We start from the raw sequence: 57671 nt of genomic DNA, 5'->3' as shown, positions 1-57671 counted from the left end.
CGACTGGAGATCGCCGACGAGATCGGGACGCTGTTCGGCATCGCGGATGCCAAGGCCGACGACGCCCGGTTCATCGCCGCCGTGCCGCTCGCGCAGGAGTTCGTGAAGCTCTGCCGCCTTCAGCCTGAGGCCACCGCCGAGTTCGTGCGGCAGGCCTCCCGCCGGTCCGCCGTGATGGTCGACGAGGTGTGGGCTGTGCGGTACGAGGCGTGCGCCACGGTGCGCGGCCACTGCCTGTAAGCGGCGGTCCGGCCGCGCCGGGTCCTACCCGAACGCTACCGAGACGCTGCCCCGCAGCAATTCGACGACGGGCGGTGCTGGGCCCCTTGTCCTGGCTGAGCGGGGACTTCGTCGCGGCGTGGAGGATTTCTTCTCAGAAGTGCCTTGTCGATTGTGCGTGCTGGGAGCGTGAAGAACTCCCATCATCGCATGTCACAAGGCACTTCCTCGTTTCTGAGGGAACTATCCACGGGCATCAGGCCGGTGGATCCGGGTTCAGTGGACCGTCACGCTCGGCCCTTCGACAAGGGGGTCCAGGGTCGTGTAGTTGTCACTATCATCCCACGGTTGAACTTTCGCGGTAATCCTGGGCGAACCGTTGGGATTGTTTAGGGTCGGAGTGTAGAGTTGATAATCACCTGGACCATGAAGGGAGAGTGTGTTGACCTTTACTTCACCGGCCCGGGTGTTAAATTCCGCTTTATGATAGCCGGGCTCCTTTTTTATGCGACTACCCTTTTTCCTGAGTGAGAGGCCATCGCGTCCCATGACGCACTCCACGTTGTCCCCCCACCCTTCGGGCGTATAGTACCAAAGGGCTTTCCCGAAAGGACTTCGATAGTGCCCGCATCCGCGGATCCTGAGGACCGGGGTAACCTCTTTTTCGGGGGTGACTTGCAGGCAGGACTGTAGCCATGCTTGAACCCAATTATCGCGGTAATGGGTCCGTGTCAGTTCATTGCACTTTGTCCTGTTTCGCGCCCTGGGGACGTACTTGTCTTCTTCTCCGATGGTCGTTTCGGCGAGTGTGTCCAGGGTTTTCTCTTGCGTCCATGGGTCGTTATAGTATTCGCCATGGGGCAAGCATGCCGTGACGATATTTTCTGCCCCTCGGAGGGCGGAGGTCTTTCCGCCTCGCACATTCGGGCCCTTTCCCTCGTACGCCCAGGCGCCCTGTTCGGTAATTCCGAATACGACGCCGTCGCACAGGCCAATCTGGGGCTTAAATTTGTTTCTGGTATTGAGGTAGACCGCCGGCTCGTCGTCTATGTTGGAGCGGAAGGTTGTGTACCTGGGGTACCCATCGGCCCCATGTGGCGCCTCGTCTCCCGAGTTCAGCGACCGCAGGAAAGCTGACCCGCTTGCCATATCATGGCATTGAAAATCGCAATTCTCGGCAAGTTCCTTTGCGTAGCCAACCAGGATATTATGGTCCCCCAGGAATGCTCCGATTGCACGGACGGCTTCGGATGCTCCAACTCCCACGTCGGCCACGATTGTTCCATGGTGGGGGCTTCCCATGGATACGAAGTGTTTCACTTTTTCTGCTCCGCCCAAATTCTTGATATAGGCGCGTGCTACGAGACCTCCCATCGAGTGGGCCACAATATCGACCTTGCCGTCCGGTGACGTCTTTGCGATCTCGTTGACTTCCCTGGCGAAGTCTGCGGCGATGTGGTCGATTCCAGGATTGGGAGGATTGGTCTGGCCGGGCTTTGTCATCTTGCTGTAATCGTAGACGTGCAGTTCGCTTTCTTTGTATCCCTGCGTTTCGGCGTATCCTTTCATCCCGTTCCAGACCGAACCTTCGGAGTGCCAGCCATGGACGAAGATGATGGGCCGGTGTGGGCCGCTGGCGTATGCGCTCCGCTGGGCCTGATTCGGGGCGGCAGGCGCTGGTAGTGCGCTAGCGGGTGCGGCCGTCGCCATCGAAAGGCAAAGGGCGCCGGCTGCCACCGCGGTCCACGCGGGGCTCGGCCGCCTCCTCTGCTGGACGGTGATATTGTTCAGGCTGGCCGGCAGGAGCCGGGCCTTCAGTTCACTGTGGATCATGTTCAGCAACCTTTCGCTGTAGCTCGGGTCGGAACTTTCACCGTGCACACTGAAGATGCCAACACGCGACCGCCCCGACAGTGGCCGCGCATAATGAAGCACGCTTCATGAAACTCTCTTTCCTTCATTGATGTAGGCCAGCTTCCAAATACTCCTCAATGTGGACGAAAATTCCTCACATGCGGAATGGTGTCGCGCATGATGGTGCGGCCAAACAGCGATCATCAGGCCGAGATCCTCTTTCGCAACGTGCCCTCGGCGGTAGGGCGGGACGTCTGGCGCACTACCTGGACGCCGCCGCAACGCTGTCCCGCAGCACCTCGATGGCGGGCGTCCACGTGTTCACCCCGTCCAGGGCGTGTAGCCAGTGGCTTGTGGGGTTGGTGGACAGCTGCTGAGGCCGGTCGCTTCCGGGGGTGCCGTAGGCGAGGGCGGCGACCGTGCGCAGGTCGACCTGGGATCCGCGTGCGCGGGTGGCGTCGTGGACCAGCCGGGACATCGCCTGCCGGCCGGAGCGGCTGAGTTCCCGCATCGTGGCCCGCACGGTGGTCTCGTGGATGCCGCCGCGTCGGGTGAGGTTGCCGAGGACCGTGCCGATGCTGGGGCCGCCCACACGGTGGGCCTGCCGGTCGGGTGCGGTGACGGTGAGTGCGGCGTGGACGGCGAGGACGACGGCGAGGGCGTTCTCCTCGGTGAGGACCTGATCGCGGTGTTCGCTAAGTGGAACATAAATGCACCATCCTGGATCTGGCAAGGCGAGATCAGCCGAGTGCGGCAGGATGGAACGGTCAACACGGTCCCCGCGCGAGAGGGAAGCGAGTGCCGCGCACGCAGCAGTCGGCCGCCGGATTCGTGGCGTCCGGGACCTGGCCGGACGTCGAACTCGCCGAGGACGCCCCGCCCGAGGCCGTCGTCGGACTCGCCTTCGTACTGCGGCTCCGCGACGCGATGACCGGGCGGTCGTGGTCGGCGCGGGAACTCGGCCGCCAGGCTGGTGTCACGCACACCACGATCAACCGCCTCCTGGCCGGCGAGGTGCTGCCCGACGTGGCGACCATCGTCCGCCTGGAGATCGCCCTGCGGATCGACCTGTACCCGGCCGGGCTGTGGGCCGAGATCGCGGCGAACACTCCGGTGGTCGAGCCCGGGTCCTCAGGAGAAGCTGCCGGGTGAGGCGGACCGACGGCATACCGGCGGCCGGACGCGATCGGGCCCGGCACCGCGCGGTGCCGGGCCCGATGGGACGTGGTTCGTTTACCAGGTGATGAGGGCGTAGCCGGGGCCGCCGTTGGCGGTGGAGGCAGCGGCGGCACCGGCCGCGCCGGCGGAGCCTGCCTGGTTTTCCGGGGCTGGGGTCGGGTCCGCCGCCGTGGCCGCCGGTGCCGCCCGTTCCTCCGCTTCCGCCGGCGCCGCCCACCCCTACGCCGGGGGGCAGCGTGATCATTTCTGTGCCCGGTACGCCGCCTGCTCCTGCGTTCCCGCCCGCTGCGCCGCTACTGCCCGGGCCGCCGTCGCCGACGCGGCCCGCGATGCCGGTGCCGCCGGCGGTTGCGGCGAAGCTGTTCGCTCCGGCCGCGCCGGCCTGGCCCGCCAGGCCGCCTTCCGCCGCGAGTTCCTCTCCTCCGATGCACTCGACGTCCCCGCCGCCGTCTCCGCCGCCACCCGGCGTTCCGCCGGTGACACCGGTGCCACCGAGGCCGCCCACCCCGCCCCTCGACCCGCCCGCGCGCTCGCCGCGTCCGCCCCCGCTGCCGCCCGCTCCGGGCGAGGCGCTCCCCCCGAAGTTGCCTTCACTGGCAGACACGAAAATGTTCTGGCCGTTGAAAATCTGCGTTTCGGTGTAGTACGTGCCGAGGATGCTGCCGCTGGTGCCGTTTTGGCCTGCGCTTCCCGCTTTGCCTGGGGTCAGCAGGGCGTCCGCCCGGCCTCCTGCGCCATCGGCTCCGCCCTGGCCGTTGTTTGCGCCGACCAGATTGCTCTGCCCGATGCCTACCGTGAACAGCGTGCCCGCGGTCACCGGCACCGTGCACGCGACGAAGGATCCGCCGCCACCACCGCCGCCGCCACCACCAGCCCCGCCCGCGCCGCCGCCACCGCCGCCACCGGCGGCAGGGCCGAGTACATAGCTGCCGCCGCCGCCTCCGCCGCCACCACCACCGCCTCCGGCGCCCAGGCCACCGGCCCCGCCCGCGCCGAGTGCGTAGATCGTCAGTTCGGTGACACCGGCGGGGACCGTGAAGGTGCCGTTCTGGGTGAATGCCTGGCTCCCGGTCACCTTTGGTGCGGTGGGCCGCGATGCCTCCCGACCGCCGGAAGCGGGTGCGGCACCGGCCGCCGGGGCGGTGACGGCCAGAGTGAGGGCGGCGGCGCCGAGCACCCTGGGGATTACGTGTGCCCGGCCCGGGGCCGGGACATGAACGGGTGCCATCAGGATGAGGTCTCCTTCATTGTGCGGGGCCGCGACGGCGGCGCCTGGCGGGCACGTTGGGACAGCCGGCCACAATCACAGTCATCCGCACACGTCCCAATGCGCGGTCATCCTGACCCGCCTGCCACCGCCGTGCGCCTTCGACGCGCACCCGGCCCGAGGAAACCGCCTGGCCGGGTGTACCGGACGGGAATGGGAAACGTTTCAGGCAGGCCGCGGCCGTAGACGTAACCGGTGCGGTAGCCGTGCCGACCGAGGTCCTTGAGGGCCGTGAGGACTCTGGAGGCGGGGGCGAGGCCGGGCTGGTGGACGGCGAAGGCCAGGACGAGGGCGGGCGGACCTGGGGTGCTGTGATCGTTGTCGGGTGGCCTTTTACCCGATGAGGGTGCACCTGGCCTTCTTCCTCGCCATTCCACCGCGCCGGGGCCAGTGTCGGCGGGGTCGCGGCGGCTGCACCAGGCGGCCTCGGAGTCGGTGGCGGGGTGCATGGGACGGACGTTCTCCCTGCTGCCGGGCGCGCCGAACAACCCGCCGATTGGCCGGGCGATCTTCACCACGGACGCCTCGAACACGCTCGACCAGGAAAGTGACCTGAGCCGCAACGTGTGGGAGTTCGGGTTCGCACGCGCCAGTCTCGGGGCGCTCGCGCCGGGCAATGCCAACCTGTTCTTCGCAGCCCCGCATCCCTCTGGCTGCCCAGCGTCTGATCAACAAGCTGAAGGCCTGGCGAGGTATCGCCACGCGATATGACAAGATCCCCGCGAACTACCTCGCGGGCCTCCACCTCTGCGGCTCGATGATCTGGATCAAGGGCCTCATCCGAGCCGTCGCTTGATCACGATCCAATACGCCCTGGACCATCAGGCGAGTCCAGGCCAGGGCGGACGGCGAGGGGCAGTGAGCTATCCCAGGTTATTGCAGCCACCGCATCGCGCCCGGTACGTCCGGGGCCACCGGTACGCCGTCCGGGGCCGGCGGACGCCGCACGGTGATCACGGGCAGGTGGAGTTCGCGTGCGGCGGTGAGTTTGGGTGCGGTCGGGGCGCCGCCGCTGTCCTTGGTGACCACGATGTCGATGCGGTGCTCGCGCAGGAGCGCCCGTTCGTCGTCGAGCGTGAACGGCCCCCGGTCCAGCAGGACTTCGAAGGACGGTGGCAACGGGAGCTCGGGCGGGTCGACCGACCGGGCGAGGAAGTGGACCCCGTCGAGGTGGGCGAAGGCCGCCGATCCTCACCTCTCCGGCGGGCGGCCGGGGTTGGGCGACCCGGCCGGCCAGCGAACTGGTGACCTGCGGGGACGGCGGCTCGGCGAGTGCGGCGGCCAGCGCCCGCCCCTCCGTCGTCCCGCCGAGGATCAGGACGTGCCGGGTCATGGGCTTCACGCCCCGCAGGGCTCGTGCGGGCGTTCGCGCTCCGCCGAGTAGAGGTGGCTGTCGCGGAACTGCTCGGCGGCCAGCGTCCGTCCGACCAGGATGACGGCGGTGCGCACCACGCCCGAGGCCTTGACCTGCCCGGCGATGTCGGCGAGGGTGCCGCGCAGCACCAGCTCGTCCGGCCGGCTGGCCATCGCGACGACGGCGGTCGGGCAGTCGGCGCCGTAGTGCGGGAGCAGCTGCTCGACGACGTCGTCCACGTATCCGGCGGCCAGGTGCAGTACCAGCAGGGCGCCGCTGCGGCCGAGGGTGGCCAGGTCCTCGCCCTCGGGCATCGGGGTGGCGCGCTTGGCGATCCGGGTGAGGATGACGGTCTGGCCGACGGTCGGGACGGTCAGCTCCCGCTTGAGTGCGGCCGCTGCGGCGGCGAAGGCGGGCACGCCGGGGACGATCTCGTACGGCACGCCGGCCGCGTCGAGGGACCGTCATCGACGCGAAGGAGCCGACGGCCGGCACCGTCGGCCGGACCTGCCAGGCCCTCGATCCGGGCGGGGCCAGCACCGTGGAAGTCGCGCGGATCACCAGGCTGGACGAAGTAGTTCTGTCCTGACCGGTCCAGGTGCGGTCTCGGTCTCTGATGGGGCCGGTTCACAGAGCGGTCCCACCGGACGTCGTCGTGGTGTCGGTTACCCGATGCTCTCCGCGACGTGGATGAGTTCCTCGCTGGTGAGTCGTGGGGGGCCGCCGGTGGTGACGACGAAGGTGTAGGTGCCGTCGGACCAAGTCAGCGAGTGGGGGTCGCCTTGGGAATCCGAGTGCGTGATGGTCGCGGGGCGGCCCTTGACGGTGGCGGCCTTGCCGGGTGGTGGTGTGCTGCTCCGGAGGGTCTGGCTGATGATCAGAGAGCCTGCTTCGGGACCGGTGCCCAGCCGGTAACCGACGGCCCAGGCCGGGGTGTCGGTCGGGATCGCTTCCAGGCCGGGCAGGAAGACCATCCTGCCCGCGGGGTAGGGGTAGTAGTTCTCCGGCAGGGACGCGGGCCGGAGAAGGTCGCGCTCGTCGAAGTGGACGGCGGGCTTGCCCGTGGCGTCGTTCAGGGTCCTGGTGCCGAGTGGTTTGTTCAGGTGGGTGGTGATCTGCGCGAAGCCGCCCGGGTCGCAGAACCCCGGACGGACCGTGTGCCGCAGGGAGACCTTCACCACGCCGGTGGACTCACGGGTCACGAGCTCCGGTCGGTCCTCGCAACCCCAGCCGATGTTGAGTGTCAGGGTTTGGCCGTCGGAACTGACCAGTAGCGGGTAGCCGGCCACGGCGCCTTCGTGGACCTTGCTCTCCGGGCCCCGGTTCATCCATGCATTGATTGCGAACCCGCTACCGAGAACGGCTATCGCAGCCACGGCGGTCAAGCGATTCCGTCGCCCGCGCTTCGACTTCTGACGGACGGTACTTGGCGTCACGGGCCCTCCCCGGCAGTCATGGCCATGCTTGCGGTAGGTCGCGCCTGCCGGATGCAAGCCCGGCAGGCGCGACCACTCCGGCCTTCACCAGAGGTACAGGAAGGTCCGGATGTCGTCGTAGCCGTCGAGGGCCCGTCCGTCCACGTCCGCCGGGTCGGCGGCGGCCCGCTGCGCCAGGGAGCGCGCCAGGTCGAGGGCTTCGTCGCTGAGGCGGCCGAAGCGGCGGGCGATGTGGCTCAGGCACAGGACGGTCAGCCCCAGCAGGGGACTGCCCGGTGCGGCCCGTGTGCCGGTCTGCACGCAGCAGTGTTCGGCGAAGTCGCGGTCGTCTCCGTGCAGGGCGATCCCGACCAGGGCCTCAGCCGTGTGGTCAGCTGCGGATCGGCCGTCCAGAGCCCCTTCCAGGGCTTCCGTCACCACCTCGCGAGCCGGCGCGGGCGGGTTCTCCAGGGTCCTGTGCATGCCGCGAGACTACGGCCTCCGCCACGGTAGCGTTGGCCAACAGCCAGTGGTGAGCGATGGGTTGGGCGAAGTGGCGCTGGAGTGCGAAGCCGGCGTGCGGTGGGCGTGCGCGCCGGGCCACGGTCGGGAACGGCCGTCGTGTCCGTCGAGGCTCCTAGGCTCGCGACCATGACCCCCACCACCAACCCCGCCGTGCAGCGGCATGTCCGTATCCAGGCGACCGGCCCGACCGCGCGTCTGGAGATCGACGGCCAGGGCCTCGCCGACCAGGTCCGCTCGTACGAGCTGCGGCACGCCGTCGGGCAGTTCCCCGAACTCCAGCTGCTGCTGCGTCCGACCGCCGACCCGGAGTGGGAGGGCGCCGCCCGCGTCGTGGTCGGCGAGGACCCGGACCCGGACCCGGGCCCGGCGGCCGTGGCGTTCCTGGCCGCCCTCGACCCCGTCGACCCCGTCGAGACCGTCGAGACCGCCGAGACCGAGCGGGCGCTCCTCGCCCGGCACGACCTCCTCGACGGCGGCGCGCACGAGTTCACGAGGGCGCTGCTCACCGAACTGGGCGAGTGGGCGCTCGGTGTGCGGCAGCCCGGTGAGTCCGGGGCGGTGGACGGCTGATGGCGTAGGTGACCAGCAACGCCGGGGTCCTGGCCGCGCAGCTGGAGTCGAGGGCCGCCGTCGCGGTGCCGGCGGCCACGGCGGTGGTGCGGCACCACGCGATGATCCTGGAGACCGCGATCGGCGCCGGCGCATCGGGCCGTCCTGGCCCGGGTGTTCAGAGCGGCGAGTACCGGAGGTCGTGGACCACGGAGGTCCACGCCACCGCCACCGGCGTGGAAGCGACCGTGGGCACCAGCCGCCCGCAGGCCGCGCGCCGTCGATGCGGACCATGTCCGCCAGCGCGTGGGTCGCCCTTGTCGCTCTTGGCCCCCGAGGTGCCGTACCTCTCCTTGAACCGGGCAGCCTGGCGGGGGTTGGCCGCGTGGACGCGGCAGCCGGCGGCGATCAGGGCCTGCACCCACGGGCCCCGGTCGGTCTCGATGCAGACCGTCACCTGCCCGGGCTCCAGGTCCTGGCCACCGTGGCGGGCGACGAGGCGTGCAGCTTCGCGATGCCCTCGGAGCCCTCCGGTAGTCGTGCGCTCGCCGGCTTCCGGCCCGTCTCGTTCTGCAACTCCACGTCGTGGTGGCCTTCGACCCAGTCACCGCCGATGAACAGCACTGGTCTTCTCCGGCTTCCCTGGGCGTTCTGTGTGTGCAGCCTGCGGAAGGCGTGGCTCGCGTTCTCATGGATCAAGTGCTCACGCCCAACCTGCTTGGCGGGCACGCGATCCCATCAGCAGTCAGGCCCCCCGACCGACCATAGGCGGCGTGGTCTGACCTCAGAGCTCACGATGGCTCCCAAGAAGGAAGTGCTCACCTGCTGGCGGCTACGGGCCGTAGTCTCTCCTACGGCCCGACGGGGCCCATGAGAAGGAACTGCTGCTTCCGGCGAAGGGGCTGGGCTCCTCCGAAGGACTGAGCTCGCCCGGGTGGCTGGGTGCAGTGAAGAAGCTGGGTTCCCCCGAGGGGCTGAGCTCGCCCGGAGGGCTGGGTGCGGCCGGGGAAGCGGGCGTGGCCGAGCGGCTGGGCGCGGCGGAGGGGCTGAGCTCGTCGGAGGGGCTGGGTGCGGCCGGGGAACCGGGCGTGGCGGAGGGGCTGAGCTCGTCCGAGCGGCTCGGGTACGGCTGAGGGGCCGGCTGTGGGCGAGCGCCGCTGGGTGCGGCGGAGAGGCTGAGCCCTTTCGAGGGGCTGGGCGTGGCGGAGGGACTGGGTGCGGCCGGGGAACCGGACTTGGCGGAGGGGCTGGGCGTGGCCGAGGCGCTCGACGTGGCGGAGGGACTGGCCGTGGCGGAGGGGCTCGGGCGGGGGTCGTGGGGGCAGAGCACGGCAGGGTCTTTGAACCCGTAGCTCAGGCCCCAGTCCCTGTCGCAGCCGCCCCAGTAGGTCCTCACCCAGCCGCAGTAGGGGCCGCCGTAGCTGAAGCAACGGGGCACCGAGTCCTCCGAGTCCTCCGAGTCCGGATTCGTGGAGGGAGACCAGGATGATTCGGCTTCGCTCTGCGAGGTGCCGAGGGCGTTGACCGCGCGGACCTGCGTGGCATCGGAACTCTGGGACGTCCCGCCCGTGAAGAGGACGGCCAGGCCAAAGGCTGAGGCGGAAGCCGCCACGATTGAAGCGGCGAGAACGCGGCGGGTGGAGCGCATGGCTGGTCCTCTTGGCTGCGTGGTCTGTGGCACGTGGGAATGCACTCCGGGCACGGGCACCGCCGCTGTGAGCGCCGGAGTTAAACATATGGTCGGAAGACCTTTTCATCGCCGACGAAGCGCCAGTCAGGCGGCCTTGCTCCGGTTTTTCACTCGAAGAGGCTCGCCTCGACCCACGTGCCGCGACCGCGCGCAGATCTTCGCCCACGGGGGCCTCGGCCGGGCCCGGTGATCGGCGGACGACCGGCGATCGACACGGTCAGCGCAGGGAGCGGACCGCCGGGCTCGTGGCGACCAGGCCGGCGCAGGCCAGGACGGCGCTGCCGCAGACCAGGAACAGCGTGGTCGTGCCGTAGGGGAGCAGGGTGCCGGCGATCACGTAGGAGAACGGGTCGAACGCCACCGTGGCCAGCACGACGAGGCTGAGTACCCGGCCCAGCAGTTGCTCGGGCACCCGCTCCTGCAGAGTGGCCACGACCATCACTCCGAGGAACCCGGATCCGAGGCCGATGAGCGAGACGACCGCCGTCGCGGCGACGACATGGGTGACGGCGGCGAGTCCGGCCATGCCTGCGCCGATCGCCGCGACACCGCCGACCACGGTCCGGCCGCGCCGGGCGGGCGGCCGCCACCCGGCCATCAGTGAGCCGGCCAGCGAGCCGGCACCGAAACCGGAGAGCACGACGCCCAGGGATCCCGCGCCGCCGAGGCGTTGATCGGCGAGCACCGCGCCGCCCACGAGCACGGGGCCCACGACCGCGATGTTGATCAGGGCGATGGCTGCCAGCATCCCTCGCACCAGCGGTTCGTGCCAGGCGTACCTCAAGCCCACGCCGAGGGCACGCGCACTGCTGAGCTGCTCGCCGTCGACGGTGGCCGGACCGGCGTCGTCCCCGGCACCTCCGCCGCGTCGCACCACGCGGATCAGCGTGCTGAGGACGACGGCGGCCAACGCGGCCATCGCCACGATCCCACCGAGCGTCGCGGCGAAGCCGACTGCGGCGATGCATCCGGCGGCCACCGCCGGGCCGACCAGATCGCCCCCCGACTCCGCGCCCTGCACCAGCCCGTTGACCCGGGCGAGCTTGTCGGTCGGCACGACGGCGGGTAGCAACGCCAGGGCCGCCGGGAAGTACGCGGCGTCGGCGGCGCCGAGCAGCCCGCCGAGCAGCGCGACCGTCGTCAACGACGGTGAGGTGAAGGTGACCAGGGCGCCGAGGGCGAGCAGGACGGCGACCCGGAGCCAGGCGGCACTGGCCACGACACGGGCGGGACCGAGGCGGTCGACCAGTACTCCCGCAGGAGGCAGGAGCACCGCTCGCGGCAGCGCCACGGCCACGAGCACCAACCCCGTGGCGATTCCGGGTTCCGACAGGTCGAGCACGAAGAGCGTGAGCCAGACGATGAACAGGGCGTCGACCACGGCCGCCAGCCCTTGACCCACGATCAGGCGGCGCAGGTGCGAATCGCCGAGCGGTTCGCGCGGAAGAGACTGGGCGGTCGGCTCCGTCGTCATCGGTGGCTCTCCGGGGCTCGGGTACGGGGCGTCAGCCATGGCGTGGCGGCGGCCCACCGGCGACGCCGGCGGGTCCGGCGCCGGGTGTCACTATGCGATGTGGGTGCCCCCGTCGACCGTCAGGGTGGTGCCGGTGATGTAGGACGCCGCGTCGGAGACGAGGAAGACCAGAGCCGCGGCGAGCTCCTCGGGCCGCCCGATGCGGCCTGAGAGCACCCGCGGCATCATCGCCTCCAGGTAACCCTCGGCGTAGCCGTCGGTCATCGCGGAGGTGAAGAGGCCCGGCGCGAGGGCGTTCACGCGAATGCCCTTGCCGGGGGTCCACTGCTGGGCGAGATCGCGGGTGAGCCCGAGGATCCCGGCCTTCGACGCCGAGTAGGCGGCCTGCGGCAGCCCGCCCGTGACCAGGGCGAGGATGCTCGAGACGTTGACGATGGAACTGCCGGGCAGCATCACCGCGCCCGCGGCCTGGGCCATCCAGTAGGAGCCGTTCAGATTGATGTCGATGACCTCGCGGAACTGCTCCGGGGTCTCCTCCGCCGCGGGTTGCTCACTGCTGATCCCGGCGTTGTTGACGAGAATGTCCACCCGCCCGAATGCCCGCACGGCCGCGTCGACCAGCCTGCGGCAGTCCTCCGGCTCGGCGACGTCGGTGCGCACGGCGACGGCCCGGCGGCCGAGCTTCTCGACGGCCGCGCGCACGGTCTCCAGCCGCTCGGTGCGCCGCGCCCCGAGCACGACGTCGGCGCCGGCCTCCGCCACCGCGGTGGCGAAGGCGACGCCCAGCCCGGAGGAGGCGCCGGTGACCACGGCGACGCGACCGTCGAGCCGGAAGCGATCGAGGACGCTCATGGCTGCCCGACCTCCTGGGGAGCCTCGTGGGGAAGGGTCGTCCCGGCGGAGGTCACCGGTGCTCGGCGACGTAGTTCACCGCGTCGCCGACGGTCCTCAACCCGGTGACCCGGTCGTCCGGGATCTTCACCTCGAACCTGTCCTCGACCGCCACGGCGATCTCCATCATGGCCAGGGAGTCGACGTCGAGGTCGTCGGTGAACGACGTCTCGGCGCTCACCTCGGCGGAGTCGATGCCGAGGACCTCTTCGACGATCTCGGCAATGGCGTTGAGGATGTCGGTGTTGTCCACCACGGGTTCCTTCCTCTGGGGATGGGGATGGGGTCGGCGTCGGTCATCGGTCGGTGGGGCGAGCCTCGGTGCGGCGAGCGTCGGTGGGGACGTCAGAGCCCGAGGCGTCGTCGGTAGGCGAGGAGGGTGTGCAGGAAGCCGTCCATCTGCTCCTCGGTGTGGCCCGCGTGCGGGAACAGGCGTAGGAGCGCCTGGTTGCGCGAGACGGCCGGGTAGGAGAAGACGGGTACGAGGTAGCCGTCCTCGACGAACCACTCCCGCATCTGCAGGGCGGCGGCGTCGCTTCCGATCGGCACCGAGAGCATGTACGACTCGGTCGGCGTCGTCGCCGTGCCGGCCTCGTGCATCTGTCGGCGAAGGCGGGCGGCATGTGCCAGGTAGTCGTCGACGATCCCCGGATCGCCGGCGAGGACGCCGATCGTGCGGTCGGCTGCGTAGGCGGTCGGCGGCTGGATGGCGGCGGTGAACATCGAGGTGCCGGAGAGCAGTTCGAAGGCGTCGATGGCCGCCGCCGGCCCGGCGATCGCGCCGCCTTCCAGACCGATGGCCTTCGACAGTGACACCATGACGAAGTCGGCCCGCTCCCGGATCGCGGCGGCCTCCCGGGCGTAGGGACGGTTCTCGGGTCCGTAGACCATGAAGCCGTTCGCGTCGTCGATCATGCTGACGGCGCCGTGACGGTCGCACTCGTCGAGGATCTCCACGATCGGTCCCATGGTGCCGTCGGCCGAATAGATGCTCTCGGCGATCACCACGGTCTTGTGGGTGCGGACCCGCTCCAGGACGCGGGCCAGGTCGGAGACGTCGTTGTGCCGGAACGCGTGGACGTTGCGGCCGTAGCCGAGCCCCTGGAGGCCCTTCCAGATGCTCCAGTGGACGTCGCGGTCGACGACGAACACGGTGTCGTGGTTGCGCACCTCGATCCCGGCGTCGAAGTGCGCGGAACTGCTCATGGCGTGGACGAACCCGATGTTGGCCAGGAGCCCCGTGGCGAAGCTGATGGCTCGCTCCTTGCCGGTGTGACGGGCGATCGTCTCCTCCAGCACCTGGTGCGGGCGGCAGATCCCCTGGGTCATCCTGGAGCCGCTGGTGCTCAGGCCGTGGGCGAGCGCCCCCTCCGCGAAATGACGCCGTACGGGGACGTGGCGCTCCAGGTCGAGGAAGCTGATGCTGGCGAAGTTCACCAGCTCGCGGCCGTTGCGGACGATGGTCGGCCCGACGGGACCGTCCACCACCGGCGGGCGGTAGGCCGTGTCGTGGGTGTTCGCCTCGACGAAGGCGGCGAAGGCCCACGGGGCCAGGCGGTCCGCGGACGGGCCGGCGGTGCGGGACGCGGTCATGGCGAGGTGTCTCCTCCACGATGGGCGCGGGGCGGTGAGGGCTCCAGGGCTGTGGCGAGGTGGCCGAGCGAGGCCGTCCCGGCCAGTTCGTCCGACGCGATCCCGGTGAAGCCGAACCGGTGGAGCAGCGCCAGCAGACGGGGGACGGCGACCAGGGTGACGCCGTGGTCGGCGAGGCAACGGTTCATGTCCACCGCGTCAGGGCTGTCGGAGGAGCCGTCCGGCGGATCGCCGGGTGCGACAGCGGCCACGGCGGCGGCCAGCGCCCGTTCGGCGCCCGTCGCGGGCGGGCGCGACGGGACCCGCGGCGTTCCCGCGCCGGTGGTGGCGGTGCGGGACCGGTCGGACCAGGGGCCGGCCGGGGACAGGACGTAGCGGCCCGGGGCCGCGATGCCGGGCACTTCGTCGAGGTGGTCCAGGACGTGGCGGTGCAAGTCGTCGGGGGTGGCACCGGGGGCGGTGCGAGCGCGTGCGACGAGGTGCGGTTCGCCTTCCCCCGCTGCGTCCCCGCTGGGCGCCACCGTCACGTCGAGCACTCCGGGGTGGCCGCGCAGCACGGCCTCGACCCTGGCCGGGCACACCCATCCCTGCGGGGAGCGCCACCAGCCGGAGGCGGCCGGTGCCGGCGGGCGCGCCGGAACCGGGCACTCGGCACCGTCGGCGAGCGCGCGCAGGAAGGCGCACAGACGGACGGGCAACGCCACGGCCTGCCCGGCGTCGAGCAGGTGGTCCCCGACGGTGACGTCGAGGGTGACGACCCCCGCGTCGAGGCCGAGGTCGACGTAGAGCGTGTCGCAGGGCTCGTCGGGCGTGCTGCGGATCCAGGTTGCGGACCCGTCCGGCGGAGCGTACTGCGCGGGGGCCAGGTACCCGGGGACCAGGTAGTCGCGCGGCCACGAGTAGCAGTTGTACTCGATGGTCGGTACGGTCACGACACCGCGGTGACGGTCCATCCGCGCCTGGGCGGCGACCAGTTCCGCGGGGCGCCACTGACCGTGCCGGTAGGCGGCGGAGGAGGCGGCGGCGACCGAGGCGACCACCTCGCCGAACGCCGCGCCCGGGCGGAGGTCGATCTGCACCGGAACCGTCAGGGCCCGGACGCCGACGCTGTTCCGCAGAGCGGCCCGGGCCCGGTTGGAGACCACCACCGACGCGAGGAAGCGGAGTTCGCCGGTGCGGGTGGTGACGTCGTGGGCCAGCGCCGCGAGCATCACGACCTCCGGGCTGACCCGATGACGTCGGGCCACGCGGGTGAGGTCGGCGTACGCGCCCGCCGAGCGGTGCTGGAGGCGGTGTCGCCCGGCGCCGTCGTCCGTCCCGCCGAACGGGGCCAGCACACCGGTCGGGTTGCCCGCGAGCCGCGTGAGCCACTCGCGCTCCGCCGCGCGGGCGCGTTCCACGGGCTGGGCGGCGACCGTGTCGAGGGGGTGCTGCACGCTTGCCTCCGCCGGTGCGCCGACGCCGCGCAGTTGGTCGTGCAACTGGTTGATCAGCACCGCCAGCCCCCACCCGTCGATCACGACGTGATGGGCGGCCAGCAGGACCGCACGCGGCCTCCCCGCCTCCAGCAGCACCCTGGCGCGCCAGGGCGGGTTCCGCTCGGGATCGATCGGACGGGCGGCCAGCGCGGCGGTGGCGGCGTCCAGGGTGTCGGCATCGACGGCGCGGACGTCGACGTGGTCGACCGGCAGCGGCGCCCAGTCCGCACGGTGGACGTGTTGGACCGGGCGGAGCGGGTCGACCGTGGTGCGCAGCGCCTCATGGCGGGCGGTGAGGGCCGCGAGTGCCGCGTGGACGTCGGCGACGGTGGCCGGGGGCGGGACGTGGCAGTGGTCGGCGAGGGGCGTCGGGTTCACCCGCCGTGGTGCGGGAACGGTGCGCTCGAACCAGTGCCACTGCTGGACCCAGGTCAGCGGCCCGCTGCGGGTGACGGTGGCGGCGCTCGGGGGCGGCTCCGGGAGGCGGTTCACGGCCGGGCCCTCACACGGCTCGGACCACGAGAGCGGCATTGTGGCCGCCGAAGCCGAACGAGTTGCTGAGAGCGATCCGCATCCGCTCGTGGTGCTGCGCCCGGTGCGGCACGAAGTTGATGTCCGGGTCGATCGGCTCGTCGCAGTTGATGGTCGGCGGCACGTCACCCGTGCGCAGGACCTGGATCGACGCCACCAGCTCGACCGCTCCGGCGGCACCGATCATGTGCCCGGTCATCGACTTGGTGGAGCTGACCGGGATCCGGGTGACACGGTCGCCCAGCACCGTGCGCAGGACGGCCGTCTCGGTGGCGTCGTTCAGCAGCGTTCCGGTGCCGTGCGCGTTGACGTAGTCCACGTCCGCCCCCGTGATGCCCGCGTCGCGCAGCGCCGCCTCGACGGCGAGGCACGCGCCGCGTCCCTGCGGGTGCGGGGCGGTCCAGTGATGAGCGTCGGAACTCGCTCCGTAGCCCGCGAGTTCGGCCAGAGCCGTGGCCCCTCGCCGGTCGGCCACCTCGGCGGCCTCCAACACCACCACGGCGGCCCCCTCGCTCATCACGAACCCGTCGCGGTGCGCGTCGAACGGTCGGCACGCCGCGGTCGGGTCGTCGTTGCGCGTGGACAGCGCGCGGGCGTTGCCGCTGCCCGCGAGGTCGACGGTGGTGACGCAGGCGTCGGCGCCGCCGACCAGGACGACGTCGGCCTCCCCGTTGCCGATCATGCGCATCCCCGCGCCCACCGCGTCCGCGCCGCTGGCGCACGCCGTGCTCTGGGCCCGGCTGGGCCCCTGCGTGCCGAGACGCATGCTGATCTCGCAGGCGGCGCTGTCCATGGCGGTGGTGACCTGGGTGAACGGGCTGATGCCCCGGGGCCCTTTGTCGCGCAGCGTGTTGGCGGCGCGGTAGATCGACCCGACCGGGCCGTAGCCACTGCCGATGATCACGGCGACCCGCGGCGCCAGGCGGTCGTCGACGACGAGTCCGGCGTGCTCGCACGCCTCCAGTGCCGCGGCGAGGGCGTACTGCGCGTACGGGTCGGCGCGGCGGCTGACCGTCGGCGGCATGTAGCGGCCGGGTGTGAAGCCGCGCACCTGGCCGCCGATCCGGACTCCGAGACCGGTCACGTCGATCGCGTCCACGGTGGCGACGCCGCTGCGGCCGGCGAGCATCGCCGCCCAGGTCTCACCGACAGTGTGGCCGAGCGGCGTCACCGCCCCGTACCCGGTGACCACCACCTGGCGCCGGGGTCGGCTGGGCCCGGCGTCGCCCCGCTCTCCTGCGTTCGTCACTGGGGAACCACCTCGGCGTCGCGGATGCAGGGGAGGATGTCGTCGGGTGCGACGGGCACCATGAGCACGGCTGTGCCTCCCCGGGAGCAGAACCGCCGCGCGGCGAGAATCTCAGCGGTCAGCGCGGCCTTGTCGCGCAGCACTCGACAGTGGATGTCCGGTCTGTCCACCACGGGCGGCGGTGCGCCCGGACGGGTGAAGGGGTGGCGTTCGGCGTCGAGACCGAGGCGGGCGCGTTGGGCGTCCAGCCAGCCGTAGCCGCCGTTGCACAGCACCACGTACAGCACGCCGCCGTGGGCCGGAGCGGTGACGGCGATGTCCGCGCGGGCCGCGAGGAACGCTCCGTCTCCGATGAACGCGGTGACCTCGTGGTCCGGGGCGGCCCGTTTGACCCCGATGGCCGCGGCCGCGCCGAAGCCCAGGGGGGTCTGCTCCGACGGCACGACGGACCCGCCACCGACGTGGAAGGGGAAGCCGTAGGACCACATGTCCTGCAGCCCGTTCTCCTGGACCAGCACGCGGGGCTCGCCGGCGGTGGCATCGAGCGCGGCGAGCAGTTCGGCGATGCGGATCCCCGGGAGTGTCGCCGCGCGGACCAGTTCCGCCTCCGCCTCAAGTGACATGGCCTTGCGGGCGACGGCGATCCTGGTCGCCCACACCTCGGTCGCGGCCGCGCGCTCGGCCTCGCCGTCCTCCTCCAGTGCCCGCGACCAGCCGAGCACGGCGTGCCGGGCGTCCCCGAGCACCCGCGGGCCCGAGAACTCGGCCGACAGGCCGCCCGGGTCCACGTTGACCTGCACCACCGCGACCGGGGGCCACGGTGTTCCGCCTTCGACGACCGTCTCCTCCAGCCGCCCGGCGAGCGAGACCACCAGGTCGCAGGACGACCACAGTTCGCGGGCGGGGGCCGCGGCGTAGAGGCCCGCCACGCCGCAGAACAGCGGGTGGTGCTCGTCGACGGCACCGCGGCCGGACGCGGTGGTGAAGAGTGCCGCGCCGAGGCGTTCGGCGAAGCGCTCGACCACGCCACCGCCGTTGCGGTGCCGCATTCCGCCGCCCACCAGCACCACCGGACGCCGGCTCTCGCGGATCGCCGCCAGGGCCGGCCCCGGCGTCACGGGAACGGATTCGAGGACCAGTGGTTCGGGCAGCGTCGGCCACGGCCCGGTGACGAGGACCTCCGCCGTGCGGACGTCATCGGGTACCTCCAGGTACACGGGCCCGGACGGCGGCCCCACAGCCCGGGTCAGCGCCGTCACCGCCGCGGGGACGACCCGGTCCGGGTGCCCCACCCGGTGCGCCCACCGCACGAGCGGTGCTGTCACGGCGACCTGGTCGAGTTCCTGGAATCCGCCGCTGCCCCGGCGGCGTTCGGGCACGCCGGCGGCGAGCACGAGGACGGGTGCACCGGACTCCCGCGCTTCGAGCAGCCCCGTGGCCGCGTGGGTGACAGCCGGGCCCTTGCCCAGTGCGCATACGGCGAGCCGGCCGGACTGCAGCGCGTAACCGGTCGCCATGTACATCGCGTTGCGCTGGTCACGGCACGGCACGAGGTCCAGTCCGGCGGCGTCGAGGGCGCGGAGCAACTCCAGATCGTCGCCGGGCAGCCCGAAGCAGGTGTCCACCCCGTTCGCCACCAGCAGGTCGACGATTGCGGACCACGCGTCGGCGTACCGTTTGTTCACCTGGTTCACCTGGGTCACTCCCCACTCGCCGTGACGGGCGCAGCCGCCGGGAGGGTCTGCGCCACGGCCTGCGACATGAGCAGCGGTTCGGCGTGCCGCTCGCCGCCGTAGGAGATGTAGTTCGCCCGCATCCCGAATCCGCCGAACGGGCGGTTGCCGTCCTCGGCGTCGAGCAGCGTGTGGTCGACACAGGTCTGGTGACGCCTGGCCAGGACATCCACCGTCTGCGGATCGTTCCCGTAGACCATCGCTCCCAGCGCGCGTTCGCTGAAGTAGGGGTTCGACAGCCGTTCACGCAACAGCCTCGCGCTGGGGTAGGCCACGACGTTGAACACCGGGGCGAACATCTCCTCAAGGGGGATCTTGTCGTCGAAGCCCCAGAGCAGCACGGTCGGCTCGATCTTGCGGGACGGCAGGTCGATGCGCCCGCCGTGCCGGATGCGGCGGGCATGGTGCACCAGGTAGCCCGAGCAGTTCACCAGCGCCGAGTCGTAGAAGATCGGACCGTAGTCGGCGCCGGGGTCGCCGTTCTGCCCGAAACGCAGCGAAGCCAGTTCGGCGGACAACAGGTCGACGAATTCCTCGGTGCGGCCCTTCGGCGTGAACACGACGTCGGGACCGAAGCAGTCCTGTCCCGAGTTGTAGAGCCGGAGCCTCGTGACGTCGTGCACGGCGCGGGTGAGGTCGGCGTCGGGTGCGACCACGAAGGGATTGATGCCGTTACCGAAGAAGAGGAGGAGTTGGTCCTCCGCCAGCCCCTCGCGGACGGTCTCGGCATTGGTGTAATTGCCGGTGAAGACGATGAGGTCCGCTTCGCGTACCGGTCCCGTCACGAACTTGCGCTGGCTGAGCTCGGAAAGGCTGATGGGCAGGCCGTGAACCGGTGCCAGCAGGTCGTGCAAGCGCCGCATCTGGCTTTTGATCTCGGAGGACGGCCGAAAGGTGATTCTTTCGCTGTAAAGGGATGCTATGAGCATGTAGAGCGCGTAGGAATGGAGCGGCATGTTGGAGGGCATGAAGACCGCGACCCGAGGCACGCGGCCGGGCCGGACGCGACGGATCTCCTCCTCCGCTCCGTCCAGGGTGGCGAGGAACGAGCGGATCTCCGCGCCGGCGGTGTGGTGGGGGGAGATCTCGGTGAGGATCCCCATCACCGCGTCCTCGTGGTCGGCCACGTACCGGCGCACTGCGCGCAGCGCGTCGACGCGGTCGGCGAAGGGGATGCGGTAGCCGCTCGCACCGCCGGCCGGGCCGGTGGTCGAGCTGGTGGTCGAGCCGGACGCGGTGACGTCGGTGGTCGTCCCGGGTGATGCGGACAGCGAGCTCATGGCGATCTTCTCCAGAACGGCCCGGTCGGGCTTTCCCGTGTTCGTGAGGGGCAGCGAGGGAAGCACGACGATCTGGTCGGGCTGCTCGTAGCGGGCGAACACAGGGCGCAGCAGCCGTTTCCAGTGCGCAGGCTCGTGAGCGTCCGGGTCCGCGATCACGAACACCAGGCGGCAGCCCAGACGGGCGTCGGGGACCGCGACGACCTCCGTCTGCGCGCCGGCCGACTCGGCCAGCTTGGCAAGGTGGTCGGGATAGAGCGTGTGGCCGTCGCGGTGCGCGGCGTGCTTGCGCCCGACCGGGAAGACGCGGCCGGCGTCGTCGATCAGGCCGATGTCGCCGGTGCGGTGAACGGGACTCGAAACCGGAACGATCTCACCGTCAGCGCCGAGGTGGCCGGTCATCAGGCCGTCACTGCGGACGACGAGCTCGCCGAGCCGGCCGTGGGGAAGCGGCCTGCCGTGGTCGTCGTGGACTTCGACGACCACACCGGGCAGCGGCGTGCCGCACCCGACCGGATCGGCCGGGGGCGCCAGCGCGATGTTTCCGGCCTCGGTCGCTCCGTAGCCGTCGAGCAGGTGCCGGCCCGTGCGGGCGTGGAACCGGGCCGCCAGGTTGCTCCCCAGCGGCGCGCCGCCCACGCACCAGGCTCGTACCGTCCCCAGCGCGTTCACGAGGGCGGGGCGACGGTCGAGCAGGTTGAGCAGGCTGTAGTAGGTCGACGGGGCCCCGTCGACGATGGAGAGGCCGTGGTCCACGCCGACCGCGAGCGCACGGTCCAGGCGCGTGGTCGATCCGTAGACCACGAGCGTGCCTCCGCCCAGCCACCAGCAGAGGACCAGTGACAGACCGTACTGGTGGGAGTACGGCAGGATCGGCAGGAAGACGTCGTCAGGCCGGTACCCCATGCGTTCCGCACTGAGCGCGAGGTTGTCCAGGATCGAACGGCCGGAGCGGACGATGCCTTTGGGGCTGCCGGTTGTCCCCGACGACCAGGAGATCGCGGCGTCCTGACGCCGTGCCCAGCTCGCGACGTCGGGCACGGCAGCGGTGTTCGAAGCGGGGCGCGGCGCCGCGGTGCGGCCCGCACCGTCGCTGATTTCGAGCACCACGCGCGCCTGGGTGCGGATCTTCGATCGCTGTGACGGGGTGGCTCGATGATCGGCCAGGACCACCGAAGCGTCGAGGTGAATGAGCGCGAGCAGGGTGACGACCCATTCCGGGGAATTGGCCCCGCTCATCATCACCCGTGAACCGGGTTCGACGCCACGGCGTGCGAGAAGTTCGGTGGCGGCGAATACGCGGGCCACGATTTCGTCGGTCTCCCAGATGCGCCCGTCGGGCGAGATCAGTCTCCTGGAAACGGGCAACTTGTGCTCCTCAAAACCAGGTGGTTCAAATTGACTGTCCCATAACTGCGGAACGGTGTCGAGTGCTTCGACGAAATTCCGCTACCTGTGCAGGGTGATTGGGTGCGCAGTGACGAAAGAGGCATATGGGGAGTGAGATATTCTCAATAGAAATAATTTCATATGGCTATTGAAGGTGAGGGTGGCCCCGGCACCCTGGCACCCCGGCCCGCACCCCGGCCCGCACCCCGGATCGGCCCTGGCTCAGCCCAGGGCGTCCACCAGGGCGGTGACGTAGGCGTCCAGCCGCTGCTCCACGGCTCGCGCCGTCAGCTCCGTCCGTCCGGCCTCCTGCCAGGGCTGCGCCACCGACCGCACTTCCTCCGAGCACGCCAGTCCGTCCCGCACCCGCCAGTACAGCCGCTCGCTCGCGGTCGCGGCCAGCACCCCGCCGGCCTCCTCGTACGCCTCGGCGAACCGCTGACCCCACGCCGGGCCGTGCAGCAGCGCGAGATTGGTGGAGCAGTGCGCCACGTCGAGATCCGCCGGGCCCCAGGAAGCCGCCGCCCAGTCGACGACGCCGGTGATCCGCGCACCTGCCGGCCCTGGGGGCGGCACGTCGAACAGCACGTTGCCGGGTTGGAAGTCCCGGTGCAGGAACCGCCCTTCACCGGGCGGCGCGGGCCTGCGGATCACGTCGATCGCCGCGGCCCATGCCGCCGCGTCGGCGCCCTTCGGCACCACGACGGTGTCGGCGGTCGTCAACGCCACGTAATCCCGGGGCCGTTCGGCGGGCCGCAGCGCGTGGATCGCCACGAGCTGACGGGCCAGCAGGGGGACGCGTTCCTCCACCCCCTCATCGTCGAGGACCGTCCGGCCCGCCAGATGCGTCATGAGGAGCGACGGATACTCGCACTGTGCGGCGCTCGGATCAACCGCGACCAGCGCGGGAGCCGGCACGCCGGTCCCCGCCAGCAGGGCCAGGGCGCCGGCCTCCCTGTCCAGCCAGTCCTCGGCGCGCTCCACGGAGAACGGGTCGACGAAACTCCGCAGCACCAGGTCGCGGGTGCCTCCGTCCCGCGTGCCGATGGTCAGCCTCCGCATTTCGGCGGTGATGCCGCCGTGCAGCGCCTCGATTCCGACGATCCGCTCGCCGGCCTCCAGGTGCCGGCCCACCCAAGCCAGTGTCAACGGCCGCACGGCCGACGTCTCATGAGGGTCAGTCACCCTTCCACCTCATCATCCGGGCGGCAGCGCGCGCAAAGGACTTCAGCGGTACGACGGTCAACGGTCAGCCGCAGGCCGCCGCGATGCCGCCGGACGGTGAGGTCCCCCGATCGCGGCGGTAGGCGTCGAGTACCTCTTCGGCGACAGCGTCACCGCGCTGGACGAGGACGAGACCGGCGTGCGCGTCGACTTCTCGCACGGACCGTCCCGCACCTTCGACCTCGTGGTCGGGGCCGACGGCCTGCACTCCACCGTACGGCGCCTGGCCTTCGGTCCGGAGGAGCACTTCGCCCACCACCTGGGCAGCTACCTCTCGGTGTTCAGCGCGGACAACTTCCTCGCCCTGGACGACTGGCAGGTGTGGCTGCGGGGCGGCGACACGGGTTTCGGCATCATGCCCGTACGCGACAACACCGAACTCAGGATCGCCTTCGGTTTCGAGTCCGCGCCCCTCGCCCACGGCCTCCGCGGCGGGGGCGCCCTCCGGCAGCTCGTCGTGGACAAGCTCGCGTCGATGCGCTGGGAAGGGACCCGCTTGGCCGAGGCCGCCCGGACGGCCCCCGACTTCTACTGCGACGCCATGGCCCGGATCCGCATGGACCCGTGGTCGCGGGGCCGGGTGACCCTGCTCGGAGACGCCGGCTACTGCCCTTCCCCCCCTCTCGGGGCAGGGCACCAGCCTGGCCCTCGTGGGCGCCCACGTGCTGGCCGACTGCCTTGCCCGGGCCGGCGGCGACCACCGCACCGCGTATGCCCGCTACGAGCGGCGGATGCGCCCGTTCGTCACCCTCAACCAGGCCCTGGCCACCGAGAACCCCGGCGGACCCGCCTCGGAGGAATCCGTCGCGCACGCCAAGAACGCACTCTCACTGGACGGCTGAGCCCTGCCCTGGACGGGCACCGAAGCCGACAGGGGAGGGCTTGAAGCGGTGGCGAGGTCTGCCCGACGCAGGCGTCGGCCCCCTCTACCAGGAGGGGGCCTCTACTGCTCCTGCGACTTACACTCTCGTTCTTGACGCCTGCAATGCTTTCGAATGCCTTCGTTGGTGCCGTCCGTGCTCACTGGCCGGACGGAGCGTCGCGTACGACGCGGCGAGATGCTGTTCCGAGAGCGACCCCCGCTGGGGGCCTCCGTCCGTGCGCAGTCGGACCGGACGGTTCGTTTCGTTTCACCCGGGTGTGCTCGGGATGGGCCGCTCCTCCGGACGGGCGGTGACGCTCCCGAACTCCCTGCTTTCCGTGGGGCTCTCGCCCTACGCGGCTTCCAGGGGACAGTTCCAGCCTGCGCCTTGCCGGCCGCGGAGGCAACCCCAACCGGGCCTTCACCGAAGGTGACGGCGGAGGAGCGCGGTGTCGCCGGGCCGCACGTGGGCGGGCAGTTGACCGGGATTGCGCCTTCAGCCGGTGGGGGTGCCGACCTGGTCGCGTTCGAGCGCGGAGCGCAGCCGGCGGAGGGCCCGGGCGGCGGCTGCCGTCGTGGACCGGTCGAGGGTGCCTTCGACCAGTTCGCTCAGGCCCGCGGTGAAGGTCGCCTCGGCGGCGTCCAGGAGCTGTGAACCGTCGTCGGTCAGGGCCAGGAGCGAGGACCGGCGGTCCGCCGGATTGGCCTGGCGGACGACCCAGCCCTGCTTCTCCAGGCGGTCGACGCCCTTGCTGGTCGCGCCGGCCCCGATGGCGAACTCCGCGGCGAGGTCGGCCACCCGGGCCCCCGGGTGCTCGCGCAGGAACCGCAGGAACTCGAACTGCGAGGTCACGATGCCGTGCCGCTCGCGCAGGCGGTCGTTCAGCGCGTTGTACAGGCGCGTCTCACAGCGGACGAGATCCGCGAAGAATCCCTGGAGGTCGGCGATGCCATCCGATGTATATTCCACGGCATATAGTGTAGAGGAAGTCATTCCATAGGAGGAACGCAGATGAGCAAGGAACAGCTCGCCAAGATCGACGCGATGCTCCGCCGGCCCCGGCCGGAGGGCCCGCGCTCCGTCGAGGAGCTGCGCGCCGGGTTCAGGGCGCTGATGGACACGATGATCGTCCCGGACGACGTCCGCACCGCTCAGGCCGCGCTCGGCGGCCGGCCCGCCCTGCACGTCACACCGGACAGCGGCGCACGCCCGGGCACGATCCTGTACTTCCACGGTGGCGGCTTCGTCTTCGGCTCTCCCGAGACCGCGCTGTCGCTGACCGCGCAACTCGTCTCGAGGACCGGGCTCGACGCGTACTCGGTGGACTACCGGCTGGCCCCCGAACACCCGTTCCCGGCTGGCCTGGAAGACAACCTGAGCGCTTACCGCGCCCTCCTCGACAGCGGCCTGGACCCGTCCGCCATCGCGTTCGCCGGGGACTCCGCCGGCGGCGGTTACGCGGTCACCACCACCCTCGCCGCCCGCGACGCGGGCCTGCCGCTGCCCGCCGCGATCGTGGCCTTCTCCCCGGGCGTGGACGCCACCCGGAGCGGGGAGAGCATGACGACCAAGGACGGCATCGACCCGATCTTCACCCGCGAGGCCGTGCTGCACACCGGGGCCATGTACCTCGCCGGCCAGGACCCCGCGCAGCCCCTCCTCAGCCCGGCCCTCTTCGCCGACCTGACCGGCTTCCCCCCGCTCCTCATCCAGGTGGGCGCCAACGAGATCCTCCTCGACGACTCCACCCGCCTCGCCGCCCGCGCCCGCGACGCCGGAGTCGACGTCATCCTCGACATCACCGCCGACGCCCCCCACGTCTTCCAGGCCTTCGCGGGCGGCCCCCTCGACGAAGCCGACCAGGCACTCGACCGCGCCGCCCTCTTCCTCGCCCAGCGCATCCCCGCTCCCTGACGCTCCGCGCCCTCACCGGCCGCCGGGCCGCTGGCGTGGCCAGGTGATCGTTCAGACCGGTGCCTGCGGTCCGGCTGCTGCTCGTCGCCGGGGCGACCAGTTCAGCAGCCGGACCGGGTTCACGGTGACGGCGGCGCGCAGGGCCGACGGGCCGACGTACGCGGCCGGCCAGGCGAGGCACTCGGCGAACGTCCTGCCGCGTTCGTGGCGGGTCCAGGGCCAGTCGCTGCCCCACAGCAGGCGCTGGTGGCCCGCTTCCTCCAGCACGCGCCGCAGCATGAGGCCCGGCGCGTCGGGCGCGCCGGGGGCGCAGCGGTAGGGCGCGGAGGCCTTGATCCACACGTGGTCGCGCGTAGCCAGATCCAGTACCGCGCGGTCGGCGCCCTCGGACGCGCCCGGCAGGCCGAGGTGGTCGATCACCACGGGGGACGGCCAGTTGCGGAGGGCGGGCGCGATCGCCGCCCACTGTTCGCCCGCCGCGTGCACCTCCAGGTGCTGCCCGCGCCCGGCCAGCAGTGCGGCCACCTGCCGCCAGTGCGGCCCGGCCAGGTCGGGCACCCGCCGGCCGATCAGGTTGAGGCGGATGCCCGCGACGCCGTCGAGGGCGAGCGGGGCGAGCGCGTCCGGACGGCAGGGGCGGTCGTGGTCCAGCACGATGACGGCGCGGAACCTGGCGGGGTGCCGGGCCAGGCAGCCGAGCAGGAACTCGTTGTGCGATCCCAGGAAGCTCGGCTGGACGAGGACCGCGCCGCCGATGCCGTGCCGGTCGAGCAGCGCCAGGTACGTCGCCGGGAGGGCGTCGTAGTCCGGCACGTAGCGGGGGCGGTCGGCCCCGGGCAGGCCGCGGTGGAACACGTGGGCGTGGGTGTCCACCGACTCCACCGACTCGGCCGGTTCGCAGATCACCCGTCGATGGTAGGTCCGGGGGCCCAGGGCCGGGGGCCTCTGGACCTTCATCTGACCGACTGTCATATTGGCCTGCATGTTCGACGACGTACTGACGTGCTCACGTTCAGGGCGGCCGGTGCCGCGGAGGCGCTGCCGCTGCGCCGTGCCGGTCGTTGGTTCCTTCCGGCACCGCACCGACTGCTACCGCACCGACTGCTACCGCACCGACCTCAGGTAAGGAGCGAGCATGCGTCAGTGGTACCGCTCGGCGTCGCCCGGGGGGCGACGGGCGTTCTGGGCCACCTTCGGGGGCTGGGCGCTGGAAGGGGCCGACGCGCAGATCTACGGCCTGGTGCTGCCGACCCTCACCGCGCTGTGGCATCTCACCAACGGCCAGGGCGGGCTGGCCTCCTCGGTCACCCTGGTCTGCACCGCGCTCGGCGGCTGGCTGGCCGGGGCGGCCTCCGACCGGTGGGACCGGGTGGCCGTCCTGCGCTTCACCATCGCCTGGTACGCGGTGGCGACCGCGCTCGTCGGCTTCGCGGACGGCTTCGAATCCCTGCTGGCCTTCCGGTGCCTGCAGGGCATCGGCTTCGGCGGTGAGTGGGCCGCGGGCGCGGTACTGATCAGCGAGTACGTGACCACGCGGTACCGGGGGAGGGCCCTCGGGGCGGTGCAGAGCGGGTGGGCCGTCGGCTGGGCCCTCACCCTCGCCGCCTACTCGGTGCTGGTCGCCGTCCTGCCGCAGGCCTGGGCGTGGCGGGCGATGTTCTGGCTCGGCGTGCTGCCCGCCTTGCTGGTGCTCGCCCTCCGCCGCGGGATCGCCGACCCCACGGCCGACCAGCGGCGGCGGGAGAAGTCCTCGCCGACGGAGATCTTCCGCCCCGGCCTGCTGAGGGTCACCGTCTTCGGCGCGCTGCTCGGGCTCGGCAGCCACGGCGGCTACTACGCCCTCACCACCTTCCTGCCCACCTACCTCCACACCACCCGGCACCTGTCGGTGATGGGCAGCAGCGGGCACCTCGCGGTCTTCATCGCCGGCTCGTTCCTCGGCTACCTCGCATCCGGGTGGCTCTCCGACCGGATCGGCCGCCGCCGCAACGTCGTCCTCTTCGCCCTGTGCTGCCTCGTGACCCTCGTTCCCTACCTGCTGCTGCCACTCGGCGATCTCGGCACCCTCATCGCGGGCGCGCCGCTCGGGTTCTTCTCGGCCGGCATCCCCGGCGGACTGGGCGCCCTGTTCGCGGAGTTGTACCCCACCCGCGTCCGGGGTACCGGGCAGGGCTTCTGCTACAACCTGGGCCGCATCGTCAGCGCCGCTTTCCCCGCCCTCGTCGGCTACCTCTCCGGACGCCTCGGACTCGCGGCGAGCATCGCCCTCTTCGCGGGGCTCGCCTACGCGCTGGCGGCCATCGCCGCCACCTGCCTCCCCGAGACCCGGGACCGCGAACTGCCCCACGACCCGGCCCCCGCCGCCCGCCCGGAGCGCATCGCCAAGCTCCCCAGGTAGGGGGAGGGCTGCGCGGACGCTGGGGAGCGTCCGCGCAGCCCAGGGGCGGGGCAGCGTGAGCCTGCGGATCCTGACCGGCTCTGCCGTCGCGCCCCTTCCGGGGTGAACGCCTCACGACACTCAACCGGCCGAGGTCGCGCCGGCACCGACCTGGTGGACGTATGTGGTCACAGCGTCAGGAGGCGTCCTCGACGGTGCCGACGAGCCGCTTGCCGTCTCCGACCTCGTCAACGCCAACCCGGCCGACCTTCTCGGTCACGGCGCGAGCGTTTTGCGTCGGACGTCTGGGCGAACCCGTACCCGGGACCCACCGCGGCCACCGGCTGACGTGCGGGTTCCGGCTCCTCGGCGCTCAGCATTCCGGGAACCCGCGCGTTCTGCCGCGAACCGGGGCGATGCCCGCCATGGGTCACGCGGGTCACACGGGTGACGCGGTGACCTTGGCGACGAAGGCGGCGACGTTGGCCACGGTGCGCCGGATCTTCTCCTCGGTGGTGAGCGACTCGTGCAGCCGGGTGCCGGTCTCCCGCTTGCCGCGCACGTAGAGCGAGCAGGCGAGGTCGCTGCACATGTAGGCGCCGACGGAGTTGCCCTGCTTGCCGGCCTTCCCGGCCAGGGGTGCGACCAGCAGCGAGACGCCCCCGGTGTGGGTGGTCACGCACAGCGAACAGATGCTGCGGCGGGCCTGCCAGGAGGCGGCACCGGAGGAGCGCAGCGCGACCGCCACCGCGCGGCCGTCCGACTCGGCCGCGAGGTAGGCGCGGTCGGGCGCCTGCGGGTCGCGCCACCCGAGGAAGTCCAGGTCGTCCCAGGGCTGTTCGGCCAGGTCGCGGGGGATGTGCAGTCGCTTCGCCTCGCCCTTGGTGCAGTTCACGAAGGCGGCACGGATCTCTTGGTCGGTCAACGGCTTCATAGGAGTCAACGTAAATTACCTAGGGTTATTAGGCAAATGTATAATGGCCTCAGTCGATCGGAGGGAAGGCCATGGCGCGCGTAGGACTGAACGCGGAACGACTCACCCGGGCGGGAGCGGAACTGGCCGACGAGGTCGGCTTCGACAAGGTCACGGTCTCGGCGCTGGCACGACACTTCGGCGTCAAGGACGCGAGCCTGTACTCGCACGTCAAGAACTCCCAGGACCTCAAGACCAGGATCGCCCTGCTCGCACTCGAGGAACTCGCCGACCGGGTCGCCGCCGCCCTGGCCGGACGCGCCGGCAAGGACGCCCTGGCCGCCTTCGCCAACGCCTACCGCGACTACGCCCACGAACACCCCGGTCGCTACGCCGCCGCGCAGCTCGAACTCGACCCCGAGACCGCGCGCGCCAGCGCCGGAGTCCGGCACTCGCAGATGACGCGCGCGATCCTGCGCGGCTACGACCTCGCGGAACCCGACGAGACCGACGCCGTCCGGCTGCTCGGCAGCACCTTCCACGGCTACGTGGCCCTGGAACGGGCCGGGAGCTTCCAGCACACCCCGCGCGGCACGGAGGACACCTGGGCGCGCATCCTCGACGCCCTCGACGCACTGCTGCGCAACTGGCCGGCGGCCTGACCGCCCGCTCGCAGGGCCGCCTGCGCCCCGGGGCGGCCGGTAGGAGGCCATCACCGCGAGGTGGGTGAGCCCGAGTCCGCCCCGGGCCCGGCGGCAGGTGGCCGGCGGTCGGTGTCAGCGTCGCGGCCACACCGCCCCTCTGACGGGGTGACCCCAACCACCCCGAAGAACTCAATGGCGGGCGTCCGCTCCCGGGCCCCTCACCATGGAGCCATGACCGGATCACCGCACACCACGCTCGTTCTCGGCGGCACCGGCCGCACCACCGGTTGCATGCCGACCGCGTTCCGGGAGTTCGCGCAGCGCGACGCCCACGCCTGGACGGCAAAGGCGGGTGCGTGACCATGACCATCGGGAACCTCGAGGACTTCGCGGCGCTGGACCCGTTCTTCCGGATCGTCCAGGAAGGCCTCGCCGGTCTGGTCGACGGCGGCCACTTCTTCGACCTCCTGGCCGAGGACGTCGTCGTCGAGTACGTGGTCTCCGTCCCCGGCTACCCGCGCCGAGTCCAGGGCCGCCAGGCGGTCGCCGACCTGTACCGGGGCTACGGCGACGCGATGGTCCTGACCGGCGCGGACGAACTGGCCGTCCACCGGGACCCCGACACGTCCGTGGTCGTCCTGGAGTACGCCGTGCACGGGCACGCCGTCCACACCGGGCTCCGCTACGACAACCACTTCGTCTCAGTGATCACCGTCAAGGACCGCCGGGTGACGCACTGGCGCGACTACCTCGACCCCGTCGCCGTCTTCCGCGCCCTCGGATGGCCGTCCGATCACCGCTGACGGAGCGAGCCGCGGTCGCGCACGGGTGACACCGCCACGGCCGTGTCCCGGGCCGACCAGGCCGCCCGGGCCCGAGGCCGGCACCCGTTCCCGGGTCCTGGCCTGTCGCGACGGGCACGGAGCGGCCGCGCGGTAGACATGGAGACCATGGAGCGCGCGCGAGACGACGTCCCGGACCCGGACCGGGCCATGCCGAGGCCCGGTCGCCCCCGGGCCTGGGCTGGACTGTGGTACCTGGGCCGTGTGCGGCGGCGGGAGGAAGGTGGTCCGTGAACGTCGTGTTGAGCGAGGTGACGCCGCTCGCCCTGGCCATCGCGCTGTCGCCGCTGCCGATCGTTCCGGCGCTCTTCCTGCTGTTCACTCCTCGGCCCAGGGCGACGGGCGGAGCCTTCCTGGCTGGGTGGGCGGCCGGGATCCTCGTGGTGGCGTCGGTGTCCGCGGCCCTCGCGGCCGTCATCGAGACCCGCGAGGAGACACCCACCTGGGCGTCCTGGACGAAGGCCGGCCTCGGCGTGGTCCTCGTCCTGCTCGCCGGGCGGCAGTGGCGCTCCCGCTCCAAGACGGGGACCCCGGCCTGGATGCGGAGCCTCACGGATGCCACGCCGGCCAAGGCCCTGCGGCTGGGCCTCCTGCTGTCGGCAGCCAACCCGAAGAACATCCTGCTGTCCGCGGCGGCGGGGCTGACCATCGGCTCCGCCGAACTGGGTCCGTCCCGTGGCGTCGCCGCCGTGGCGGTGTTCACCGCGATCGCCGTTTCCACCGTCGGGCTTCCCCTGCTGCTCCACATCGCGGCGGGGGAGCGGGTCCTCACTCCGCTGGGCAGGGCCAGGACGTGGTTGGAGACCCACAACAGCGCCGTCACCGCCCTGGTCTTGGCCGTGATCGGCGTACTCCTCGTCGTCGAGGGTGTCACCGGACTGTGACCGGTACGAGGACCTCCTCCTCGGCGGTCCCTCTCGGACCGTACGGCCCGGCCCTCCCGGCCGTCGCACGATGCGGCAGGAGGGCCGAGGCCGTGAGCGCGCGAGGCTAGAAGAACGTGGGCCGGCGCGGGACGTAGGGCTCTTCGAGGGAGTCGGTCTCCTCGGCGGTGAGCGTCAGGTCGAGCGCGGCGACGGCGTCGGCGAGGTGGTGCGGCTTGGTCGCGCCCACGATCGGGGCGGAGACGACCGGGTTCTTCAACACCCAGGCCATCGCGACCTGTGCCATCGACACACCGCGGGCCAGGGCGATGCGCTGGACAGCCTCGACGACGGCCCGGTCGCTGTCCAGGAAGATCGGCCGGTCCTGCTGATCGACTGTCCGGTTGAGCTCCGCACGTGGCGTGGAGCGTTCGCCCCAGGGCCGGGTGACCAGCCCCCCGCCCAGGGGGCTCCACGGAATGCTTCCCACGCCCTGGTCGGCGAGCAGGCCGAACATCTCGCGCTCCTCCTCGCGGTGGATCAGGCTGTACTGGTCCTGCATGGAGACGAACCGGGTCCACCCGTGGGCCTGTGCGGCATGCTGCATCTTGGCGAACTGCCAGGCCCACATCGACGAGGCACCGATGTAGCGGGCCTTGCCCGCCTTGACCACATCGTGCAGCGCCTCCATCGTCTCCTCGACCGGCGTCTGCGGGTCGAAGCGGTGGATCTGGTAGACGTCGACGTAGTCGGTGTCCAGGCGCCGCAGCGAGGCGTCGATCTGTTCCATGACGGCCTTGCGGGACAGCCCCGACCCGCCCGGTCCCTGGTGCATCGGCGCCCACAGCTTGGTGGCCACGACGATGTCCTCACGCCGGGTGTACTTGCGCAGCGCCCGCCCGACGACCTCCTCCGAGGTGCCCAGACCGTAGATGTTCGCGGTGTCCCAGAACGTGATGCCGAGTTCGACGGCCTGGCGGAAGACCGGCTCGGCCGCGTCGTCGTCGAGCGCCCAGGTCGTCCTCCTGGCCGGGTCGCCGAAGCTCATACAGCCCAGGGCGATCCGGCTGATCCTGAGCCCCGACGTTCCCAAACGCGTGTACTCCATGGCGTACTCCTCTTCCCCGGTGACGTGGACGTGTGTACCTGCTCCGAAAGGCTGCCGCCTTCACTCCCCCCACCGTGAACTCACCCTCGGCTACGAGGCCCTGGAACTCGCCGCGACACCGGACTGACCCTCATGGCCTACGGCGCCGAACCCGCCACACCCGCGTGCGACGCCCTGAACCTGCTGGCCGGCTGGGCCGCGACGATGGATCGGGACCATGATCTCCGGCTCGGAAGCCTATCCCTCTCCCATCCCGCGGCCCGGCACCTCCGCCTGACCTCGCGCTCTCATCGCGCGTCCTCCCCGGCGACTGGTCAAGGGCGATCGTCGGCATTCATGGGGCCTGCTCTGTCGTCGGAGGGCCGGAGCGGACGGCGGCCCTCGCGAGCGGTCAGGTGTCCGGGACGACGGCGACCGGGCAGCGGACGTGGTGGATCGCGGCGTGCGCCACCGGGCCGAGGTGGGCGCCGAGAGGCATCCGCCGGACGTGGCGGCCGAGGACGACCAGCCGGGCCGCCTCCGACGCTTCCACCAGGACGATGGCGGCGTTGCCCCGGACGAGCTCGGACGTCACGGTCACCTGAGGGTAGCGGGCCAGCCAGAGGGCCAGGGCGTCGGCGAACCGCTTCCGCTCGGAGGCGGACAGCTCCTTCTCCAGCCCTCCGATGGCGTCGAACGCCATGTACTCGCTGCCGGCCGGCGGCGCCCAGACGTGGACGATCCGCAGGGGTGCCGAGCGGTGGGCGGCCGCCTCGAAGGCGAACGCGAGGACGTCGTCCGGCGGATGCGCGAGGTCGACGCCCACCAGGACGGGGTCGGTGGCGGCGCCCCCCTCGTCCTCACCGGCCCGGACCAGCACCACCGGGCAGGTGGCCCGGCGCAGCACCTCCTGGCTCACCGAGCCGACCAGGAAGCCGCGCACGGGCCCCAGCCCCCGGGAGCCGAGCACGAGCACGGCGGAGGTCCGGCCGGCGGTCTCCAGCGCCTTGGCCGGGTCGTCGGGGACCTGGCGGGAGGAGACCTGGAGGCCGGCGTGCGTGGCGCGCAGCTCCGCCTCGCGGGCGGCCAGGGCGTCCCGGCTGCGGTTGTACACCTCGCTGGTGCCGACCGAGTCCCGCTTGGGCCAGGGCCAGGCCTGGAGGAGTTCGAGGGCGAGCCCGCGGCGCAGCGCCTCCCGGGCGGCCCACGCGGTGGCGGCGAGGCTCTCCGGCGAACCGTCGAAGCCCGCGACGACGGGACCGTTCACGGTGACGGGACCGTTCACGGCGACCTCCCAGGGGTTGGGTCCGGGCCGGTCGGGCCCGCAGCGAGTCGAGGGCGGCGGCGACCGTTTCGACCGCCCGCCGGAAGGGGCGGTCGAGCCGGACGCCGCGACCGTGGTCCATGCCGCGTCCCGCAGGTCGTACGTGGCCCGGGCACCCCCGGCCAGTATCGGCGGGAGCCGCGGCCGGCGCCTCCCGGCGCAGGGCCGCGCCCCGGGCGGTCCGGCCCCGGCTCGGCGGATCGGCCGGGGGAACGTGGGTGGTCAGAGCACCGGTCAGGCGCGCGGGGCGGTGTGCAGGACGGCGAACAGGCCCCGTGCGCGCGTGCCGTCGGGCAGCTGCCAGAGGCCGCCGAGGTGGCCGGCCGTCTCCGGGGCCGGGAGGGCCGCGTCGTCCGCGGCGGGGTGCAGCACCCGGTGCAGGCGCAGGGTCGCGCCCCGGGGTGCCGACAGCTCGGTGCCCTCCTGGTCGTCGGCGGCGGCGGTGGGGCTCAGGGGGGTGTCGCCGCGGTAGGAGCGGGTGACCTCCAGGTCGGGGGTGTCGCTGATGTTCTGGTCCTGGGCTTGGACCCGGCCCTCGATCAGGGCCGACAACTGGGCGACCAGCACCGGGTCGTGGCAGCCGTCGTAGGCCCAGCGCCGCCCCAGCTCGCCGTGCTCCATGGTGCCGACGAGCGCGTGCTCCGCCCCGTCGAGCGGGGCGCCGCGGTAGGTGAGCGGGACGAAGTAGGTGGCGGGGGCGGGGCCCGAGGTGTCGGTGACCACCATGAACTCGATCCCGACCTCGCCCTGGGGGTCGTCCAGCCGGAAGCCGCCGGCCTTGGCCAGGTCCGGGGCGCCCGCGCCGCCGCGGTACCAGGGGCGGGAGGGGAGCCAGGAGGCGAGCAGCTCCAGCTTGCTCGGCTGGAGGGTGGTCTGGTGGATGACGGACATGCCGGGGGTCTCCTCCGTTGTGCGAATGCGATGGTCATACCCTCCCACCCGTGCGGGGCTGACGGGCGGGCAGGTTCCGCTGCGACGTTCGTTGCCGTTCCGGCCCGGTCCTGGCCCTGCTCCTGCTCCTGGCCTAACGGGCCTCCCCGTCCTCCGTCGTCCACCGGTGGGCCTCTCGCCCGGCACCCGCGCGGCCGTCGGGCGGTAGGGCGTACCGGCACCAACTCGCCAGTCTGGCTGGAAAGATGGTTCCGGGTCGGCCGAACTTGCGATCTTTCGGACAAGCAGGCGATCAAGGTCTTGATCTGCTGAGGGGTCACCCTTAGATTGCAGTGCAATGTCACACTGAACCGACCGACACGGCGTGCCTGGGGGACCGGTGCCGGACACTGCACAGCAAGTACCGCACCAGAGCGCCGACAAGCTGCCCCGGGTGTTCTACCGGCTGGCACTGGGCGACGCCCTGTCCACGTACGGGAGCCAGCTCGACCTGGTGGCGCTCAGCCTGTTCGCCTACGAGGCGGCCGGGAACGCGCTCGGCACGGCCGGGTACCTGATCATCCGACTGGCCGGCGGCCTCGTCGGCGGCCTGGTCTCCGGGCGGCTGGTGGCCCGGACCGACCGGCGGCGGCTGATGACGGGCTGCGCGCTGGCCCAGGCGCTGGCCCTGGTCGTGGTGGCCCTCGCGCCCGTCCCGGCACGCATCCCGGTGCTCTACTCGCTCGCGCTGGTCTTCGGCGGCGCGGCCGCGGTGTGCGCCGTCGCGCTGCGGACCAGCATCCCGGAGATGGTCGGCTCCGAACGCAGGGCCCGTGCCAACAGCCTGATGGCCAGCTGCCGTTCGGCCGCCATGGTGCTCGGCTTCGCCTCCGCCGGCGTGGTGGTGGCCTGGGCCGGGTTCCGCGCGGCGCTGCTCATCGACGCGTCCAGCTTCCTGGTGTTCGCGGCGGTGGTGCTCCGGCTGCCGCTGCGCACCCGGGCCGAGCCCGCCGAGCAGCCCGCCGCAGAACCGGCTGATCCCGCCGGTCCCGCCGCGGGGGCGAAGCGGCGCGGGAGCCGGTGGCAGGCGCTGATCGTCCTGCGGGCCGCCCCGGTGGTCGGCGCGATGGCGGCGATCCGGCTGCTGGACGCCTTCGGCTCGGCCGCGCACAACATCAGCCTGCCGGTCTTCGCCAACCAGCACTCTCCCGGCAACCCGGCCGCGCTGCTGGGCATGTTCTGGGCCACCTGGGCGGTCGGCAACCTCGGCGCCCAGCAACTGGTCTCCCGGCTCCTGCTGCGCCGGGGCATCGAACCGGGCGAGCGCGCCTTCGCCCTGGGCACCTGTCTGATGTCCGGCTGTTTCATCCTGGTCTTCACCGGACTGCCGACCCCGCTGTTCCTGCTGGCGGCGGTCGGTGCCGGGCTCGGCGACGGCTTCACCGAGATCTCGTACACCACCCGGATCCAGGCCCTCGCCGACGAACGGCGCGGCCAGGCCTTCGGGTTGCTGACCTCCGCCGAGAACGTCGGCATGGGCACCGGGATGCTGCTGAGCGGATCGCTGCTGGCGCTGCTCAGCCCGCTGACCGTGGTCGGCGTCTCGCACGCCGTCCCGATCGTGCTGGCGCTCGGCTTCCTGGTCGTGGTCGCCCGGTCCCGCAAACGCTGAACCCTCCACCCCGCCGCAGTCACCCCACCGCACCCCACCTCAAGCACCGCGCCACCGGATCCGTCGGCGCCACCGCGCCGCAGGCACCAGCCCGATCCGCTCACCCGCCGTACCCCGGGGCGGTCCGTACCCGCGCGCCCCGGCACCGATCCGAAAGGTGCCGTACCTGATGAGCTCCACCGGTCCCGACCGCGCCCGGCTGCGTGCCCTGGAGGCCCGGCTGCTGCTGCGTCCCGAGGTCGCCGACTGCGCGCTGCTGCCGGTCGAGCGCGCCGACGGCCGCCGCGGGCTGCTGGCCTACCTGGTGCCCGCCGCCGACACCGACACCGCCGCGCTGCGCCGCCGGGCCGCCGCTGCCCTGCTGGACGCCGACCCGAGCGCCGAGGTGCACCTCCTGGACGGCATCGTCCGCACCCCGCAGGGCGAGCCCGACCGCGCCGCACTGGCGGCCGCCGCCGCCCGGCCACCCGCCGAGCCCGGACCCGCCCTGCGCCACCTGCGCGAACTCACCGCGCACTGGCGGCCGTTCGGCGACACCGGGACGACGACGGGCCCCGCCCCGGACGGCCCGACGGCCGCCCCCGAGGGCGCCGGGGCCGAGGCGGTCGGCGCCCCGCTGCCCGACCCGGAGCCGGACGCGCCCCGGACGCTGCCCGAGGCGCTGCTGCGCGCCGCCGAGCGGCACCCCGGGCGCGGCCTGCACCTGGTCCGGGCCGACGGCGGGGCGACCCGGCTGACCTACCGCCGACTGCTGGAGCAGGCCCGGGAGACCCTCGCCCTGCTGACCTCCGCCGGGCTGCGGGCGGGCGACCGGGTGATCCTCCAAGTCCCCGACCCGGAACGCTACTTCCCCACCCTGTGGGCCTGCCTGCTGGGCGGGGTGCAGCCGGTCACGGTGGCCCGCCCGCCGGCCTACGACGAGCGCAACCCCGTGCTGGAGAAGCTCTGGCACGCCTGGCAGACCCTGGAGGAGCCGCCGGTACTCGCCTGCGGCCCGGCCGTGGCGGGCCTGGCGCGGCTCGGGGAGCTCTACCCGGCGCCCGGGCTGCGGGTCATCGCGGTCGACCACCGGCCCGCCGATACCGATACCGGTGCCGCCACTGTCACCGGTGCCGCCACTGTCACCGGTGCCGCCACCGTCACCGGCGCCGCGCTCGACACCATCGGCGTGCCAGGCGCCGAGCACGCCCCGGACCCCGGCGACGTCGCGATCCTCCAGCTGTCCTCCGGCAGCACCGGCCGGTCCAAGGCGGTGCAGATCACCCACCGCGGCATCCTGGAGTACGTGGCCGGCGCCGCCTCCCAGGGCAGCTCGCCCGAGGACGTCACCGTCAACTGGCTGCCGCTGGACCACGTCGCCGGGCTGCTGATGTTCCACCTGCGGGACGTTGCGCTGGCCGCCGACCAGGTGCAGGTGCCCACCGAACTGGTGCTCGCCGACCCGCTGGTCTGGCTGGACACGCTGGAGCGCTACCGGGGCGCCCACTCCTGGTCGCCCAACTTCGGCTTCCGGCTGGTCGCCGAGGCGGTCCGGGCCGCCGGCCCCGGCCGGCACTGGGACCTCTCCGCGCTCAAGTCGCTGATCAACGCCGGGGAGCAGTGCACCGAGGCGGTGCTGGACGAATTCCTCGCCGCCACCGGGCCGTTCGGCGTTCGCGCGGACCACGTCCTGCTCGGCTGGGGCATGGCCGAGACCTGCACCGTGATCACCTACAAGCGCTACCACGAGGACGGCGCGCGCCGTCTGGTGCGCACCGACTCGCTGACCGGCCGGCTGGAGCCCGCCGACCCGGCCTCGCGCGAGCGCGGCACCGGCTTCCTCAGCATGGGGCGTCCCGCGCCCGGCACCCGGATGCGGGTGGCGGGCGAGGACGGCCGGGCCCTGCCCGAGCACTGGGTCGGCCGGCTCCAGGTCAACTCCGGCCGGGTGACCCCCGGTTACCTGAACAACCCGGCCGCCGACCGGGAGTCCTTCGTCGGCGACGGCTGGTTCGACACCGGAGACCTGGCCTTCCTGGCCGACGGGGAGGTGGTGCTCACCGGCCGTCGCAAGGAGATCATCATCGTCAACGGGGTGCACTACTTCTGCCACGAGCTGGAGGACGTGGTCGCCTCGGTGGCGGGGGTGCGCTCCGGGCACGTCGCCGCCTTCGGAGTCCCGGACGACCGCACCGGCACCGAGCAACTGGTGGTCGCCTACGTGCCGAACGACCAGGACGCCCCCGCGCCGCCCGTGGCCGCCGAGGTCCGGCGGCTGCTGGCCGCCCGCCGACAGCCCGCCCCCGCCCTGGTGCTGCCGGTGCCGCCGGCGGAGTTCCCGCGCACCACCAGCGGCAAGATCCAGCGCACCGCGCTGCGCCGACGGCTGCTCGACGGCGAACTCGACGAGCACATCGTGGCCCTGGACCTGGCGGAGGCCAACTCCCGGACCCTGCCGGACTGCGTGCGCCGACTCGCCTGGGAACCCCGTCCGGTGCCGCAGGCCCCGGCGGCCGGAACGGTCCCGGGCGACGGGGCTCCGGCGGGGCCGACCCTGCTGCTCGGCCCCGCCGGCCCCGGCACCCTCGCCGAGGCGCTGCGCGCCGCCCTGCCGCAGGCCGTGGTGGTGGACCGGCCGCCGACCACCGACCCGGGGGAGTGGCTGCGGGCGCTCGGCGAGGAACGCCCCGCGCGGGTGGTGCACCTGTGGGGCGCGGGGCCCGAGGGCGCGCCGCGGCCCTCGGACGCCGCTGCGCGGGACGAAGCGCTGCTCGCCCTGCTGCGGGCCCTGGCCGGCCGGCCGCCGATCGGCGAGCTGGTCACCGTCAGCGCCGGGTTGCATGCCGTGCTGCCCGGTGAACTCTCCGACCCGAGTGCGGAGTTGACGGCGGCGCTGATCGCCGGAGCCCGGGCCGAGCAACTGGTGCCGGCCGCCCGGCACATCGACCTGCCGGCGGGCGCACCGGCCGCCGAGCAGGCCGCCGCGCTGCTCGCCCTGCTGGCCGAGGCCCGGCCGGAGCCGGAGTGCGCCTGGCGCGAGGGCCGCCCGTGGGTGCCCCGGCTGGGACCGGCCGGGACCGTGACCGGGACCGCCACCGACCCCGACGCCGGGATCGTGAGCGGGCCCGACGCCGGGACCGCCACCGAGGGCTGCTCACTGCTCACCCCCGGCGCCCGCTACCTGGTCACCGGCGGCCTCGGCGGGATCGCCGCCGAGCTGCTGCCCGGCCTGCTCCGCGACCACGGCTCCCGGCTGCTCGTGATCGGCCGCACCGACCTGGACGCGCCGACCGCCGAGGCGGCCGAGCGCCGCGCCGCGCTGCGCCGGCTGTCCTCCTACGGCGGCCGGGTCGACTACCGCCGCGCCGACGTGACGGACCCCGAGCAGCTGGCGGCGGTGGTCGCCGAGGCCGAACGGGACTGGCAGGCGCCGCTGGACGGCGTGCTCCACCTCGCCGGCAGCTACCGGCTCGCGCTGCTCGCCGACACCGGCCCCGACGACTGGCGCGAGGCGGTGCGCGCCAAGACGACCGGCACGGACCACCTCGTCGAGCTGGTCCGGAAGCGGCCCGGCGCCCAGTTCGTCGGCTTCTCCTCGATGGTCGGCTTCCAGGAGGCCGTCGGCTCCACGGCGTACGCCGCCGCCAACCGCTACCTGGAGAGCGCCGTGGAACGGCTGCACCGGGAGACCGGGGCCCCGGCCTGGACGATCTCCTGGGGCCTGTGGAGCGGGGTCGGCATGAACCGCGCCACCGACCACGAGCAGGCCGCCGCCGACCGGGGCATCGCCGTGCTGAGTGCCGCGCACGGCCGCCGACTGGCCTCGCTGCTGCTGGCCGCCGCCCCGGGCCGCTGGTACGCCGGGCCCGACCCGAGCGCTCCGGCCGCGCGTCGCCGCCTGCTGGCCACCGCACCGCGACCGGTCCGCGAAGCGCCCGCCGCGCGGCCGACCGACGCGCGGCCGACTGACGAGCGGCCGACCGCCGAGCGGGCCCCGCATCGGGCCACCGAGCCGCCCGCAGCCGTACCGTCCGCCGCCACCGGGCCCGCCGGCCCCGTCCACCCCGCCACCCCTGCCGCCGCCGAGTTGCGCCGGGCCGTCCTGGACGCCTTCGAGGCCGTCCTCGACACCCCGCTCGACCCGGGCCGCCCGCTCGCCGAACTCGGCATCGGATCACTCCAGTTGATGCGGGTGCACGGCGCGCTCGGCGCCGTCCTGCCGACGCCCCCGGCGCCCACCGAGCTGTTCCGGCACCCCACCGTGGACGCCCTGATCGCGCACCTGGCCGAAGCGCCCACCGCGTCCACCGCCGCCACGACCACCGCCGCCGCGCCCGGCGCCGCCCGGGACGGCGGCCCGGACGGCGGCGACCGCCGGGTGGCCATCGTCGGCCTGGCCCTGCGCTTCCCCGGCGCCGACACCCCCGAGCAGTACTGGCGCAACATCGTCGACGGCGTCCGCAGCACCACCCGCTTCACCGAGGACGAACTGGCGGCGGCCGGCCTGCGCCCGGCGGAGTACCGCCACCCCGACTTCGTCCCGGTGACCGGCGCGCTGCCCGACACCGACCGCTTCGACGCCGAGGCCTTCGGCATCAGCGGCACCGAGGCGGCGCTGATGGACCCCCAGCAGCGCCTGCTGCTGGAGATCTGCCGCCAGGCCCTGGAGGACGGCGGCTACGACGCCCCCGACCCGCGCCGCCGGGTCGGGGTCTTCGCCGGCACCGGGATGACCCTGTACGCGCTGCGCAACTACTACCAGCACACCCTGGCCGCCACCGCCGACCCGGCCGAGCCGGTGGCCGCGCTCCAGACCGCGATCGGCAACCAGGCCGACTTCGCCGCCACCAGGGTCGCCTACCGGCTGGGCCTGACCGGGCCGGCGATCGGCGTGCAGACGGCCTGCTCGACCTCGCTGGTCGCGGTGCACCTGGCGGTGCAGTCGCTGCTGGCGGGCGACTGCGACCTGGCGCTCGCCGGGGCCGCCGCGCTGCACATCCCGCAGGCCGCCGGATACCGCTACGAGGAGGGGTCGATCCTCTCCCCGGACGGCGCCTGCCGGGCCTTCGACGCGGCGGCCGGCGGCACGGTCGGCGGCAACGGCGTCGCGGCCGTCCTGCTCAAGCGCCTGGACCGGGCGCTGGCGGACGGCGACACCGTGCACGGCGTGATCCTCGGCTCGGCCGTCAACAACGACGGCGGGCTCAAGGTCGGCTACACCGCGCCCAGCGTGGACGGGCAGGCCGCCGTGGTCGGCCGGGCCCTGGACCTGGCCGGGGTGCCGGCCGAGAGCGTCGGCTACATCGAGGCGCACGGCACCGGCACCCCGCTCGGCGACCCGATCGAGTTCCGGGCGCTGTCCCAGGCGTTCCGCGCCCGCACCGAGGCCGCCGACTTCTGCTCGCTCGGCTCGGTGAAGCCCAACATCGGCCACCTGGACACCTGCGCGGGAATGGCGGGGCTGATCAAGGCCCTGCTGGTGCTGCGGCACGGCACGATCCCGCCGCTGGTCAACTTCAGCCGCCCCAACCCCGCGCTGGAGCTCGCCGGAAGCCCGTTCCGGCTCTCCGCCGAGCGCCGGGACTGGCCGGCCGGCCCCACCCCGCGCCGGGCCGGGGTCAGCGCGCTGGGCGTCGGCGGTACCAACGCCCACCTGGTGCTGGAGGAGGCGCCGGCCGCGCCCGGCATCGCCGACCCGCGCCCCGCCCCGACCGTGCTGCCGCTGTCCGCCCGCACCGAGCAGGGCCTGACCGCCCTGGCCGGCCTGCTCCGCGACCGGCTGGCCACCGGGCCCGCCCCCGCCCCCGGCGACCTGCCGCTCACCCTCGGCGGCGGCCGCCGTGCGCTGCGCCACCGCCTCGCCGTCACCGGCGCCGACCCCGACGAGCTGCGCCGTGGCCTGGAGGCCCACCTCGCGGGCCGCACCTCCGGCGCCGCACCCGCTGCGGGCCGTACCTCCGGCGCCGTACCCGTCCACCGCGAGGCCCGGCGCGGCGACGTGCAGCCGGTGCTGCTCTTCACCGGCCAGGGCGCCCAGTACCGGGGCATGGCCGCCGAACTCCACCGCGCCTTCCCGGTCTTCCGGGCCGTGCTGGACGAGTGCGACCGGCTGCACCGCGACGCCTGGGGCGAGCCGCTGCTGCCGCTGCTGCTCGACGCCGTGCCCGAGGGCGCCGACGACGTCTGGACCACCGAGGCGGCGCAGCCCGCGCTGTTCGCCCTGCAGGCGGCCTACCTGCGGCTCTGGCAGGAGCTCGGGCTCCGTCCGGTTGCGGTCGCCGGGCACAGCGCCGGCGAGTACGCGGCCTTCCACGCGGCGGGCGCGCTCGACCTCGCCGACGGGATGTTCCTCACCGCGTTGCGCGGGCGGCTGATGCACCGGGCGACCGAGCCCGGCGCCATGACGGCGGTGATGGCCGGCCCGCAGCGGCTCGCCGCACTCGGTGACTGGCTGCCCGGGGTGGAGCTGGCCGTGGTCAACGGCGCCGGCCAGTGCGTGCTGGCCGGCGCGCCGCGCGAGATCGCGGCAGCCGAGGCCGTGCTGGCCGCCGACGGCGTGACCACCGAACGGCTCGCCACCGACCGGGCCTTCCACTCCCGCCTGCTCGACCCGGTGCTCGACCCGTTCCGCGAGCAGCTCGCCCGGCTGCGCCTGCGGCCGTTGACCGTACCGCTGGTGAGCAACCTGGGCGGCGAGGTGCTGGCTCCCGGCACCGTGCCCACGCCCGACTACTTCGTCCGGCAGACCCGGGAGACCGCGCGCTTCGACCTGGTCCTGGCCGCCCTGGATGGGCAGGGCCACGAGCTCTTCCTTGAGCTCGGCCCGCACCCGACGCTCACCGGCATGGGCCGCCGGGAGCTGCCGCACCGCCACTTCGTGGCCGGCGCCCGGCGCGGCGCACCGCCGGAGCGGCAGTTCGGCGTCGCGGCCGCCGCGTTGTGGTCCCACGGCGTCCCGCTCGACTGGGCACGCTTCGCCGCCGCCCGCGACTGGCCGGACGGCCCGGCCCGCCGCGTTCCCCTGCCGACCACCGTCTTCCAGCGCCGCCGCCACTGGTTCACCGCCCCCGACCGGCCGACCACCGAGGACTCCGCCATGCACCAGGCACCGCCGCCCCAGCAGCCCGTTCCGCCGTCGTCCATACCCGAGGCCGTATCGACGCCCGGCCCGGTGCCCGTCGTATCGGCACCCGCCGCAGTGACGCCCGCAGCGAGCCCCGAGCAACTGGCCGAGGAGGCCGTGCTGCGCCAGGTGCTGGAGCAGACGGCCCGCCAGCTCGGCCACGACGAGGGGTCGGTTGGCGCCGACGAGCCCTTCTTCGACCTCGGCGCCGACTCGCTCTCGATGATCAACATGATCCGGGACCTGGAGCGGACCTTCCGGGTACGGGTCTCGATGCGCGAACTGTTCGAGGCGGCGGACACCCCGGCCCGGCTGGCCGGGCTGATCGCCGGCCGGCTGGAGCCCGCCGTCCGGGACGCGCTGCTACCGGCCGCCGCGCCCGAGCCGGCGGCGGCTCCGGCACCGGTCCCTGCCTCCGCCCCTGCCTCGGCCCCGGAAGCGGCTCCGATACCGGCTCCGATACCGGCTCCGGCACCCCCGCCCCAGGTGGTCGCGGCAGCCGCCGTCCCCGCTCCGCCCGTCCACCTCGCTCCGCCCGTCCCGTCCGTGCCCGCGTCACCGCCCGCGCTCGCCCCGGGGGCCGACGGCGCCGGTCTGATCGAGCGCCAGCTCGACCTGCTCGGCCAGTTCTCCAACCTGATGCGTGACCAGCTCGGCCTGCTGGCCGGGACCGGGGCGGCGCCGCCCGCGCTCCCCGGGGCTGCCGCCCCCGTCGCCCTGCCGCCGGCCGTCGCCCAGGTCGCCGCCGTCACCCCGGCCGCCGCTGCCCCCGCCGTCACCTCCTCCGCCGCCGCACCCGCACCCGCGTCGGCCACCCCGCCCACCCCGCAGGTGCACGGCCCCCGGGTGACCGTCTCCCGGGAGTCCGGCATGGCCTCCGGCGGCCTGACCGACCAGCAGCGCGCCCACGTGGACGAGCTGGTCGCCCGCTTCACCGCCCGGACCGCCGCCTCCAAGGCGGTCACCCGCCGCCACCGGCGCACCCTCGCGGACAGCCGCGCCGTGGTCGGCTTCCGCTCCGCGACCAAGGAGATGCTCTACCCGCTCGCCGCCCGCCGGGCCCGGGGCTCCCGCCTGGAGGACCTCGACGGCAACACGTACGTCGACATCACCATGGGCTTCGGCGTCCTGCTGTTCGGCCACGACCCGGAGTTCGTCTCCGACGCCGTCCGCGAGCACCTGGCCGGAGGGCTGCGGCTGGGCCCGCGCGGCCCGGAGACCGGCGAGGCCGCCGAACTGCTGGCGGAGCTGACCGGCACCGAGCGGGTCGCGTTCGCCAACTCCGGCACCGAGGCGAACGCCGGGGCGATCCGGCTGGCCCGCGCGTACACCGGCCGGGACAAGATCGTCATGTTCGAGGGCTCCTACCACGGCCACTTCGACCACACCCTGGGCCGGACCGTGGGCCGCGGCGCCGACCGGGAGACCGTCCCGGTGTCGATCGGCATCCCCGGCAGCGCGGTCGCCGACCTCGTGGTGCTGCGGTACGGCGATCCGGAGAGCCTCCAGGTGATCGAGGAACTCGGCGACCGGATCGCCGCCGTGCTGGTCGAACCCGTCCAGAGCCGCCACCCGGGGCGCCAGCCGGTCGAGTTCGTCCGCGCGCTGCGCGAACTGACCGCCCGCCGCGGCATCGTGCTGGTCTTCGACCAGATGCTCACCGGCTTCCGGCCGCACCTGCGCGGCGCCGAGGGCTTCTGGGGCGTGACCCCGGACGTCTCCACCTACGGCAAGGTGCTCGGCGGCGGCTACCCGATCGGCGCGATCGCCGGGCGCGCCGACATCCTGGACGGGATCGACGGCGGCCACTGGGACTACGGGGACGACAGCTACCCGCCCAGGGACACCACCTTCTTCGGCGGCACCTACATCCAGCACCCGCTGGCGATGACCGCGGCGGGCGCCGTGCTGCGCCACCTCAAGGCGTCCGGCCCCGGCTTGCAGGAGCGGCTGAACGCCCGCACCGACGAGCTGGCCGCGACCCTCAACGGGTTCTTCGAGGAGGAGGAGTTCCCGCTGCGGCTGGCCCACTTCGGCTCGCTGTTCCGGTTCGAGCCGCGGGCCGACATGGAACTGCTCTTCCCGCAGTTGCTGACCCGCGGGGTCTACGTGTGGGAGTGGCGCAACTTCTTCCTCTCCACCGCCCACACCGACGGCGACCTGGAGTTCGTGGTCGACGCGGTCCGCGACTCGCTGCGCGACCTGCGGCGCGGCGGCTTCTTCCCGGCCTCGCCCGGGGTACGGCTCCCGGCCCCGCGCCCGGCGGCCGCACTCCCGGAGCCCGCGGCGGACGACCGTACGAGCACCGGCACCACCGGCACCACCGGCGCCGGCCACACCGAGCCCGCCGGGACGCCGTACCACCCGGTCAGCGACCCGCAGCGCCCGGTCGACTTCAGCCTCTACTTCTTCGGCGACTACCCCCTGGACTCCCCGGAGGACGAGAAGTACCGCATCGTCCTGGAGAGCGCCCGCTTCGCCGACCGGCACGACTTCCACGCCGTCTGGCTGCCGGAGCGCCACTTCCACTCCTTCGGCGGGATCTTCCCCAACCCCTCGGTCCTGGCCGCCGCACTGGCCCGGGAGACCACCCGGATCCGGCTCAACGCGGGCTGCGCGGTCCTGCCGCTGCACCACCCCGTCCGGGTGGCCGAGGAGTGGTCGGTGGTCGACAACCTGTCCGGCGGCCGGGTCGGCCTGGGCTGCGCCAGCGGCTGGCACCCCAACGACTTCCTGTTCTTCCCCGAGAACTACGGCGGCCACAAGGAGCTGATGCACCAGCAGATCGACACCGTCCGGGCGCTGTGGCGCGGCGAGCCCTACCGGGGCCGCAACGGCAAGGGGGAGCCGATCGAGGTGACCCTGCACCCGCGCCCGCTGCAGGAACAGCCGCCCATGTTCACCGCGATCGTCGGCAACCCGGACAGCTTCCGCGAGGCCGCCCGGCACGACCTGGGCATCATCACCAACCTGATGACCCAGGACGTCGCCCAGCTCGCCGAGAACGTCGCGCTCTACCGGCGCACCCGGGCCGAGCACGGCCTCGACCCGGAGGCCGGCCGGGTGGTCGTGCTCGTCCACACCTACCTGGGCGCCGACCTCGCCACCGCCCGCGAGCAGGCGTACCGCCCGTTCTGCCACTACCTGCGCTCCTCGCTCTCACTGTTCGGGCAGATGGCCAACAGCCTCGGCCTGACCCTGGACTTCGAGAACACCCCGGAGGAGGACCTGGAGTTCGTGCTGGAGCGCGCCTACGAGCGGTACTGCGCCTCCCGCGCGCTGATCGGCACCCCGGAGAGCGTGCGGTCCGTCCTGGCCGAGCTGCGGGCGGCCGGCGCGGACGAGATCGCCTGCTTCGTGGACTTCGGGCTCGCCCCCGACCTGGTGGCCTCCGGCCTGCCGCAGATCGACGCCCTGCGCCGCTCCGCCCAGCGCGGCGCCCCGCTGTCCTACGCGCAGCAGCGGATGTGGTTCCTGCACCGGATGCTGCCCGACACCGGGCAGTACAACGAGGTCAAGGCCATCGAGCTGGACGGCCCGCTCGACCCGGCCGCACTCGACACCGCGCTGCGCGCGCTGGTCGAACGGCACGTCGGGCTGCGCACCGCCTTCCGCGAGCAGGACGGCGAACCGTTCCAGCAGGTGCTCCCGGTGCCCGAGGGCCCGCTGCTGGAGCAGGTCGCGGCCGACGGGCCCGAGCACGAGGCGGTGGCCGCGCTGGTCGCCGCCGAGGGCACCCACCGCTTCGACCTGACCGAGGGCCCGCTGTTCCGGGCCCGGCTGCTGGAGACCGGGCCCGACCGGCAGGTCCTGGTGCTGTCGATGCACCACATCGTGATCGACACCCTGTCCACCGTGGTGATCACCCGGGAACTGGGCGAGCTGTACCGGGCCGCCCGGGAGCAGCGCCCCGCCCGGCTGCCGGTGCTCACCACCACCCCGGCCGCCGAAGCCGCCCGGGAGCGGGCCGCGGTGGCCGCCGGGGCATACGACGAGAGCCTCGCGTACTGGCGCAAGGTGCTCGGCGGCGACCTGCCGGTGCTGGCCCTGCCGACCGACCGGCCGCGCCCGGCGGTGCCGGACGGCCGGGGCCGCTCCCACGTCCGCCAACTTCCCGCCGAACTCTCCGACGGCCTACGGGACTTGGCCCGCAGCCGCCGCTCGACCCTGTTCATGGTGCTGCTCACCGCCTTCGCCGGGGTGCTGCAGCGCTACGGCGGCCAGGACGAGGTGGTGCTGGGCACCCCGGTGGCCAACCGGACCGAGGGCACCGAGGACCTGGTCGGCTTCTTCGTCAACTCGCTGGCGCTGCGGCTGGACCTGTCCGGGGAGCCGGACTTCGCCGAGGCGCTGGACCGGGTCCGCTCCAGCGCGCTGGACGCCTACGAGCACCAGCAGTTGCCCTTCGAGGTCCTGGTCCAGGAGCTCAACCCGCAGCGGGACACCAGCCGCAACCCGCTCTTCCAGGTCCTCGTCGAGTTCGAGAACCACGCCGTCTTCGAACTCGACCTGCCCGGGGTGACGGCCCGCCCGCTGGACCACGTGGTGGACCGCTCCGCCTTCGACCTGTCCCTCTTCCTCACCAACCTGCCGGACGGCATCCGCTGCCACGTCGAGTACGCCGAGGCCCTGTTCGACCGGGCCACGGTGGACCGGCTGTTCGACGCCTTCGAGCGGCTGCTCACCGCCGCCGTCGCCGACCCGGCCCGCCCGCTCGCCGAACTGACGGCCACCCCGGCCGACCCCGCCCTGGAGTGCGGACCCGAGGCGCAGCCGGCGCCCGCGCACCCGCTGGCGGCGGTGGCCGCCGTCGCAGCCGCCCGTCCGGACGCCCTCGCGGTGGTCGCCGCCGACGGCACCGGGACCGACTACCGGACGCTGCACGCCCGGGCCGGCGAGCTGGCGGGCCGGCTGCTGGCCGCCGGGGTGCGGGAGGGCAGCCGGGTGGGCGTGCTGCTGCCGCGCTCGGTGGACCAGGTGGCCGCGCTGCTGGCCGTGCTGCGCCTCGGCGCCGTCCACGTGCCGATCGACCCGCTGCAGGGCCCGGAGCGCTGCCGGCTGATCGCCGCGGACAGCGCACCGGCCGTGCTGCTCACCGCCTCGGACACGGACCTGATGGGCCTGTCCCTGCCGACGGTCCTGACGGACTCCGATGCCGAGGCCGATGCCGTCGTCGCCGCCGAACTGCCGCCGCTGCCCGCCCCCTCCGCGCAGGCCCCCGCGTACCTGCTGTACACCTCCGGCTCCACCGGCCGCCCCAAGGGCGTGCTGATGCACACCCTCGGCCTGTCCGCGCTGCTGGCCTGGAACGTCGCCGAGCACCCGGCCGCCCGCACGCTGCAGTACGCCTCCTGTGGGTTCGACGTCAGCGTCCAGGAGGTGCTGACCACGCTGGCCGGCGGCGGCACCCTGCTGCTGATCGAGGAGGAGACCCGCTACGACGTGACGGCGCTGGCCGCCGTGGTCCGCGCGACCCGGGCCGAGCGGCTGCACCTGCCGTACACCCCGCTGGCCGCGCTGGTCGACGCCCTCGGCGGTGAACCGGTGCCCCACCTGCGCGAACTGATCACGGGCGGCGAGCAGTTGCTGCTCACCCCCGGGCTGCGGGCCTTCCTCGCCCGCAACCCCGGCTGCCGGCTGATCAACCACTACGGCCCCACCGAGACCCACGCCGTCACGGCCGGCGAGGTCGCCCCGGACGGACCGGACCACGCGGCGATCGGCCGCCCGGTGCCGGGCACCCGCATCCTGCTGCTGGACGCCGCCGGGCGCCCCGTCCCGCCCGGGGCGGTCGGCGAGATCCACGCGCTCGGCGTCCAGGTCGGGCTCGGCTACCCCGGCCGGGAGCAGGAGAGCGCCGCCGTCTTCACCGACACCCCGGACGGCCGCCGCTACCGCACCGGCGACCTCGGCCGCTGGCGGCCCGACGGCACCCTGGAGTACCTCGGCCGCGCCGACCGCCAGGTCAAGGTGCGCGGCTACCGGATCGAGCCGGGCGAGGTCGAGACCGTGCTGCGGTCCGTCCCGGGCGTGCGCGGCGCGGCCGTGACGGCCCGCCGCACCGAGACGGGCACCACGCTGGCCGGGTACGTGCAGTGCGCCGCCGCCGAACTGCCCCGGGTCCGCGACCACCTGGCCGACCTGCTGCCCGAGCACATGGTGCCGGGGCTCTGGGCCGCGGTGGCGGCGCTGCCCTTCACCGCGCACGGCAAGCTGGACGCCGCCGCCCTGCCGGAGCCGCTGCCGCTGGGCGCGGGCCGGGCCGCCGTCGCCCCGGCCACCGAACTGGAACGCGCCGTGCAACGGCTGTGGGAGGAGGAACTCGGCCGCCCCGCAGGTGTGGAGACCTCCTTCTTCGACCTCGGCGGGCACTCGCTGGCCGCCACCCGCCTGCTGAACCGGGTCCGCGAGGCCACCGGGATCCGGACCGGCGTCCTGGACTTCTTCCGCCGCCCGACCATCCGCGCCATGGCCGCCCAGCAGCCGCAGACCGAGGACCGCCAGGCCCCGGCCTACGAGGAGGGCACGCTGTGACCCCTGTCGACGATGGCTGGCACCGGCTCGTCCGGCTGCTCGACGAGCGCGAGATCGTCCTGCGCACCACCGGCGACCGGCTCGGCTACCTCGCCCCGCCCGGCGCGCTCGACGAGGAGGCCACCGGGCTCGTCCGGGCCCACCGGGAACGGCTGCTGACCACCCTGACCGGCGCCGGCACGGCCCTCGCCGCCGCGCCCGCCGGGGTGGCACAGCGCCGGATGCACCGGGCGCACGACCGGGCGGCGGACCCGGCGGTGTGGAACATCACCCAGCGGATCGCCCTGCGCGGGCCGCTGGAGCCCGAGCGGCTGGCCGCCGCGCTGACGGCGCTGACCGGGCGCCACGAGAGCCTGCGCACCAGCTACCGGGACACCGACCTGGGCCTGCTCCAACAGGTGCTGCCGAACGCCCCGGTGCGGCTCCCGGTCGCCGACCTGCGCACGCTCACGCCCGGTGCGCGGGACGCGGCGCTCGCCGAGGCCACCCGGGCCGAGAGCGACCGCCCCTTCGACCTGGCCACGGCCCCGCTGCTGCGCGCCCGGCTGCTGCGGCCCGCCGATGACGCGTGGGTGCTGCTGCTGACGCTCCATCACATCGCGGTCGACGGATGGTCGTTGGCCACTCTGCTGGCCGATCTGGGCACGCTGTACCGCCCGGACGGGCGGCTGCCGGAGGACCCGGGCCGGATGACCGACCACGCCTGCTGGGAGCGGACCGTGGTCACCCGCGCCGCCGTCGCCGAGGCCGCCGACCACTGGGCCAAGACCCTGGACGGCGTCGCGTCGGCGGTGGACCTGCCCACCGCCCGCCCCCGCCCCGCACAGCGCTCCGGGCGGGGCGCCACGGCCGCCTTCCGCCTCCCCGCGGCACTGGCCGAGGCGGTGGGCCGCTACGCCGCCGCCCGCTCCACCACCGCTTCGGCCGTCCTGCTCGCCGCCTACGCGCGGCTGCTGGGCGAGCTGAGCGGCGCGGCGGAGACCCTGGTGGTGCTCTCCCACGCCAACCGCACCCGGCCGGCCGACGAAGGGGTCGTCGGCCTGCTCACCTTCGGCCTCCCGATCCGGCTGCCCACCCGCTCCCCGGGCGGGTTCGGGGCGTCGGTCGACACGGCCGCGACGGCGATCGCCACCGCCCTCGACCACGCCACCGTCCCCTTCGGCCTGCTGGTCGAACCGCTGCGCGAACGCGGTGTCCGGCTGCCGGACGCCTACCCGCAGGTCCTGCTCACCGTGCAGAGCACCCCGCCCGCCGTCCTCGACCTCCCCGGCCTGACCGCCGAGGTCGAGGACGTGCCGGGCCCCTCGGCCCGCTCCGACCTCCTGCTGCTCCTCACCCCGGACGCGGACGGCTACGAGGGCCTGGCCGAGTACGACGCCGACCTGTTCGACCCGGACACCGTGCGCTCCTGGCTCGACACCCTGGTGAACGACCTGGCCCGGCACCTGACGGACCGGCCGGGCTGACCGGGCGGACTGGCCGAGCGGCGGCTGACCCGGCCGAGAGGGCCTACGACCGGGTCAGCCGCCGCTCGGGCTCCTCGGCGTCGGCTTGCCGGGGGAGTGGAAGCACCCCGGGCAGTGCGATCGGAGACCAGAATTTTCCGTGGAAAATTCTCCCAGCACGAGAGCACACCGGGGGAGCATCACCGGCACCCCGCTCACGGTCGGCTGTCCTCCCTGGCCCAGGCGCCGACGCCGAGCCGTCCCGTGGTACCCAGGTCGATCTCCGGGACGACCATCACCGGGGCCGCGTCGGGGGTGGCCCGGACCCGCACGTACGGGGCGTTCACCGGGCTGCCCGCCTCCACGGTGTTGCGCCACACCAGCGTGGAACGGGCGCCCTCTCCGGGGCGCAGCACGATCTCCTGCGGCGGGTCGTCCGCGCCGGTGCCGCCGGCGATCCCGGCGCCGCCGGACAGGAAGCGCACCCCGTCGACCGGCCGGTGCTCCACGTCGAGCAGTTGCAGTGTCGGGTAGCCGTTGACGGACACCGCGGACGTCCCGCAGTTGCGCAGGTGCAGGCCGACCGCGCGCAGGCCCATCGCGGCGTCGCCGTCATCCGCGTACAGCCGCAGGCCCGAGGCCGGGCAGGGGCCGCCCGGCCGCGAGGCCTCGGCGCTGGGCACACTGCGGACCTGGACGATCTTCACCAGCGGTCCGGCGCCCGGCCGCGCCTGCCCGTGCCCGTCCAGCTCGATCCGCCCCTTCGCGGTGGCCCCCGGAGCGAGCGAGGAGACGACCTGCGTCACGTTGTCCAGCGCACCCCCGGCCGCCGAGAGCCGGCTGAACACCGCTGTGACATCAGAGGTCTCGTCCTCCGGATTGGTGACCTCGTACTCGGCGCAGGCCGCACTGGCGGCCGTGATCCGCACCCCGCCCTGTGCGAGCCCGGGCGACGCCTGCGCATCGCGGGACGACGACGGCGCCCCGCACGGCCCGGCACTGCCGGAGGCCGCCGGAATCCCCGTCGCCCCGTCTGCGCAGCCCACGAGCAGGGCCGCGCAGGCCGCGACCACCACAACCGCGGCAGCCGGCCGGCGGGCCGTCAGGTGATTCCCGGCGTTCTCGAACTGATGCATCAGCCGATGCGATCACGAACCACCCGGAACGACTATGAGCTGCGCCACTGCCCGCGCAACAGGACCGCAACGATCCGCCCGGCACCCGCCGAACCGAGGCAGGTCGGAGCTGCGGGCGCCCCTGCGCGCCGGCCGGCACCGTAGCCATCGGTGACCGGACCCCGCTGTCCGATGGTCCGAACCGGTCGCCTTCCGGTGCGGGGCGTGGTCTGCCGCGCGCGGTGGGGGATGTTCCGCGCCGGAGGCGACCCACAGAAAGGATTCTTCATGGTGGAGCACGTGTTCGCGCGCGTGGTACGGACGGTGACCGTCTCGGCCCTCGCCCTGGCGACGAGCGTCGGTGCGAGTGGTACGGCCGGCGCCGCCTCGCCGGAGGACCACCCCGTCGAGGTGAGCATCGGAGCCTCCGGTCTGCAAGCACCGGACACCGCGAAGGGCGGCCTGGTCAGTTTCCGGGTCAAGACGGACGACCCGAACGGCCGGCAGCTACAGCTGCTGCGTCCGCACGGGGGAGTGACCATCGACCAGGTCATCCGGGACCTCGCCGACGCGGTCAGCCCGTCGCCGGCCACCGCGAGCGCCGGGATCCGGGCGGTGAACGGTGAGGCGGACCTGCTGGGCGGGGCGCTGGTCACCTCGCAGGTGCACGAGCAGTTCACCGAGGAGGTCAGCCCCGGGCCGGTCTACCTGATGGACCTCACCGCGTTCCGGGCGGACCCGGCCCACCCGGTCTCCAGGCTGCTGAACCTGGTGGGTACGAACGGTCAGAACGACAACCAGGTCCGCTTCGACGACGGCATCGTGATCGAGAAGGACACGGCCGAGGGCCCGCGTTTCCAGACCGAGGACGTCGACCACGCGCACCTGGCCTACCTGGTGCACGACGGGTCCGAGCAGATCCACGAGATGCAGCTGCGGCCGATCGGTGCGGACACCACCGACGAGCAGATCGGGGAGTACCTGAGGGACGTCGCGCTGGGCGGCCTGCCGGCCCGGTCCCCGTTCACCGGGCCGGCCACCGGCCTCGGCGCCATGTCCGGCGACCGCACCGCCTCCGTGCAGGCCCACGGCCTGCAGCCCGGACGGTACGTCCTGCTCTGCATGATTCCCGACGAGCGGACGGGCGTCCCGAACGCCGGCCTGGGCATGCGCAAGATCGTCACCCTGAAGTGACCGGCCGGGCCCTGGCACGCCGGCGGCAGCGGGCTGCCAGGGCCGACCGCCCCGGTCGGCGCATCTTCGCGATGGCGGGCCGGGTCAGGCGCCGAGCACGTCGTCGGCGCTGCGGGGTTCCGTGCGCGGCTGCTGGTTGAGCTTGTGGCGCGCGATGGAGGACCGCCGGTAGACCTCCTTGCGGGCCCGCATGATGTTGCCCAGGGGCGCGTGCTCGGCGGTGACCCGCCAGGGCGTGAAGGACAGCGAGTCCATCCTCTCCAGGTTCTCGGGGCCGGAGATGTCCTGCTGCGGCAGCCGCAGCTTGGCCACGGTGACGGACGGCGAGAGCTGCTCGGGCCACTCCACGGTGGTGTCCTCCACCGGCATGCGCTCCAGGTCGGTGCAGAGCTGGACCTGGATGTCGAAGGCGTAGGGCCGCTCCTGGAGCTCGGCTTGCAGGGCCGGCCGGAAGACCTCCTCCCCCGAGGCCGGGTCGATGGTGCGCCGGACCACCGCCGCGGCGAAGGCCGGGTCGGGGGTGATGCGCACCTTGGCGATGTAGTCCCCGTGCCGGACCGCGCCCATCGTCCAGTAGCTGGACAGCAGCAGGTTCGCCGGAGGCGTCTTCGACAGGCGGAGGAAGGCCAGGAACTCGTCCCAGGCCCAGTCGTCCTGGTCCAGCGTCCCTTTTCCGGTCACGAACTCGGTGAAGAACCGATGTGCGCCGGGTCGGCCCTGGGAGAAGTACGCCGGCGCGTTCAGGAACAGTTCCTGGATGAACAGGTAGTGCTCGACCGTGTTGCAGAAGAAGACCGGTCCGTTGATGTTGGCGTAGTCGAACGTGCCCGTGTCCGGTTCGTCCTCCAGCAGGGTCGGGCCGGGGATGTCGAACATCTTCAGCGCCAGTCCGGTGGCGGCGCCCAGACGCGCGTCGGCTCCGGCGTGGGGCGAGCCGTTGGAGAAGCGGATCAGCGCGTCGTGGGTCCCCGCAGTCGCGTAGATTCCCTGGGCGTACTCGGGGGGCAGCCCGGCCAGGATCTCTACTTCCCCTCGGACCAGCCCGTAGCCCTTGGCGTGGGCGTCGCGCAGGGCCCGTCCGGTGCCACCGGCCTCGACCGACTCGGCGATGTAGCTCTCGGTCTTCTCGATCACGGTCTGCACGTCGCGGTCGAAGTGGGGGTCGTCGTCTTCGACGTCGGGCGTGTAGCGGACGAACTGTGCTGTCATGACTCCGACCTCTCCTCGGAGAGTGCGACCGGACCTCAGGGGGTGGGAATCGCCCTCAGCCCTCCAGCTCGGCGAGCCAGCGCAGGGCGCGCAGACCCGGCAGGAAGCAGTACTCGCCGCCGCGGGTGACCACGAAGCTGGGCAGGTTCTGCAGGCGGCGCCGGACCGGCTTCTCGGGGATGGTGACGCTGCCGGTTCCGCCGTGATGCCCGGCCACCGGGTCCTTCTCGCCGGGGTAGCCGATGAAGTTGCCGTCGTTGACCCACTCGGCCTTGATGAACTCGAACTGCCGTTCCAGATGGGCCCCCATGAACACTCCGACCAGGCCGCGGTCGGCGCCGTCGTCCTCCAGCACGCCCTCGGGCAGCGGCGGGCCGTAGGTCGTGCCGCGCCGGATGAGCCGGTGCATCCGTGCGTCGCCGATGATGGTGGAATCACGGGGGTTGGTGCGCCGGATGTGCGCACCGGCCGGGCACCGGAAGCCGCGGTCGTCGTTCTCCCGGTACAGGAAGTCGTTGACGCGGCGCGGATCGGCCGCCAGCTCCGGATCATCGCGCTCCGGCGCCAGCGTCAGCGGCGCCCCGCTCGGCCAGCGCCCGACCATCTTCGCCGCCAGCAGTGCCTCCTCCTCGGCGCTGGAGCTGTTCGCGCGCAGGTACCGGCGCCAGGCCGCCACGTTGGTGTGGATCTTGCGCACGGCCACGTAGGTCCCGTTGCGTCCCAGGACGTCGGGGCTCGGCATGGGCGGCAGGCTGCCGGTTTCGTCGGCGTAGCCGAGGATGAACTCGCCGGCCTTGATGGGAACTTCCTGCGGGTTGGAGCCGGGCAGCCCGACGCCCTCGATGTTCGGATGGCTGATGCCGTCACGGAAGCCGAAGGTGGTACGCCCGGTCGGGAGCTGGTGGACCTCCTGCTGCCAGATCACCTGGACACCGGGTGTGTCCTCGTAGGCGACACGGGCCCGCGCCAGCTCCCTCTCCAGCTGCGCCGCGTCGGAGGAGAGGGCGCTCAACGCGATGTGGACCTCACCGGTTCCGAACGGTGCCTCCCAGTGGGCCGGTGCACTCTCGCCCGCGTCGCCGATCAGCCCGGCCCGAGCGGCCATGCCCTCGCGGAACGCCCGCGGAAAGCTGTCCAGCGACTCCCGGGGCACCCCCAGGGCCCTCAGCCCCTGGTAGGTGAACGCCACGGTCACCCAGGCATCCCGGCTCGGGTCCACGCTGGGCAGACCACCCGAGGTCAACGGGAGCAGCCGGCGCAGCAGGGCGCGCCCGACGTGGCGGTCATCCACGCGCAGGAAGACGAACCTTCCCTCGTAGGGCACGGGCCGTGGACGCAGGGCCCCGCTCTGGACGTCGTCGATCTCGACGCGCACGCCCGCCGCGCTGCCGCTGTCCGCTGTGTTCATGGTTGCTCGTGCCTCTCCACACCTGTCTCCGTATCTGTCTCCGTATCTGTCGCTGCCCGGACAGCCCGGCAACGGCGGACTCGCACCGGCCGAGTCGGTCCACCGATGGTGGATGGACTCCCGCGGTCGGCCGTGCCCGAGTGCTATGCCGAGGCTTCCTCCAGCAGCTTCTGGAAGGCCGGCGTGGCCACCAACTCCGCGTTGGCCGGGTTGTCCAGCGCCGCCCGGAACTGGGGGGTGTCCAGCACCTCCTGGAACGCGTCGTCCACGCGGTGGTCCTTGTAGATCTGCTGAACGGTGAGGTCGGGATAGGCGCTGACGAAGACCCCCGCGGGCTCCTGGTGGGCGACGAACCAGTCCTTCGCCCCCGGATCGGTGACGCCGGGGAACCCTTCGCTGTGCGAGAAGATCCTGTCGAAGCGGGACCCGACCACCGTCTGGGCGAAGTCGTCGATGTAGGTGTCCCAGGAGCCGTCGAAAACGCTGGCGAACATGAACCGGGTGTCGTTGTCGAAGATCACGTGCCGTGCGTCGTGCAAGGTGCCGATCTGGCGCACTGCCGCATGGACCTTCTCGTCGTCCGCCGAGTCGGCGAGCGTGGCCAGGTCCTCACGCAGCGCATCCGCATGGCCCGGCTTGATCCTGGTGAAGACGGTGAACTCGCTGCAGACCCCATCCGACCTGCCCGGGCGTTCGGGGTGAGCCGATGGCGTTGCGCCTGTCGTCGCGGTCATCATGACGTCCTCCTGCCATGGTCGGTGCGAGGGTCGCCAACCGCCCGAACATGAGGCGCCATCGCCCTCACCTCTTCATCCTGACCCGAGCGCGACGGGGGCACCACCGGGCAACGAGCAGGCCGAGGCCCTCAGAGCTCCGAGAAGCTCACGAGGACAGCTTCGTCAGAGCGCAGGATCATGGAACATGGGCCTGCCGGGTTCGTCGTCACGCGCTCTGGCTCCCGTCTGGAGGCAATCATGGGCAAAGTTCTCGGTGACGTCCTGGGTCTCGCAGCCGGCGTCGCGATCAGCCCACTGCCGATCATCGCCATCATCCTCATCCTCGCCACGCCTCGGGGACGCCTCAACGGAGTCCTCTTCGCCGTCGGCTGGATCCTGGGGCTCTCGGCGTTGGGCGCGGTGATGCTGGCGGTCGCTTCCCCCGCAGGCGCGTCTGCCCACGATCACCCGGCCACCTGGGTGGGAGTCCTCAAGCTCGTTCTGGGCCTGCTCCTCGTCCTCTTCGGCGCCCGGCAGTGGCACCGGCGCCCGAAGGATCCGTCGCAGGCCCAGCTGCCGAAGTGGATGAGCGCGATCGACCGCCTCACGCCGGTCAAGGTCCTCGCACTCGGACTGGCCCTGTCCGCGCTCAACGCCAAGAACGCCCCGCTGACCATCGCCGCGG

Annotated in this window: 43 protein-coding genes and 3 pseudogenes (2 of these 46 cut by a window edge); 18 read left to right on the top strand and 28 right to left on the bottom strand. The window is 72.9% G+C overall.

Annotation, left to right across the window (positions count from 1 at the left end):
- Positions 1-240, top strand: the 3' portion of a protein-coding gene (locus AB0O19_RS18965) for a hypothetical protein (RefSeq protein ID WP_363620806.1). The gene continues 54 nt to the left of window position 1, outside the view; 240 of the gene's 294 nt are visible here — the last part of the coding sequence; the start codon falls outside the window, past its left edge; it ends in the stop codon at positions 238-240.
- 255 nt (positions 241-495) lie between these two features.
- On the opposite strand, the gene AB0O19_RS18960 is transcribed toward AB0O19_RS18965, so the two are convergent.
- A complete protein-coding gene (locus AB0O19_RS18960) occupies positions 496-1929 on the bottom strand; it encodes an alpha/beta fold hydrolase (protein ID WP_363620826.1) in 1434 nt (477 codons plus the stop codon).
- Between the two features lie 406 nt (positions 1930-2335).
- Complete coding sequence (locus tag AB0O19_RS18955) at positions 2336-2806, bottom strand: hypothetical protein (RefSeq protein WP_363620804.1); 471 nt, start codon at positions 2804-2806, stop codon at positions 2336-2338.
- Between the two features lie 65 nt (positions 2807-2871).
- On the opposite strand from AB0O19_RS18955, the gene AB0O19_RS18950 reads away from it, so the two are divergent.
- Positions 2872-3225, top strand: coding sequence for a helix-turn-helix transcriptional regulator (locus AB0O19_RS18950; RefSeq protein ID WP_363620802.1), 354 nt, complete (start codon positions 2872-2874; stop codon positions 3223-3225).
- Positions 3226-4065: 840 nt separating this feature from the next.
- On the opposite strand, the gene AB0O19_RS18945 is transcribed toward AB0O19_RS18950, so the two are convergent.
- Positions 4066-4230: a hypothetical protein gene (locus AB0O19_RS18945; RefSeq protein WP_363620800.1), complete on the bottom strand. Its 165-nt coding sequence runs from the start codon at positions 4228-4230 to the stop codon at positions 4066-4068.
- Positions 4231-4966: 736 nt separating this feature from the next.
- Between AB0O19_RS18945 and AB0O19_RS18940 the strand changes: the two genes are divergently transcribed.
- Complete coding sequence (locus AB0O19_RS18940; protein WP_363620827.1) at positions 4967-5230, top strand: hypothetical protein; 264 nt, start codon at positions 4967-4969, stop codon at positions 5228-5230.
- A 162-nt stretch (positions 5231-5392) separates the two neighbouring features.
- Here the strand turns inward: AB0O19_RS18940 and AB0O19_RS18935 are convergent.
- The 4 genes and pseudogenes from AB0O19_RS18935 to AB0O19_RS18920 all read right to left on the bottom strand — a co-directional run bounded on the left by AB0O19_RS18935 (position 5393) and on the right by AB0O19_RS18920 (position 7771).
- Positions 5393-5852: pseudogene (locus tag AB0O19_RS18935) on the bottom strand (precorrin-6A/cobalt-precorrin-6A reductase).
- A gap of 5 nt (positions 5853-5857) precedes the next feature.
- A pseudogene (locus tag AB0O19_RS18930) lies at positions 5858-6331 on the bottom strand (SAM-dependent methyltransferase); the annotation flags it as partial.
- A 207-nt stretch (positions 6332-6538) separates the two neighbouring features.
- Positions 6539-7201, bottom strand: a complete 663-nt coding sequence (locus AB0O19_RS18925) for a hypothetical protein (RefSeq protein ID WP_363620798.1) — start codon at positions 7199-7201, stop codon at positions 6539-6541.
- 192 nt (positions 7202-7393) lie between these two features.
- Positions 7394-7771, bottom strand: coding sequence for a hypothetical protein (locus AB0O19_RS18920; protein WP_363620796.1), 378 nt, complete (start codon positions 7769-7771; stop codon positions 7394-7396).
- 168 nt (positions 7772-7939) lie between these two features.
- On the opposite strand from AB0O19_RS18920, the gene AB0O19_RS18915 reads away from it, so the two are divergent.
- Entirely contained in the window at positions 7940-8383 is a 444-nt protein-coding gene (locus AB0O19_RS18915; protein ID WP_363620794.1) for a hypothetical protein, read from the top strand.
- Positions 8384-8540: 157 nt separating this feature from the next.
- Here the strand turns inward: AB0O19_RS18915 and AB0O19_RS18910 are convergent, their stop codons facing one another.
- Together AB0O19_RS18910 and AB0O19_RS18905 are read right to left on the bottom strand one after the other, a co-directional pair.
- Positions 8541-8819 carry a hypothetical protein gene (locus AB0O19_RS18910; RefSeq protein ID WP_363620792.1) on the bottom strand — a complete coding sequence of 93 codons (279 nt, stop codon included), beginning with the start codon at positions 8817-8819 and terminating at the stop codon, positions 8541-8543.
- A complete protein-coding gene (locus AB0O19_RS18905; protein ID WP_363620790.1) occupies positions 8816-9091 on the bottom strand; it encodes a hypothetical protein in 276 nt (91 codons plus the stop codon). Before AB0O19_RS18905 ends, AB0O19_RS18910 begins: the two co-directional genes overlap by 4 nt.
- Positions 9092-9309: 218 nt before the next feature.
- On the opposite strand from AB0O19_RS18905, the gene AB0O19_RS18900 reads away from it, so the two are divergent.
- Positions 9310-9495: a hypothetical protein gene (locus AB0O19_RS18900; protein ID WP_363620788.1), complete on the top strand. Its 186-nt coding sequence runs from the start codon at positions 9310-9312 to the stop codon at positions 9493-9495.
- A gap of 774 nt (positions 9496-10269) precedes the next feature.
- On the opposite strand, the gene AB0O19_RS18895 is transcribed toward AB0O19_RS18900, so the two are convergent.
- The 9 genes from AB0O19_RS18895 to AB0O19_RS18855 form a co-directional block, all read right to left on the bottom strand.
- A complete protein-coding gene (locus AB0O19_RS18895; RefSeq protein ID WP_363620786.1) occupies positions 10270-11526 on the bottom strand; it encodes an MFS transporter in 1257 nt (418 codons plus the stop codon).
- Positions 11527-11616: 90 nt separating this feature from the next.
- Entirely contained in the window at positions 11617-12378 is a 762-nt protein-coding gene (locus tag AB0O19_RS18890; RefSeq protein ID WP_363589296.1) for a glucose 1-dehydrogenase, read from the bottom strand.
- A 52-nt stretch (positions 12379-12430) separates the two neighbouring features.
- Entirely contained in the window at positions 12431-12673 is a 243-nt protein-coding gene (locus AB0O19_RS18885) for an acyl carrier protein (RefSeq protein ID WP_350879353.1), read from the bottom strand.
- Positions 12674-12762: 89 nt separating this feature from the next.
- On the bottom strand, positions 12763-14010 hold the full coding sequence (locus AB0O19_RS18880; RefSeq protein ID WP_363620784.1) for an aminotransferase class I/II-fold pyridoxal phosphate-dependent enzyme: 1248 nt from the start codon (positions 14008-14010) through the stop codon (positions 12763-12765).
- Positions 14007-15980 carry a condensation domain-containing protein gene (locus AB0O19_RS18875; protein WP_363620782.1) on the bottom strand — a complete coding sequence of 658 codons (1974 nt, stop codon included), beginning with the start codon at positions 15978-15980 and terminating at the stop codon, positions 14007-14009. The genes AB0O19_RS18880 and AB0O19_RS18875 overlap by 4 nt, the downstream gene beginning before the upstream one ends.
- A gap of 10 nt (positions 15981-15990) precedes the next feature.
- A complete protein-coding gene (fabF, locus tag AB0O19_RS18870; protein WP_363620781.1) occupies positions 15991-17268 on the bottom strand; it encodes a beta-ketoacyl-ACP synthase II in 1278 nt (425 codons plus the stop codon).
- Positions 17265-18962 carry a thiamine pyrophosphate-binding protein gene (locus AB0O19_RS18865; RefSeq protein WP_363620779.1) on the bottom strand — a complete coding sequence of 566 codons (1698 nt, stop codon included), beginning with the start codon at positions 18960-18962 and terminating at the stop codon, positions 17265-17267. The genes fabF and AB0O19_RS18865 overlap by 4 nt, the downstream gene beginning before the upstream one ends.
- Positions 18963-18967: 5 nt before the next feature.
- Positions 18968-21649 (bottom strand): aldehyde dehydrogenase family protein, encoded by a 2682-nt coding sequence (locus AB0O19_RS18860; RefSeq protein WP_363620777.1) that lies wholly within the window; start codon positions 21647-21649, stop codon positions 18968-18970.
- Between the two features lie 243 nt (positions 21650-21892).
- Positions 21893-22804 carry a phosphotransferase gene (locus AB0O19_RS18855; RefSeq protein ID WP_363620775.1) on the bottom strand — a complete coding sequence of 304 codons (912 nt, stop codon included), beginning with the start codon at positions 22802-22804 and terminating at the stop codon, positions 21893-21895.
- Positions 22805-22964: 160 nt separating this feature from the next.
- Between AB0O19_RS18855 and AB0O19_RS18850 the strand changes: the two are divergent.
- Together AB0O19_RS18850 and AB0O19_RS18845 are read left to right on the top strand one after the other, a co-directional pair.
- Positions 22965-23468 (top strand): annotated as a pseudogene (locus tag AB0O19_RS18850) (hypothetical protein); the annotation flags it as partial.
- A 76-nt stretch (positions 23469-23544) separates the two neighbouring features.
- A complete protein-coding gene (locus AB0O19_RS18845; protein WP_363620773.1) occupies positions 23545-23736 on the top strand; it encodes a hypothetical protein in 192 nt (63 codons plus the stop codon).
- Positions 23737-24252: 516 nt separating this feature from the next.
- On the opposite strand, the gene AB0O19_RS18840 is transcribed toward AB0O19_RS18845, so the two are convergent.
- Positions 24253-24750: a MarR family transcriptional regulator gene (locus AB0O19_RS18840; protein ID WP_363620771.1), complete on the bottom strand. Its 498-nt coding sequence runs from the start codon at positions 24748-24750 to the stop codon at positions 24253-24255.
- A gap of 18 nt (positions 24751-24768) precedes the next feature.
- Between AB0O19_RS18840 and AB0O19_RS18835 the strand changes: the two genes are divergently transcribed.
- Positions 24769-25671: an alpha/beta hydrolase gene (locus AB0O19_RS18835; RefSeq protein WP_363620769.1), complete on the top strand. Its 903-nt coding sequence runs from the start codon at positions 24769-24771 to the stop codon at positions 25669-25671.
- 51 nt (positions 25672-25722) lie between these two features.
- Here AB0O19_RS18835 and AB0O19_RS18830 read toward each other — a convergent pair whose 3' ends face one another.
- Positions 25723-26577, bottom strand: a complete 855-nt coding sequence (locus tag AB0O19_RS18830; protein ID WP_363620767.1) for an amidohydrolase family protein — start codon at positions 26575-26577, stop codon at positions 25723-25725.
- A 229-nt stretch (positions 26578-26806) separates the two neighbouring features.
- Here AB0O19_RS18830 and AB0O19_RS18825 point away from each other — a divergent pair, with 229 nt between their 5' ends.
- On the top strand, positions 26807-28069 hold the full coding sequence (locus tag AB0O19_RS18825; protein ID WP_363620765.1) for an MFS transporter: 1263 nt from the start codon (positions 26807-26809) through the stop codon (positions 28067-28069).
- Positions 28070-28487: 418 nt separating this feature from the next.
- Here the strand turns inward: AB0O19_RS18825 and AB0O19_RS18820 are convergent, their stop codons facing one another.
- Positions 28488-28982 (bottom strand): FBP domain-containing protein, encoded by a 495-nt coding sequence (locus AB0O19_RS18820; RefSeq protein ID WP_363620763.1) that lies wholly within the window; start codon positions 28980-28982, stop codon positions 28488-28490.
- A 71-nt stretch (positions 28983-29053) separates the two neighbouring features.
- Here AB0O19_RS18820 and AB0O19_RS18815 point away from each other — a divergent pair, with 71 nt between their 5' ends.
- From AB0O19_RS18815 to AB0O19_RS18800, 4 genes are all read left to right on the top strand, one after another.
- Entirely contained in the window at positions 29054-29623 is a 570-nt protein-coding gene (locus AB0O19_RS18815) for a WHG domain-containing protein (RefSeq protein ID WP_363620761.1), read from the top strand.
- 213 nt (positions 29624-29836) lie between these two features.
- The gene (locus tag AB0O19_RS18810) at positions 29837-29965 is read left to right on the top strand and encodes a hypothetical protein (RefSeq protein WP_363620760.1); all 129 of its coding nucleotides are present in this window, start codon (positions 29837-29839) and stop codon (positions 29963-29965) included.
- Between the two features lie 2 nt (positions 29966-29967).
- Positions 29968-30408 carry a nuclear transport factor 2 family protein gene (locus tag AB0O19_RS18805; protein ID WP_363620758.1) on the top strand — a complete coding sequence of 147 codons (441 nt, stop codon included), beginning with the start codon at positions 29968-29970 and terminating at the stop codon, positions 30406-30408.
- A gap of 269 nt (positions 30409-30677) precedes the next feature.
- Positions 30678-31331 (top strand): GAP family protein, encoded by a 654-nt coding sequence (locus tag AB0O19_RS18800; protein ID WP_363620756.1) that lies wholly within the window; start codon positions 30678-30680, stop codon positions 31329-31331.
- Between the two features lie 106 nt (positions 31332-31437).
- Here the strand turns inward: AB0O19_RS18800 and AB0O19_RS18795 are convergent, their stop codons facing one another.
- The 3 genes from AB0O19_RS18795 to AB0O19_RS18785 form a co-directional block, all read right to left on the bottom strand.
- A complete protein-coding gene (locus AB0O19_RS18795; protein ID WP_363620754.1) occupies positions 31438-32418 on the bottom strand; it encodes an aldo/keto reductase in 981 nt (326 codons plus the stop codon).
- 391 nt (positions 32419-32809) lie between these two features.
- Positions 32810-33682, bottom strand: a complete 873-nt coding sequence (locus tag AB0O19_RS18790; RefSeq protein ID WP_363620752.1) for a universal stress protein — start codon at positions 33680-33682, stop codon at positions 32810-32812.
- Positions 33683-33955: 273 nt separating this feature from the next.
- On the bottom strand, positions 33956-34612 hold the full coding sequence (locus AB0O19_RS18785; protein ID WP_363586651.1) for a 1,4-alpha-glucan branching protein: 657 nt from the start codon (positions 34610-34612) through the stop codon (positions 33956-33958).
- A gap of 379 nt (positions 34613-34991) precedes the next feature.
- Here AB0O19_RS18785 and AB0O19_RS18780 point away from each other — a divergent pair, with 379 nt between their 5' ends.
- The 3 genes from AB0O19_RS18780 (at position 34992) to AB0O19_RS18770 (ending at position 51365) form a co-directional block, all read left to right on the top strand.
- On the top strand, positions 34992-36263 hold the full coding sequence (locus AB0O19_RS18780; RefSeq protein ID WP_363620750.1) for an MFS transporter: 1272 nt from the start codon (positions 34992-34994) through the stop codon (positions 36261-36263).
- 169 nt (positions 36264-36432) lie between these two features.
- A complete protein-coding gene (locus AB0O19_RS18775; RefSeq protein WP_363620748.1) occupies positions 36433-49899 on the top strand; it encodes a MupA/Atu3671 family FMN-dependent luciferase-like monooxygenase in 13467 nt (4488 codons plus the stop codon).
- On the top strand, positions 49896-51365 hold the full coding sequence (locus AB0O19_RS18770) for a condensation domain-containing protein (RefSeq protein ID WP_363620746.1): 1470 nt from the start codon (positions 49896-49898) through the stop codon (positions 51363-51365). Before AB0O19_RS18775 ends, AB0O19_RS18770 begins: the two co-directional genes overlap by 4 nt.
- 194 nt (positions 51366-51559) lie before the next feature.
- Here AB0O19_RS18770 and AB0O19_RS18765 read toward each other — a convergent pair whose 3' ends face one another.
- Positions 51560-52480: a DUF4232 domain-containing protein gene (locus tag AB0O19_RS18765; RefSeq protein ID WP_363620744.1), complete on the bottom strand. Its 921-nt coding sequence runs from the start codon at positions 52478-52480 to the stop codon at positions 51560-51562.
- 267 nt (positions 52481-52747) lie between these two features.
- Between AB0O19_RS18765 and AB0O19_RS18760 the strand changes: the two genes are divergently transcribed.
- Positions 52748-53653: a hypothetical protein gene (locus tag AB0O19_RS18760; RefSeq protein ID WP_363586646.1), complete on the top strand. Its 906-nt coding sequence runs from the start codon at positions 52748-52750 to the stop codon at positions 53651-53653.
- An 84-nt stretch (positions 53654-53737) separates the two neighbouring features.
- Here AB0O19_RS18760 and AB0O19_RS18755 read toward each other — a convergent pair whose 3' ends face one another.
- The 3 genes from AB0O19_RS18755 to AB0O19_RS18745 all read right to left on the bottom strand — a co-directional run bounded on the left by AB0O19_RS18755 (position 53738) and on the right by AB0O19_RS18745 (position 57007).
- The gene (locus tag AB0O19_RS18755) at positions 53738-54862 is read right to left on the bottom strand and encodes a catalase family protein (protein WP_363620742.1); all 1125 of its coding nucleotides are present in this window, start codon (positions 54860-54862) and stop codon (positions 53738-53740) included.
- Between the two features lie 55 nt (positions 54863-54917).
- The gene (locus AB0O19_RS18750) at positions 54918-56270 is read right to left on the bottom strand and encodes a Dyp-type peroxidase (RefSeq protein ID WP_363620740.1); all 1353 of its coding nucleotides are present in this window, start codon (positions 56268-56270) and stop codon (positions 54918-54920) included.
- Between the two features lie 143 nt (positions 56271-56413).
- A complete protein-coding gene (locus AB0O19_RS18745) occupies positions 56414-57007 on the bottom strand; it encodes a hypothetical protein (protein ID WP_363620739.1) in 594 nt (197 codons plus the stop codon).
- 237 nt (positions 57008-57244) lie between these two features.
- On the opposite strand from AB0O19_RS18745, the gene AB0O19_RS18740 reads away from it, so the two are divergent.
- A protein-coding gene (locus tag AB0O19_RS18740) for a GAP family protein (RefSeq protein WP_363620737.1) crosses the window boundary here: on the top strand, positions 57245-57671 show its 5' portion. It continues 251 nt past the right edge of the window; only the first 427 of its 678 coding nucleotides appear in the window; the start codon lies at positions 57245-57247; its stop codon lies off the right edge, out of view.

The sequence above is a fragment of the Kitasatospora sp. NPDC091276 genome, assembly GCF_040684355.1.
Taxonomy (GTDB): Bacteria; Actinomycetota; Actinomycetes; order Streptomycetales; family Streptomycetaceae; genus Kitasatospora.
The sequence above is the reverse complement of the archived record's forward strand: the minus strand, read 5'-3'. Positions and strand labels throughout refer to the sequence as shown.

Coding starts and splice junctions, on each gene's coding strand:
- AB0O19_RS18810 (WP_363620760.1), top strand. CDS start 29,837: ATGACCGGATCACCGCACACCACGCTCGTTCTCGGCGGCACCGGCCGC.
- AB0O19_RS18940 (WP_363620827.1), top strand. CDS start 4,967: ATGGGACGGACGTTCTCCCTGCTGCCGGGCGCGCCGAACAACCCGCCG.
- AB0O19_RS18880 (WP_363620784.1), bottom strand. CDS start 14,010: ATGACCGCGTCCCGCACCGCCGGCCCGTCCGCGGACCGCCTGGCCCCG.
- AB0O19_RS18915 (WP_363620794.1), top strand. CDS start 7,940: ATGACCCCCACCACCAACCCCGCCGTGCAGCGGCATGTCCGTATCCAG.
- AB0O19_RS18895 (WP_363620786.1), bottom strand. CDS start 11,526: ATGACGACGGAGCCGACCGCCCAGTCTCTTCCGCGCGAACCGCTCGGC.
- AB0O19_RS18760 (WP_363586646.1), top strand. CDS start 52,748: ATGGTGGAGCACGTGTTCGCGCGCGTGGTACGGACGGTGACCGTCTCG.
- AB0O19_RS18815 (WP_363620761.1), top strand. CDS start 29,054: ATGGCGCGCGTAGGACTGAACGCGGAACGACTCACCCGGGCGGGAGCG.
- AB0O19_RS18745 (WP_363620739.1), bottom strand. CDS start 57,007: ATGATGACCGCGACGACAGGCGCAACGCCATCGGCTCACCCCGAACGC.
- AB0O19_RS18750 (WP_363620740.1), bottom strand. CDS start 56,270: ATGAACACAGCGGACAGCGGCAGCGCGGCGGGCGTGCGCGTCGAGATC.
- AB0O19_RS18840 (WP_363620771.1), bottom strand. CDS start 24,750: ATGACTTCCTCTACACTATATGCCGTGGAATATACATCGGATGGCATC.
- AB0O19_RS18960 (WP_363620826.1), bottom strand. CDS start 1,929: ATGGCGACGGCCGCACCCGCTAGCGCACTACCAGCGCCTGCCGCCCCG.
- AB0O19_RS18775 (WP_363620748.1), top strand. CDS start 36,433: ATGAGCTCCACCGGTCCCGACCGCGCCCGGCTGCGTGCCCTGGAGGCC.
- AB0O19_RS18820 (WP_363620763.1), bottom strand. CDS start 28,982: ATGAAGCCGTTGACCGACCAAGAGATCCGTGCCGCCTTCGTGAACTGC.
- AB0O19_RS18890 (WP_363589296.1), bottom strand. CDS start 12,378: ATGAGCGTCCTCGATCGCTTCCGGCTCGACGGTCGCGTCGCCGTGGTC.
- AB0O19_RS18785 (WP_363586651.1), bottom strand. CDS start 34,612: ATGTCCGTCATCCACCAGACCACCCTCCAGCCGAGCAAGCTGGAGCTG.
- AB0O19_RS18835 (WP_363620769.1), top strand. CDS start 24,769: ATGAGCAAGGAACAGCTCGCCAAGATCGACGCGATGCTCCGCCGGCCC.
- AB0O19_RS18920 (WP_363620796.1), bottom strand. CDS start 7,771: ATGCACAGGACCCTGGAGAACCCGCCCGCGCCGGCTCGCGAGGTGGTG.
- AB0O19_RS18765 (WP_363620744.1), bottom strand. CDS start 52,480: ATGCATCAGTTCGAGAACGCCGGGAATCACCTGACGGCCCGCCGGCCG.
- AB0O19_RS18925 (WP_363620798.1), bottom strand. CDS start 7,201: ATGAACCGGGGCCCGGAGAGCAAGGTCCACGAAGGCGCCGTGGCCGGC.
- AB0O19_RS18805 (WP_363620758.1), top strand. CDS start 29,968: ATGACCATCGGGAACCTCGAGGACTTCGCGGCGCTGGACCCGTTCTTC.
- AB0O19_RS18825 (WP_363620765.1), top strand. CDS start 26,807: ATGCGTCAGTGGTACCGCTCGGCGTCGCCCGGGGGGCGACGGGCGTTC.
- AB0O19_RS18755 (WP_363620742.1), bottom strand. CDS start 54,862: ATGACAGCACAGTTCGTCCGCTACACGCCCGACGTCGAAGACGACGAC.
- AB0O19_RS18795 (WP_363620754.1), bottom strand. CDS start 32,418: ATGGAGTACACGCGTTTGGGAACGTCGGGGCTCAGGATCAGCCGGATC.